Consider the following 57,671-nt stretch of genomic DNA (forward strand, 5'->3'; position numbering starts at 1 on the left):
ACCTTCTTCTGGATCATCAATATTATAGTGGCCGTAGCGATGTCGTTTACCTACACCAAAAAAAGCCGCATAGCGCCGTTGGTATACCTGAGCGAGAAGCAGGACATGGATGCCGTGTTGCTGGAGTTTGGCAATTCCTCCATGAAGCAGCCGCCGCTCTTTTACCTGAACCGGCTGGCAGCTGAGTTTCATGAGTACCACTTCAACCTAAAGCGCGACTGGGACGAGTACAAAGCCGGCAAGCCACTCCCCGAGAACTTTGCAATGACGTATAGCCTGAACGGAGAGAAATCACTGGACAGCCTGCAAACCGAGCTGAGTCTATACCCTTACCAGCCCGACTATGTGGTGGTGGTAGGTCAAAAAGACCTGGAGGAGCGCATGAAACGCATTCACAGCCTATACCCTGCACTGGAACTGGAAACGACCATCACGCCCTCGCTTTACGACCGCGTGCTGCACTTCCTGAACCCACGCGTGCACAAAGACGAGCACGTACGCATCTACCGAATTCAGGGCCAAAACTAGCGGGTAAAGGTATAGAGGTAGTTGAGCAGGAAGTTCCAGACGAATACCACCACAATGGCAATAAACTTGGAAACGTAGAAGTTAAGCTTCGCTTTTTCGGTGAGCAGGTAGACGATCAGGTTGTTGAGTGCCAGTCCGGCCACCGCTACCAGCAGGAATTTGGAGAACTGCCAGCCTATTTCAGGATCGTGGCTATGAAATGTCCAGAGGCGGTTGAGGATGTAGTTGTTGATGCTGGCCAGCACAAAACCCAGGCTATTGGCCACGTACTTGTTCCAGCGCAGCTTTTCCTTTACCAAAAAGGTCACGCCGAAGTCGATGATAAGCCCCGTAAAGCCCACCAGACCAAACTTCAGGAATTTAAGAAAGAAAGCACCTATACCTTCGGACATGCCGGCAAATGATTGAGATAGGGTGTGTGAGGCCGATGGCAACCTGATCCAGTGGGTAAAATTAAGCAAATCTCACGGAATGCCAATTCTGGCTTGGTTGATGCAGCTCAGCAATTGGTCGACGAATTAAGGATATTGGTATAAATTATTTTGAAGCACGGTCTCCAATGCTCTTCTTTGCTGTAAGTATAAAAAATACGTAGGCGGTGCACAAGTATAGCAAACATGAAACTTTACTTTATATTTGCACTGCCTTTCCGCACAAAGGCGTTTAGCAGCCTGCTGTAACACTCACCCAATTTAATTATGGACGCCATTAAACTTTTTGCGGCCTCCCCGGGTTATGGTTCAGCACGCGCAGCCAAGCGCTAAAGTTTTAACAGAGATAATTGATTCACAAAGACATTGCCTGGAGCTCCCCGCTCCGGCAATTATAGGCACACTTGTTTAAGGTGAGATGTAAGTAAGTTGCCGACCCGCAACCAAAAAACACAACAACACAACCAGAGAGAAGCCATACCTGTTAGGTATGGCTTCTTTTGTTTCTGCCACCTGTTGCGCCACCGAATCAGGTAGACCTACTTTGGCGGTCAGGTCGCACAGGTAGTTCCGGATCATGGCTGTTCATGGCCGGGCTGTCCTGCGGGGCTTTCTGGCCTTTCAGCAGGTTCATTATCCCTCCGGCATTTTCCCCTGCGGCCTCTTTCTTCAATCCGTCCCTTACATGGTCTTTGGCCTCTTTACGGACTGGATTGCCTGGTTTGGGTCAAGTCTAAATTTATTTACGATTCGCCCGTCAGCTGTCCTTTTACACTGTTGATGATGTTTCCTAACATAGCATTTACGTTGAGATGACACTTAAAAACAGACAGTTGGAATTATACAGGTCACTCCAGCTGTTTCATTTCCAACGTGCTTTTTGTATAGAAGACAGAAACTCCACCAGCTACAAAGCGGCAGACACGGTTTCGGCTTTGGCAAAATAATTGCTACAGCTCATCACAGTTCTTATTAATTGATACCTTTGCCCCAACAAACCTATGAACATGCGCTACCTAGCCTTTTTAGCTATTATCCTGATTGCCGGCGTAACCCTTGCCGACACTAAACTGAAGAAAACGCAGATCACCAAAGAGGTAAGTATTATGCTGCCCCGCGATTTTGCCCCTTTGCACGACGATGGCATTGCCAGCAAGTACCCCGCCGCCAATAGGCCGGTTGCCGTTTACTCAAGCCCCAATGGCCAGGTCGATTTCAGCATGACGCAGAAGCGATCGCAGTTTGGCGCCCAGGACCTGAAAATGCTGCGCGAAGTGTACAAGGCGAATCTGCTGGAGCGCTTCACGAAAGTGGATTTCATTCGGGATGAGGTGGCCAGCATCAACGGCCGCGACTACATTGTATTTGAGTTTGTTTCGGTGATGGCCGATGAGCGTAACAGCAGCCACCTGGCGCCTGTGCAGAAGTATAGTATTATGCTTTATACCGTTCAGGGCAAGCAGTTGATGGTGTTCTCGCTACACATGCCGTTTATGATGAAAAACAACTGGCAGGACACTGCCCGCGAAGTAATGGGTTCTGTGAAGATCAAGTAACATACCTATACCTTATACCTGAACAATGAAGCCTCTCCTTTCCTGGAGGGGCTTTTTTTGTATCTTGTGCAAAAGCAAACGATACACTTAATACCTGTGGACTTACTTTCTATACATAGCGACGATCATTTCATGCAGGAGGCCTACAGGCAGGCGACCTACGCCTTTGAGGAGGGCGAGATTCCGATCGGGGCCGTAGTGGTGAGCAACAACCGCATCATTGCCAAAGCCTATAACCAGACTGAGAAGCTCAACGACGTAACGGCCCATGCCGAGATGCTGGCACTTACCGCCGCAGCGGAGTATCTGGGCAATAAGTACCTCAATGACTGCACCCTTTATGTGACTGTGGAGCCTTGCGTGATGTGCGCGGGAGCCAGCTACTGGGCACAACTAAAACGGGTGGTGTTCGGAACACCAGAGCCCAAACGCGGTTACAGAAGAGTGGGCAACCTGCTGCACCCCAAAACCGAGATGGTGAGCGGCGTAATGGCCCAGGAGTGCGCCGAACTGATGGCTTCGTTCTTTGCAGCCAAAAGAAAATAACTAACTTTGAAACTCACATTTCAAATGCATACGTACACCTATAGATCTGTACGCATGCTATTTTTTCACATATAAAACCACATAAAACTATGGCTTTCGAATTACCGAAACTACCGTACGCCTACGACGCGCTGGAACCACACATTGATGCGCGCACCATGGAAATCCACCATACAAAACACCACCAGGCCTATACCGACAACCTGAACAAGGCGATCGCGGGCACTGAGATGGAAAACATGAGCATTGAGGAGATCATGCAAAATGTGAAGGAAGATAACAAAGCCGTGCGCAACAATGGCGGTGGTTACTACAACCACAACCTGTTCTGGGAGATCCTGTCACCAAACGGTGGTGGTCAACCATCGGGCGAACTGGCTGAGGCGATCAACTCTGCGTTCGGTTCTTTCGACCAGATGAAAGAGAAGTTCAACGCAGCTGCGGCTACCCGCTTCGGCTCTGGCTGGGCCTGGCTTTGCGTGAAAGACGGCAAGCTGGAGATCTGCTCTACACCAAACCAGGACAACACGCTGATGTCGTTTGCAGAGGGTTGCGGCGGCCAGCCGATCCTGGGACTGGACGTGTGGGAGCACGCGTACTACCTGAACTACCAGAACCGCCGTCCGGATTACATCAACGCATTCTGGAACGTGGTGAACTGGGAAGAAGTAACCCGCCGCTACAACGAGGCGAAGTAAGGTATAGCCTGACACTTCAAAAACAAGAAAGCCCCACCTTTTCAGGTGGGGCTTTCTTGTTTTCAGTCCTCTCGGTGTCCGAAGGGCCCGCGAGTGTCTATGCCAATTGCAGCGCTATACCTGGCTTCGTGGCTAACCAGACATTCGCAGCCGCAAGGTGTTTTATTACTTTGCTGCAGCAACCTGTTTGTTGTTTTTATACGCTTCCACGCCGGCATCCAGGAACTTCACAAAGTTCTCCACACTCAGGTCATAGGCAATCGGTTTCACCAGTACATTTTCGTTTTCGTCCATCAGCACATAGTAAGGCTGGGCGTTCACGTTGAATTTGGTGATCTGGTAGTCGGCGTACTTCTTGCCGAGGGTTTTCTTCTCTTTACCGTCGTACTCGCTCACGTACCATTCGCTTTCCGGCAGGTCGCTTTTGTCATCCACATACAGGGCAGCGATCACATAGTCCTCCTGCAGGCGGCGCAGCACTTCGGGGTGCGACCACACATTGGCCTCCATCTCGCGGCAGTTCACGCAGCCGTGACCAGTAAAGTCGATAAAAATTGGTTTGCCCTGTTCGGCGGCGCAGCGCTTGGCCTGCTCCAGATCGAAGTAGCCCTGCAAGCCGTGCGGCAGGTGCAGGAAATCGGCATACTTAGGCGGCTCACACAATTGGTTATTGGACGTATATTGCGCTGAGCTTCCTCCTCCACTCTGCCGCACGAGCGCGTTGATATCAAAATCGTGGGTGGACTGCGGTGGCAGGTATCCCGACAAAGCCTTGAGCGGCGCACCGAACATGCCCGGAATCAGGTATACCACAAAAGCAAAGGTAGCGATGGCCATAAACACACGCGGCACACTGATGTAAGGCAGATCAGAGTCGTGGGCAAACTTGAGCTTGCCCAGCAGGTAAAAGCCCATCAGGGTAAAGATCACGATCCAGAGTGCCAGGTATACCTCGCGGTCCAGAATGCCCCAATGGTATACCTGGTCGGCAATGCTCAGGAATTTAAGTGCCAGCGCCAGTTCCAGGAAACCCAGCACTACTTTCACAGAGTTAAGCCAGCCGCCCGACTTTGGCAGGCCACTGAGCCACGACGGGAAAATAGCGAATAGTGTAAAGGGTAGTGCAAACGCAAGCGAGAACCCGAACATGCCCACCACCGGGCGCAGCGTTTCGCCGCCGGCAGAGGCAACCAGGATACTGCCCACAATCGGGCCGGTGCACGAAAAAGACACCAGCACCAACGTGAAAGCCATGAAAAACACACCCAGGATACCACCTTTATCAGCTTGCGCATCGGCTTTGTTCAGCCAAGAGCTGGGCAGTGTAATCTCGAACAAGCCCAAAAAGGACATACCAAAAATCACGAACACGGCAAAGAACAATACGTTAGGCAGCCAGTGCGTGCTCAGAAAGTTAGCCCCGTCGGCCCCAAACAGCTTGGCCACAATTGTGCCGGCAATGGTATAGATGGCGATTATGGAGATACCGTACAAAAAAGCCTTTCCGATAGCCTGGGCGCGACTTTGGCTGCTGCCCGTGAAGAAGCTCACTGTCATGGGCACCATCGGGAACACGCAGGGCGTCAGCAAGGCCACCAGTCCGGAGCCAAAGGCGATCAGCATAAAGGCCCAGATGTTTCCCCCGGATGCATCGTCTTCGTCAGAAAAGTCTATGAGGGCCGGTGTTACGGTTTGCTCCGTTGTTGCTTCACTTTCCAAAGCCTCTGCAGCTGCCAGCGCCGAATCCTGTGGCAAAGCAGGCGGCACTGCCGTGTCAAGGCCATCGGGTGCAGTGGCTTGTGTGGTCGCTTCCTCAGGCGCATCTTTTACGGCTTCGAGGGGTGTTTGGGCAGGTATAGCGGCTGGTGTTACGGCACCGTTGGCGGCCGTAACTTTTACCTGCGCATTAGTGAAGGCAAAGTCATCGTCAAACGGAATGCACTTGCCATCAATGTCGGTGCATACCTGGTACTCGTAAGAGCCTTTCACCACCAGCTCGGGTTGCAGCACTTTTACTTTTTGCCTGAACTGAGCAGTACCTACAAAATAGGTATACTCCCCCTCCCACAGCTCGTCGTATTTCTTTTTGGGGTTGATGGGTTTGATCTTGCCCACCAGTTGGTAAGACGGATGCTTGGCAAACGTAAACTCTGTTACCATCGGTCCCAGGTCCGGGTCAAAATCAGAAGAGTAGAGGTACCAGTCCTTGTCGATTTTCACATTGAAGATGAGCTCGATCTCCTCACCTACTTTCACTTCTTTCTTGGAGACGTCGTAGCTCCAGGAAGCTGGCTTGAGCACCTGCGCCTGCACCGTTTGCGCTGCAAAGGTCATCAGCACCAGCAGCAGCCAGGTATAGCGAAGCGTTAGCCGCAAATTATTTCTCATAAGGGTATGTCTAGTTAAATCTGGCAGATCTCTCAGCAATTAAAGCGCTACCACAAAAGTACGGATTTTGGTTGAAAGCCTCACCTTCCTGTCCGCGTCCTAAGTTCCGGAAAGACAGATAACAGGCTGCAGACTGCCAATGTTCATCTAGCGGCTACAAATGACACCACCCCCGTGCGGCAGTTTCGAAAGACGTAGCCTACCCGCCTGGCTCCCAGTTGTTGGGCCTATACCAAAATCAACAGCATCCCATTATAATCTACTGATAGGCAATTACATACCATTCACCCTGAATTATAAGCCATTCACGGATATAAACAGAACTGAGAGAAGAGTAAAGGAATTATCCGCAGCCGCTATATGTCTATTTTATATCCGATTAATTATAAACCCTGCTACTAAAACTATGATGACAGACTTTCAGCCAAAGGAACACAACGCCATCAAAACGGTTTGCGGCAAACAGCTCGATGCTACTTTTAAAGCGATCAAGCTGGTGCGCGACGAGCGGCACAATTTCCATATCGTGTACCGCACCTTCTCCGACGAATTTATTTACTCCTACTGCAATCCCTTCCTCGATACCTCTTCAGAGCATGTTTACAGAGTAATTTCCGAACAGGAAGCCAAGGCCATCTTTCTGCCTTTGCTTTCATTGGAAAATGCCCGCGAGTTGTTCAGCACCGCCCAGGCACCCACCATGCAGCTTCTATACTAGCCAACTGAAGACGTATCTATATGAAAAGGTGCCCCACGGCACCTTTTCCTGTTTTAGGCGCTTTGGCCCAGTTATACCTGACTGCAAAACCAGATTCTTGCCAATAGCATACACATATATAGTAAAAACACGTATTTTAGCTTAATTTTACGCAGCGTGGCAGCAAACCACGCCGTAACGCACTATGGTTCTAAACATTCTACTTACTATATTTCTGGTACTGCTCAACGGCTTCTTTGTGGCGGCTGAATTTGCGATTGTGAAGGTACGCGCCTCACAGATCGAACTGCGCGCACAGGCAGGCAGCTCGATGGCCAAACTGGCCCAGCACATGCTCACCCACCTCGACGCCTATCTTTCGGCCACGCAGCTCGGTATTACCCTGGCCTCACTCGGCCTGGGTTGGATCGGCGAAAGCGTGGTGGCGCAGATTGTGATCAACGTCATGGAGTTCTTCGGCTTCCAGGGAAGCGAGGCGCTGGCCCACAAAATTGCGCTGCCTATCTCGTTTGCCATTATCACGGTGCTGCACATTGTGTTTGGTGAGCTTGCCCCAAAGTCGCTGGCTATACAGCGCTCCGAAGCGACCACGCTGGCTATTACCCTGCCCCTCCGCTTTTTCTATTACCTGTTCGGGCCTTTTATCTGGATCCTCAATGGGTTTGCCAACCTGGTGCTGCGCTCGATGGGTATACGCCCAGTACATGGCTCCGAAGTGCACTCGCCGGAGGAACTGCGCCTGCTTTTTGAGCAAAGCGCGGAGGGCGGCTTGCTTGTGGACTCGCAGCACGAACTGCTCGAGAATGTGTTTGAGTTCAACGAGCGTATGGTGAAGCAGATCATGGTGCCCCGTACCCGCATGATCGCCATTGATGTGCACATACCGGAGCATGAGCTGATGGAGATCATATTTGAGGAGGGTTACTCCAGGCTTCCGGTGTACGACGGCTCGATTGATAATATTGTAGGGGTGCTCTACGTGAAGGACATTCTAAGCCTGATGCGCCTGGGTGAGGCGATCATTATCGAGAAGCTGATGCGTCCGGCCTACTTTGTGCCGGAGACAAAAAAAATTCCACGTCTTTTGCAGCAGTTCCAGCGCCGCCACATGCACATGGCCATCGTGACAGACGAGTTTGGCGGTGTGTCGGGTATCGTGACCATCGAGGACATCATCGAAGAGCTGGTGGGTGAGATTCAGGATGAATACGACGAGGAAGTGCCCATTGTGGAGCGCATAGGCGACTTTGAATACCGCGTAAACGGCGGCGCCCCTGTTTCTGACGCAAACGACTACCTGCCCTTTGCTATACCTGAGGGGGAGGATTACGAAACGGTGGGTGGCTTTGTGACCATGATTTACGGCCACATACCTGACGATCTGAACGAGGCGGCCGACTTTAACGAGTACCAGATACGGGTGCTGGACAAGTCGGATCGCCGTGTGGAATGGGTGCTCTTTACGGTAAAAGAAGACTTTCACTCCCAGATAGAGCCGCAGTCAGAAGAACCTAATCATTAACACAAAGGCTATACCCGAGCGGTATAGCCTTTGTGCTTTTCAGGTATAGCTATACCTCCGGATTTGTAAACCAGCCGCTGTACATCACATAGTTGTTGGCTACCTTGCCCAACCCGTCTATCTGCTCCTGACTGAGCTGCTTTACCTTTTTGGCAGGTATACCGGCATAGATGTAGCCCGACTCACACACCGTGTTTTCCAGCACGATGGCTCCCGCTGCCACAATGCAGTGCTTCTGCACCAGGGCATTGTCCATCACAATCGCGCCCATCCCGATCAGCACGTTGTCCTGCACGGTGCAGCCATGCACAATGGCGTTGTGCCCAATCGACACATTGCTGCCAATGGAGGTAGCCGCCTTCTGGTACGTGCAATGGATGACGGCTCCGTCCTGAATATTGGTCTTGTCACCAATCCGGATCGCGTTCACATCGCCCCTAATTACAGCGTTGAACCACACAGAGCATTCGCGGCCCATCACCACATCGCCCACAATCGTGGCATTCTCGGCCACAAAGCAATCGTCGCCCAGCTGCGGGCTTATTCCTTTCACAGGTAAGATAACTGGCATATTTTAAGTTAGAAAGTTTAGGAATTAGAAAGTTTAGGAGTTGAGGAGTAAAGTAGTCACAAGTGCTGAGTCCTAAGTCACGAGTTTAATTTTGTAGGGACGGGTCGCGATCTGTCCGAATCGTACACCTGCTTTCCAATCATGTACCATCAACAATCAACAATAAGCAATCAACAATTTAGCCATCAACCATTCAAAAGCCTCTTCCACGTCCCTTTGCTTAAGTTGTACTTCAGCGTGCTGGGCAGGGCTTTCCAGAAGTATTTGTTTATTTCTACGGCGAAGCTGGGTTGCATGTAACAGTTGATGGTGCAGCCTTCGCAAGCCGGCAGTCGCCCTTCCAGTTGCTTCAGCTCCTCCACTTCCTGGTTTAGGTATAGCGCACGCAGATTGCCCTGTATCGGGAAGCTTTTGGTGCCCAAATGGTAGCAGGGCAGCACCAGTTCGTTTTCCGGCGAGATGACCAGCGTGGTGCTGGCAGCTTTGCAAACCGGATCGGCTACTTTGTTGCCACCGTCGCGGCGCAGCTGCACAAAACCTTCGTTCAGGTATACGTCTTTGCGCTTTCCGAACGCGGTCAGAAAATCTAACTCCTCTTCCGTGAGTTGCTCCCCCACCGCTACGTCATTGTACTCGAAAGCCGGGTTGATGATCAGCATCAGGTTATTGGGCTGCGTGATGGTATGGTATACTTCTTCTAATTGGCTCAGATTGTGCCTGAAAACCGTGAACAGAATATCCGGTCGCTCGCTCAGTTGTTTTGCCACCTGTATCGACTCCATCACAAAATCGTAGCAGGCCACACCCCTGCCAGCATCGTGCTCTTCCTTATGGGCTGAGTCCAGCGAAAAGTGCAGCATATCCACCTTGCCTTTCAATCGCCCGGCCAGTTTAGGGTATAACATGCCGTTGGTGGTGAGGGTGGTGATGAAGCCCATGTCGTGCGCCATGCCCAGCATCTGGTCGATCTGCCGGTGCAAGAGCGGCTCTCCTCCTGTGAAGTCGATCACCTGCACACCAAGCTGTTTCAGATCACGCAGGTTTTGGGCCACATCCTCCAGCGTGATGTAAGGCGATGGTTTCTCCCAGATGTCACAGAACGAGCACTTTGCGTTACAGCGGTAGGTAACGTAATAGTTGCAAAGCACAGGTTTCGATCGTAGGCGCATCTTTTCAGGAACGGTGAACTCAAAATTAAGGATTCTGGCGGAGTATCAGGTATAGAAGTCAGCAGGAGAGTCAACTCCCTGATAATTACATCAGATAATCAGTATATTTAATTGGTGATTGGTAAATTGTTAAATGGCTAAATTGCTGATTGTTAATTGCTGATTGTTCACTGATAACTGCTTATTGATCACTGTCAAGTTGTTGTTCGGGTAGGATTCGGACAGATCGCGACCCGTCCCTACAAAATTAAACTCGTGACTTAGGACTCAGCACTTGTGATTTCTTTACTCCACAACTCTTAAACTCTCAAACTCCTAAACTCCTCAACTTTCATGAATCGACAAAACATTTCCTCCGGCGCCATATGGGAAGACGCGATCGGGTATAGCCGGGCAGTGCGGGTGGGCAACGTAGTAGAGGTGGCGGGCACCACGGCCATGGACGGCGACCAGGTAATAGGTATAGGCGATGCCTACGAGCAGACCCGTTTCATTCTCCAAAAGATAGAGAAGGTCCTGCATGAAGCCGGCGCCACGCTCCAGCAGGTGGTGCGTACCCGCATTTATGTGACCGATATCAGCCAGTGGGAGGAAGTAGGCCGCGCGCACGGCGAGTTTTTCAGCACGATCAAACCAGCTGCTACTATGGTGCAGGTCAGCGCCCTCATCAGACCGGAGCAACTCGTGGAAATTGAGGCTACGGCAATACTGCAGACTAACTCATAAAAATAGCCGCTACCCTGTGTTATAAATTTACTTTTCTATATATTAGACTATTAGTATTTATGCACATCAAATCAACTACAGGTATAGGGGCAATGGAACAGCACGAAATTGAAAAGGCTGAAAAGCATATCCGCAGCGCATGGATTTTAGGCATCATCTCCACAGGTTTAACCATTGTGGCTTCGCTGATTGGTGCTTACAATGAAGACTTCAGGTATAGCTCAGGCTTTAACACATGGACGCTGTTTGACGCCGCGCTGATCGCCGCGCTCACATTCGGCATTTATAAAAAAAGCAGGTTCAGCGCGTTAGGTCTTCTGGTGTATTTTGTGCTTCCCAAGTTTATTGAATCTGCCTATAACGGACAGTTCCCTTTGGGCTTTGGCACCCTGATCTTTGGGTACTTTTACCTGATGGGCACCATTGCGGCCTTTAAACTACACGCCCATAATAAACAACTCGCCGAACTCGAGCATGGCCCTCAGAAACGGAGTGTGACTTTTTACATGCTGTCTGGATTTGGCGTGCTGGTGCTGGGTGTTTTTATCTGGCTAGTCGTGATCGGCGCCAGTGGTCCGGGCACCGAGGTTGTCCCTGGCAGACAGTTGAAATCCAAATATGTGAGTTTCGCCACCGACGAAGGTCTGCTAGACCCCACCGAGCAAATTCAGTACTGGTACTCCGATGCCTTCAGCGACTTTACAGACGGATTTTATTTCTTCACCGACAAAAAGGTGGTTGTCTACAACAAATCATGGGAAGAACCGGCCATCCTGATGCCCTTCGACTCTATCCAAAACATCACTTTCCATGCAGACCCTTCTTTTTCGGAAGACAGCCAATTGTTTCTGGAGCTGAAGGACGGCACCTTCGTCAACTTTCCTGTTTCGAGTGAAAATGGCGGAGACCAGCGCTTCCACAAACGGTTGCGGGCACTCTGGAAAGAGGCGCAGGCCGCCCAGCTAACCAACACCTATGCAGAGCCCGAGGCAGCCGGGGTTCAAACTGTTTCGCAAGAGTAAGCAGGCACACAGCCCCAGGCACCAAGACAAGCACCACCTAAGTTTAATCCTATTACAAGACTTATTATACCCTATATTTACACGGTTACGTACTAAAAGGCTATTGATTATTCGTTATACCTGTGCCGCTTTGGCCAAGGTATAACCATGTTGAATTTAATCTGATAGCTATGAAAAATTTAGTGCTGACTATATTTTCCCTCTTTGCCCTTAGCACGGCAGCACAGGCGCAGTTCCTGACGGGGGGCGTTAAAGCGGGTGTGGGCTCGTCAAGCGTGAGCGTGCGCGACGTAACCAGCAACCCCGCTGAATATGCCAACAAAGAATCCGTGACCAGTTACCATGCCGGCGCCTTTGCCCGCATCAACATCCTGGGCCTGTTCGTGCAACCCGAGGCCGTGTTCACTCAAACGGGCGGCCGGCTCGAGTCTAACCCAAACGCCACGCTCGCCAACCGCGTGGCCGACATCAAGTTCAACCGCCTCGATGTGCCTATTATGGCAGGTATAAGCCTTGGCAATGTTGTGCGTTTGCAGGCCGGTCCGGTGGCCTCTACGCTGCTGAGCGCTCGCCAGGACGGGCAAAGCATCAAAAGCTTTATGGAGAGCTCCGACTGGGGGTACCAGGCAGGTATAGGCCTCGACATTCAGCGCCTGACAGTGGATGTGCGCTACGAGCGCATCAGTCGCAACTACGAGGACCCGGCCAACCAGAGCAATTACGACCTGGCCAACAAACAAATTTTGCTGAGTGTAGGCCTGAAGCTGTTTTAAGATAAGGCTTTCACCAAGCAAATCGCTAAAACAAAATAGCCGGTGCAGTTCTATACCTGCACCGGCTATTTTCATTCATGGTTTATACCTGTTAGGGCATATACAGCTGGGCTCCCGGTCCGATTGGCAGGTCCAGCAATATCCAGACGATAAACATCACGATCCAGCCGATCAGGAACACGATCGAGTAAGGGAGCATGGTCGAGATAACGGTGCCCAAACCTGCGCTCTTGTCATAGCGCTGAATAAAGGCCACGATCAGGGCGAAATACGACATCATAGGTGAGATGATGTTGGTCACGCTATCGCCGATACGATAAGCCGTTTGGGTGAACTCCGGCGAGTAACCCAGCAGCATGAACATCGGGATGAATACCGGTGCCATGATCGCCCACTTGGCAGAGGCAGAACCCATGATCATGTTGATGGAAGCGGACACCAGGATGAACATGATCATCAACGGAATGCCGCTCAGTCCCAGGGTCTTCAGCACATCGGCCCCGTTAATGGCCAGGATCAAGCCAAGGTTGGTCCAGTTGAAGTAAGCCACGAACTGCGCCGCGAAGAACACCAGTACGATGTAAGAGCCGAGCGTCTCCATTGACTTGGACATGCCGCGCATTACGTCGCTGTCGTTTTTAATGGTCTTGGCACCGATTCCGTATGCTATACCTGCAATAGCCGAAAGCAGGAAGATAAAGGCCACAATACCCGACATGAAAGGCGAGTTGAGGATTTCACCTGTCTCCGGGTTGCGCAGGTAGCCACCCTCCGGTAACAGTCCGCCCAATACGAAAGCGGTGGACAGGATGATGGAGATGGTTGCGTAGAGCAGCCCCTTTTTCTCCTGCTTGTTGAGGCGGTCAATGCTTTCCGGTTTCTCGTCTCCGTTGTACTCTCCCAGCCTTGGCACCACTATCTTTTCCGTTACCCAGGTACCGAGCGCCGCCACTACAAAGGTAGAAGCAAACATAAAGTAGTAGTTGGCAGCCGGATTCACGGTATAGTTCGGATCGATGATGCGGGCCGCTTCCGTAGACAGGCCAGCCAGCAGCGGGTCGATGGTGCCCAGCAGCAGGTTAGCACTGTAGCCACCCGACACACCGGCAAAGGCAGCAGCCAAACCGGCCAGTGGATGACGGCCGGCAGCCAAAAAGATCACTGCGGCCAGCGGCACCAGCAGCACATAGCCCACTTCAGATGCCGTGTTGGACAGCACGCCCGCAAACACGATCACGAAGGTGAGCAGGCGCTTAGGCGACGACAGCACCACCAGGCGCAGCACCGCCCCGATCAGGCCCGTGCCCTCGGCTATACCTATACCCAGCAACGAAACCAGCACCGTGCCCAGCGGGGCGAAGTCGGTAAAATTGGTCACCATGCGGGTCAGGATCATGTGAAGCCCTTCCGTGGAGAGCAGGTTAACCGGTGTTATCACTTTGCCGGTACCGGGGTGCGTTACCGCCAGATCGAACATACTGGCCACCCACGAGAGGATGATCACCAGCAGGGCGAAGCCGGCAAAGAGGGTGGCAGGGTGTGGCAGGGCATTGCCAATGCGCTCGACTACCGACAGGAACTTGTCGATTCCCGACTTTTTTTTCTGGAGTTGCGTCATAAAAAGGTTGGTTTAGGGTTCCCGCCCGCGCAGCGCTTGCTCTGGTGCAGGTGCCGGGCAGCCAAGGCCATAGCAAACGGGGTTCCGAAATTGCCCAAAATTTTGCAGCCTCGCAAATTTTAGAGAAAAGCCATACCTTCGTTTATCATCAAAAACTGCAATACCCATGATCACACCCCTCCAGCCCGGCGACAAGATCGCCATCATCGCCACCGCCCGACTCATCAGCCGCGAAGAAATAGCCACCGCCATCGACATACTGCAAGGCTGGGGTTTGGAGGTAGAGGTCGGCCCGACGGTGGGTGCGCAATACGGCGTGTTCGCCGGCGACGATGCGCTGCGCCTGCAGGATTTGCAGCAGGCCCTCGACCGCCCGGACATCAAAGCGATCATCTGCGCCCGCGGCGGCTACGGCACCACCCGCATTCTCGATCAGGTCGATTTCACGCACTTCCGAAAGCACCCCAAATGGATCGTTGGCTTCAGTGATATTACCTCCCTGCTTTGCCACATTCATAGTTTAGGTATAGAGAGCGTGCACGGCATCATGCCACTGCTTTTCCCGAGCGGCACCGAAGCTGCACTGGACAGCCTGCGTCGGGTTTTGTTTGGCGAGGAACTCAGCTACAGCACAGCACCACATGCCTTTAACCGCACAGGTATAGCCGAAGGCGAGCTGATCGGCGGTAACCTGGCCCTGCTGCACAACGTTTCCGGCACCAGCTCCGACTTTACAACCAAAGGCAAGATCCTGTTTCTGGAAGACGTGGACGAGTACCTTTACAGCATCGACCGCATGATGGTGCACCTCGACCGCGCCGGTAAGTTAAAGGACCTGGCAGGCCTTATCGTGGGCCACTTCAGTGACATAAAAGACAATGCCATCCCATTCGGCAAAGACGCCTACGAGATCATCGCCGAGCACAGCGGCAAGTACAACTACCCGATTTGTTATGGCTTCCCGACCGGTCACGAGCCCGATAACCTGGCGCTGGTTTGCGGAAGAAAGGCAAGGCTTGAAGTTGATGAAAACGGAGTGAGGCTGAGGTATGTACATTCGGTGAGATACGGTATATGAATTCGAGACGAACTGTTGGAGCCTGCACTCTACTAGTGCTGCTCACTCTCTTAAGCCGCCCATTGGTTGCACAGAGTTTTACATTTGCGCAGCCCACGAAGAGCACGGCCGAAAACCTTACCTTTTCCCAACCTGCTGAAAACACGGTTGACTACGGTCTTAATCTTCTTATTGGCGGACAGTTCTCAGATTTAAAGGAGTTAAATGCTATACTGAAAGAGGACGGAATATCTGAGGTTAACCCTAACTCCATTTTAATCGGTGGAGGAATTAACTTTATCTACAGAAACCATTTCATGCACTTCAAGGGTAACGCTGCCTTAAATGAAAGAAGAGAAGATAGTAATGGGATGAGAACAAAGGCACATGGCTTTGGCGCAGGTATAAATTATGGTTACAAATTCGACTTAGGATCTGTATACCTGGTCCCGTACGCCGGACTCTCCAGAGATGCGTTACTTATCGAGATCCAGGATCTACCTGCCAGCCACACCCCTATTCGTAACCAGATCTCAAACAGAAATATCTCCAAGCTTCATAATGAGGTGCTGGCGGCAAGCGTTGGCCTTCGCGCTTTAATACCCAACGATTGGGAAACCATGCTGACAGGCATCGATTTCAGCTACCAGGTACCTTTAAAAAGTTCCTGGTTCAATGGGGATTTCACTACCACGCCTGCACCCAAAATCAACGTTGGTGGGTTTAAAGCAGGAATAGAAATTTTGCTTTTGAAAGGAAACTAAGCTGCGGCAACGACACTTAAATTTTAGCCTCGCCACCGCAAAGCTCAGTTCGTAACTTCCATACCTAATATAGCCAGATGTGTTGTTTCTTTCAAAAGCGGATGAAGGTATAGAATAAGCATGTAACGCCACCACTTTATGGATCACAAAGCCTACCTGGATCGCATCGGCTATACTGGTGCACTGCAGCCGACCCTCGGTGTGCTGCAGCAATTGCAGAAAGCACATTTGCTTGCAGTGCCCTTCGAGAACCTGGACATCCACGACGGTGTTCCGATAGAGCTCGACGTGGAAAGGATCTATGACAAGGTGGTGCAGCGCAGGAGGGGCGGCTTCTGCTACGAACTCAACGGGCTTTTTTTCGAATTGCTCACCTGGATTGGGTTTGATGTCAGGCGTATTTCGGCAATGGTATACACAGCTAGCGATGGTACCTATACACCGGAGTATGACCACATGGCCCTGCTCGTGACCATAGACGGAGAAGAGTACCTGAGCGATGTGGGGTTCGGGGAATTTAGTTTCGCGCCATTAAAACTCGTCCTGGGCCAGGTGCAGCCCGACGCACGCGGCGATTACCGCATCGACAGGTATGATGAAAGCTATTACCGGGTGAGCCGCATTGAGAACGGCGAAGTCCTGCCTGAGTACATTTTCAGTAAAACAGAAAGGGCTTACGATGAATTTGCCGGGATGTGCCGTTTCCATCAGTCCGACTCCCGCTCCCACTTCAGACAGCGAAGAATGATTACGCTTCCCACGGAACAGGGCCGTATTACCCTCACAGAGGAAAAACTCAAGCTGAAGGAAGGCAGCCTCACCCAAGAGATAAAACTGCAAAGCAAAGCAGCGTACGACGCCTACCTGTGGCAGTACTTCGGCCTGAGGCCGGCATGAGCGACAGGTATGGCACCAGTTGGCTAATGCGCTTCGATAAGCTTTTTACGCGGCCCTGTCCACTCCTTTCGCGCGCACGGCGTTATAGTAATTGCAAATACCGCTTAGCACGCACTTCTCACACTTGGGGTATGACCAGGTGCACACCTTCTGTCCATGCCAGAAAAGGTGCTTGTGGAAGTTAAACAGCTCTGTGGCATCTTTGGGCAACATATCAAGCAGCACATCGTGGGCTTTGTTGGCCGTTACTTTGGCACCTATCAGCCCCACCCGCTGGCTCACCCGAAACACGTGTGTATCGACGGGCAGCACGGGTTTCTTGAAATTGAACAGCAGCAGCAAAGTAGCCGTTTTAGGCCCCACACCAGGCAGCCGGGTCAACCAGGCCATAGCCTCGTCTATGGGCAGATCGGCCAGAAAGTCAATGCTGATCTCACCCCGGTCCTCTTTGATCATGCGCAGGGTTTGTTGTATCTGAGGAGCCTTCTGCAAGGGGTAACGGGTAGTGCTCACGGCATCTGCGAGCGCATCCTCCGGTGCATTTAGCACGCCCTCCCAGTCTCCGAAGCGCTCTAGCATAGTGTAGTAGGCCTTCTGCTCGTCGGCGTGATTGGTGCGGTGCGAGAGAATGGTCGAAATCAGCTCGTGCATGGGGCTGCGGCGCGGGTCAAGCTCCAGCCGCTTGTACTCCTGGTTCAGCAGCTCGTGGGTTATCCTTGTTTTCTCGTCAGCGGGTAGTTCGTATCCTTCCATGTTCACTTGGGTTAGCCGTTTCTTCCTTAACGGCTATAGCCAGCTGGCGTTTCCGCCACCATACCCTCTAACAAAGCCTGAAGCAAATGTTTAAACAATTATGCCGCAAAATGGTAATATTGTACAACCATTTATTCCAATTCGCGCTATACCTGTAGCCTCAGCCCAAAACAGCCTTAGCTCTTATTCTATGCAAATTAAATTCTTAGGAACAGGCGGTGCCTTTGACATTGACTACCTGAATTCTGCCGCTTTGGTGACGATACACGAAAAGTGCGTTCTGCTCGACTGCGGCTTTACGGTATACCCCACCCTGGTGCACAAGAACCTGGTGCACCGCGTAGACTACATTCTGCTCACCCACCTGCACAACGACCACTGTGGCAGCTTGGCCAATCTGCTCCTCCACAAACACGTCGTGGACAAAGCCCCAAAACCGACCATTCTGTACCCAACCGACCAGTTCAAATCGCAGGTATACGACTTCCTGAAGATACAGGTAAAGAACCCGGATAAGTACGCTGAATTTGTGCCGCTTGAGCATTTTGAAGGTATAAAAGCCGTGGACACCTACGGGCTGCACTCAGAGGGCTTGCAGTCGTTTGCCTATATTTTTGAGGAGGAGGAAAACCGCATTGTATATTCCGGCGACCTGGGCCGGCCCGATGTGCTGTTCGACAAACTGAGCCGCATGCCTGCGCTACCCACCTGCGTGTACCACGACATCACGTTTAACCCCGATAACGCAGGCCATACCTTCTACAAAAAGCTGCTCCCTTACATGAATGGCGTTGAGATGTTTGGTTACCACTGCGACCCTACCCAGAACCCGGAGGACAACCCCATCAGGCTAGTTTTCTATCAGAAAGATCTGCTGGCTTAGTGCCTTTTAAGCGGCTTGTATCCAAATGCGTAAAACAAGTGTATCCATTTTAGGTTAATGCTGCAGTATCGCACAAAACCAGTTGGCATATGACTTTTACCATGACTTTCCGCTCCGAGAACAAACTGCCTTTCCTGCGCAAGCCGCTGCACATAGCCTATACTGTCATTTTGGTGGGATTTCTAACCTACACGGGCCTTAGCACCCCCGACCTGCTCAACTGGCTCCTCGAGAACTCGCTCACGCTTTCCGTGCTGATCATCCTGGCGGCGTTCTACAACATCTTCCGCTTTACCGACACCAGCTATACCCTGATCTTTTTGTTCATGATGCTGCACGTGTACGGCAGTTACTACCAGTATGCCGACAACCCCTTTGGCGAATGGATGAAGGAGCCTTTTAACTTCCAGCGCAACCACTACGACCGCATTGTGCATTTCGGTTTTGGGCTGCTGCTTACCTACCCCATGTATGAGATCGCAAGGCGAGGTTTTGGCCTGAATGTTTTTCTGAGCAGTGTGCTGACCCTGTCGCTTGTGCTGTCGCTCAGCGCGGTGTATGAGATAGTGGAGTGGGTAGTAGCCGACCTGGTATATGATGGCGATGAACAAGGCATGGCTTACCTGGGTATGCAGGGCGATATCTGGGACGCGCAAAAAGACATGGTACTTGCCTTCCTTGGGTCTGTCATCGCTGTTGGGGTTGCCATTGTGCTCCGTAACCGTAAAGCAACCCAGAACTGATGCCATAAAAAAAGCCAGCTATACCTGTGGCGGCATAGCTGGCTTGGATTAAACCGCTTTGGGCTTACAGTTCACCGCGCTCGGCGGCTTTCTTCATTTTCTCGTTTGCAAAGATCGCGATCTCTACACGGCGGTTCGCCTGGCGGCCGGCTGCTGTCGAGTTGTCGGCCACTGGGTGGTCAAAAGCCCAACCTTGTGTGGTAATGCGGCTACGTGACACCCCCTGCTGCGTTGTGTAATTTGCCACCGATTCGGCACGGCGCTCCGACAGTCGCTGGTTCAGGTCACGGCTACCGGTGTTGTCCGTATGGCCCTCGATGATGATGTTGGTGTCTTCGTATTTCTTCAGCGTAGTGGCCAGTTGCTGTATATCCGTTTGCGCATTCGGGCGCAGCTCAGCCGAGTTCACATCGAACAGGATACCCGAGTCGAATGTGATCTTGATACCCTCGCCTACACGTTCCACCTTGGCGTTTTCCAGGTCACGGCGTAGCTCTTCTGCCTGCTTGTCCATGTGGCGACCAATCAGGGCACCTGCCGTACCACCCACTGCAGCACCTATAATGGCACCTGCCGCTGTATTGCCGGCTGCCTTACCAATCACGCCACCTATCACGGCGCCACCGCCGGCACCAATGGCACCGCCTTTAGCCGTGCGACTGGCGTTGCAGGATGTAAATAACAGGCCGAACACGGCCAATACTGCTAGATAAATTCTGATATGTTTCATTTTCTTCTTTTTTAATTTTTCACATAGTTGTCAGATTAAGCCCTTAATACTCCAAATGCGTTAAAATGTTGTATCTGCATATAGCGCTTGATATTTTAACAAAACACAATTAGCTTATAATCAAATAATTAAACCCTAACACCGATTATATGTATTAGACAAAGTATATACGTAAACCATGAAAAGAATATTCAAAACCAGTAGGATATACCTTAGCCAGCTGCAAGGATTTTCCAGGCGGGCAGCACAAAAAAAGCGCCTGCCAGGTATACCCGGCAGGCGCTTTCGAACAGGTGCTATACCTGGTGCCTTATTTTAGCTCACCGCTCTCGGCAGCTTTCTTCAGCTCTTCGTTCGCCACAATGATCACTTCCACGCGGCGGTTCTGCTGGCGGCCTTCTGCCGTTGTGTTGTCAGCAATTGGCTGGTCGAAAGCATAACCTTTGGCCTGCATACGCGAAGCCTCTACACCCAGTGTGCGGGCGTAGTTGGCTACCGACTGCGCACGGCGCTCAGACAGGCCCTGGTTCAGCTCGCGGCTACCGGTGTTGTCCGTGTGGCCTTCGATAATGATGTTAGTGCCATCGTATTTCTTCAGCGTCTCTGCCAGTTTCGCAATGTCTTTTTTGGCAGTGGCGCTTAGTTCAGCAGAGTTCACTGCAAACAGGATACCGGAGTCGAAGTTTACACGGATGCCTTCACCCACACGCTCCACATTGGCATTTTCCATGCTCTTCTGCAGTTCTTCTGCCTGCTTGTCCATGCGGCGACCGATTACTGCGCCAGTTGCACCACCAACAGCTGCGCCTATAATGGCACCTGCCGCCGTGTTACCCATGCGGTTACCGATAATACCACCTACCACAGCGCCAGAGCCAGCTCCGATAATGCCGCCTTTAGTAGTCTTGTTCATACCAGTTTTTTCCTGGCCAGTAGTGCTTGTGTCGGTTCTGTTACCTGTAGTGGTAGAAGTGTCGCCTGTGCCGGAAGTGGTTGGGCGCGTTGTCTGGCAAGAAGTAAACAGCATGGTTACAGCCAGCATCGATGTCAACGATAGTTTTACTAGTTTCATAGTCTTGTAATAAAATTTAAAAATGGTTTTGGTTGATAGTAGTATTAGTTAATGCATCGCAGTGTTGCTATGCTTTTGAGCGTTCGCAATACTAATGCCAAACTTAGGCACAATATTGTGCTTTACCCAAACTATTACTTCTGTAAGCAAAAAAGGTTAATATATACCTGTTCAGCTTATATTTTGTCCTGTTTGAGTACTAGCAGAAGAGCCCGTCAGCGTCACTAACAGGCTCTTCTGGTCTGGTATTATAATACAATCCGCTTAAGATGATTTGGCAGTCTTTTGGACCTTTGGCGAGTCGTTGCGCTCTTCTGTGGCAGGCATGATCATACCCAGCAGGTCAACCAGGCGCTGCTTCAGTTCTTTGCGGTCCACGATGAAGTCCAGGAAGCCGTGCTCTAACACGAACTCTGCGCTCTGGAAGCCCTTCGGCAGGTCTTTTCCGATCGTTTCTTTGATCACACGCGGTCCGGCAAAACCGATCAGCGCGCCCGGCTCGGCAATGTTGAAATCACCCAGCATAGCGTATGAAGCCGTTACACCACCCGTGGTCGGGTCGGTGAGCAAAGAGATATAAGGCAGTTTCTCTTCTGAAAGCAGAGCAAGTTTGGCAGAAGTTTTAGCCATTTGCATCAGTGAAAAGCCAGCCTCCATCATACGGGCACCGCCAGATTTGGAGATCATCATGAAGGGCGTGCGGTGCTTGCGTGCATGATCGATGGCACGGGCAATTTTTTCGCCTACCACAGAACCCATAGAACCGCCGATATAAGCAAAGTCCATGCAGGCGATGGTAATGTCACGGCCACCCGACTTGCCATAGGCAGTGCGCACGGCATCTTTCAGCCCGGTTTTGCGCTGCGTCTCGGCGGTGCGCTGCGGGTATGGTTTGGAATCCACGAAGTCAAGCGGGTCGCCTGAGCTCATGTCCTCGTCCATCTCGGTGAACTTATTGTCGTCGAACAGGATGGCAAAGTATTCCTTTGAGCCAATACGATCGTGGTAATTGCACTTCACGCAGGTTCTCAGGTTTTTGCGGTGCTCGGTCATGCTGGTTACTGTTTTGCAATCCGGGCACTTAAACCACAAGCCGTCCGGGGTCTCTTTCTTCTCCTCTGTCGGCGTGATAATTCCTTTTTCTACTCGTTTAAACCAAGGCATCATAATCGTATCGGGCGTGCGTGCTGCACATTAAATGGTTATCTGGCCACACTCGTGTCTTCCAAATTGGCAAATTTGGGCACAAATATAGCCTGCTCCGGATTACTCACAAAAAAGCAATTCCAAAGCAGGCTGTAAAATTAGTTAATAATCAGCAGTTCTGCTACTGATTAGGCAAGTGTAATGTCGTTGGCCAGGTATACGTCCTGGATCGCGTTCAGCAGTTCCACACCCACTTTCATGTCTTTCTGGAACGCCTTACGACCTGAGATCAGGCCCATACCACCGGCACGCTTGTTAATTACGGCTGTGCGCACAGCATCCGCCAGATCCGACTCACCCTTCGACTCACCACCTGAGTTGATCAGACCGGCGCGGCCCATATAGCAGTTCGCCACCTGGTAGCGGGCCAGGTCAATTGGGTTGTCAGAAGAAAGCTGCGAGTACATTTTCTCGTGCGTCTTGCCGAAGCCGATCGCCTTGAAGCCGCCGTTGTTCTCAGGAAGCTTTTGCTTGATGATGTCGGCCTGGATGGTTACGCCCAGGTGGTTCGCCTGCGCTGTCAGGTCAGCGGCTACGTGGTAGTCTACGCCGTCTTTCTTAAAGGCATTGTTACGGGTATAGCACCACAGGATGGTAGCCATACCGAGCTGGTGCGCTCTCTCAAACGCCTCGGCTACCTCGATGATCTGGCGTGAAGACTCCTCAGAGCCGAAGTAGATGGTAGCTCCCACGGCTGTCGCACCCAGGTTCCAGGCCTCGTCTACAGAGCCGAACATGATCTGGTCGAACTTGTTCGGGTAAGTCATCAATTCGTTGTGGTTAATCTTCACCACAAACGGAATGCGGTGCGCGTACTTGCGCGACATCATGGCCAGGTTACCGAAGGTTGTCGCCACGGCGTTGCAGCCACCTTCGATCGCCAGTCTGATGATGTTCTCCGGGTCGAAGTAAATTGGGTTTGGAGCAAACGAGGCACCCGCTGTGTGCTCAATGCCCTGGTCTACCGGCAGGATGGACAGGTAACCGGTACCCGCCAGACGGCCTGTGTTGAAAAGCTGCTGCAGGCTGCGCAATACCTGCGGGTTGCGGTTCGACTGTGAGAACACGCGGTCCACGAAGTCGGGGCCCGGAGCGTGAATCAGGTCTTTAGAGATGGTTTTGCTTTCATACTGAAGCAGGCTCTCCGCTTCAGAGCCAAGTAAGGAAACGATGTTATCGTACGACATTTTTTAAAATTTAAATAAAGGGACGTATTGAATTGCAGGACAAATATATAACGCTTTTTGAATACTCAGCAATTATCAAGGCGGCAGTTCCTGTAGAGGTGCGCTGCCACAACATACCGTATACCTTGCCAAAATGTTGCTCTCTTACTGGGTCAAAATTTATAACTGCGAAAAGCCGCTATACCTATACCTGCCATCCCTGCAGTTGCCTTACATCCTATTCAACCCCGACCTCGTTACACAATGTACTAGGTATAAGCACATTAAACGTCACTAACATGTTACACAAACTTCTCAAAAACACTGGTTTACCGCTTTTGCTACTGTTGGCAGGTATAGCAGGATGCACTTCTTCCACACAAATCATGGGTTCCTGGAAGAGTCCCGAGATTGAGGCGCAACACTACCGGCGGGTAGTGGTAGCTGCCCTGACTGACAATGTGCTGGCACGGCAGGAAGTGGAGAACGACCTGCAGGCACAACTGCAGTTGCGCGGCATTCAGGTTACCCGCAGCATCGACCTATTCCCGCCCTCTGCCGCCTCCAAAGCCGGCCCCGATGTTAACATGCTTCTGGAGCGCATCAAAACGGACGGCCACGACGCCATCCTCACCGCTGCCCTGGTAGACGAGCAAACCGAAACACGCTATGTTCCCGGCAATATGGGGTACCGACCGATGACCCGCTTTATGTGGTACGGCAGTTTCAGAGGTTACTATACCTACTGGTACCCTACGCTCTACGACCCCGGCTACTACACCGAAGACAAGGTCTACTACCTCGAAACCAACCTCTACGACGTGAACTCGGATCGCCTGGTCTGGTCGGCCCAGTCGAAATCGTACAGCCCTCGGAACCTGCGCAAGGCGGCGAGCCAGTTTGCAGAGGTCACCGTACAGAAGATGACGGAAGACAATGTGCTGCCCTCGGTGGTAGCCAAATAAAAAAGGCGCTCCTGACAGAGCGCCCTTTTTATACGAACAGGTATAGCCTTACTCGTTGTAGAGCACGTGCAGCACGGTCTGGCCCACTGCTTTCAAGGTGTTTTTGCTAATGATGTCCATCGTGTCGGTGTGGCGGTGATGATAGTGACCAAAGTAGTCGTCCTGGTTCGCCATGTTGTACTCAATGATGTCGATCATACGGATGCCTGCGATGGTATTTACATAATAGTGGTCGTCGGTAATGGCCGGGGCATTCACATACTTAAAGTAGTCAGAGTAGCCAATGCGGTTGCCGGCGCGCCATACCTTATCCACGATATTGCGGGCATACTGCATGGAGGTTCCCTCACGGGCGAACTTGGCATTTTCTGCTCCCACCATGTCGAGCAGAATGCCGTAGGTTGCCTTGTAATTCGGCTTATGCTTGTTTTTGCTCCAATGCTGCGAGCCCAGGCACCAGTCGTCCTGCATGTAAGGGTGGTCGCTGTTATCCGGACGGCCATAGTCTTCCCCATCGAAGAAGATAATGTCAATGCCTATACCTGGTTTCTGCTCAGCGGCCTGTATGGTACGGGCAATCTCGAGCAGCACGCCTACTCCGCTGGCCCCGTCATTCGCCCCGTCAATAGGTTTGTTCTGGTCCTGATCGTCTTTATCGGCGAAAGGGCGCGTGTCCCAGTGCGCCGCCAGCAGCACCCGCTTGGTGGCATTGGGGTTGATAGTGCCGATGATGTTGCGCAGGTTGAGCATGGTACCGTCGAAGGCGCGTGCCTGAAAGGCCTGCACCTCTACCTCGGCCCCATAACCACGCAAAGTCTCGATCAGCCACTCCCCGGTTTTGTAATGCGCTGAAGTGTTTGGCACGCGCGGCCCGAAAGCCACCTGCTGGTCTACAAAATGGTAAGCCGAATCGGCATTGAATTCTGGTGCATGCACCACAGCCTCCTCCTCTACCTCGTTGGTCGCCACACGCTCGCTACTGCTCCCGTTTTCAGAAGAGTCGCAGCTGTTAAGCCCCATTGTGCCGAACAGCAACATCGCCAGCATCATATTATTCTTCATAAGCCCAGTCAATTCCGGTTTTAAGATCTTTGATCACGATGCCCTGCTTTTTCAGCTCCGCACGGATGGCATCCACTTTATCATACGCCTTATGCTCTTTGGCCTCTTTGTAGAACCCAAGCACCAGGTCCAGCATTTCCTCCATATCGGCGGTCGGCTCTTCTTTCAGGCCCAGCACATCGGTTACCAGTTCGGTATAGGTTGTGCGGATGGTATCGAAGGTACCGCGCGTGAGGGCCCCGATCTGTAGTTGCCCTAGGTATAGGCTGTTGATCTTTTTGAGCAGGTTGAAAAGCGACGCGATGGTACGGGCCGTGTTCAGGTCATCGTTCAGGCCGCGGAAGCAATCCTCTGTCAGTTTGAGCAGCTCCTCGTTCAGCTTCTCGTCCGGTGTGGATATACCTTCTTCCGGGTAGCTCATCTTCTCGAGCACGCGCAATCCGTTCATCAGTTTTCTATACCCTTTCTGGGCAGCCTGCAGCGCCTCGTTGCTAAAGTCGAGGGTGCTGCGGTAGTGCGCCTGCAAAATAAAGAAGCGGATGGTCATTGGGCTGTAGGCCTGCTCCAGCATCTTGTGGTTGCCGCTGAAAAGCTCGCTCAGGTTAATGAAGTTGCCCAGCGACTTGCCCATTTTCTGGCCGTTCACTGTGATCATGTTGTTATGCACCCAGTAACGCGCGGCATCGGAGTGGCTGTGGCTGGCCTGGCTCTGCGCGATCTCGCATTCGTGGTGCGGGAACATCAGGTCCAGTCCGCCGCCATGTATGTCGAAGGTCTCGCCGAGGTACTTGCGGCTCATGGCCGAGCACTCCAGGTGCCAGCCCGGGAAGCCATCGCTCCAGGGCGAAGGCCAGCGCATGATGTGCTGCGGCGAAGCTTTTTTCCAAAGGGCAAAGTCCAGCGGAGAGCGCTTCTCGCCTTGCCCCTCGGTGTCGCGGGTGTTGCTCAGCAGATCCTCGATGATGCGACCGGAAAGCTTGCCGTAGTTGTTGTTTTTATGATAGGCTGGCACGTCGAAGTATACCGACCCGTTCACTTCGTAGGCCATGCCGTTTTCCAGTATCTCCTGGATCATCTGGATCTGCTCGATGATGTGCCCCGAAGCCCGCGGCTCGATGTCCGGCGACATTACGTTGAGCGTAGCCATGTCTTTCTGATACACATTGGTGTAGTGCTGCACCACTTCCATCGGCTCGAGGTGCTCCAGTTTGGCTCTTTTCTGGATCTTGTCCTCTCCTTCGTCGGCATCGTTTTCGAGATGGCCCACATCGGTGATGTTGCGCACGTAGCGCACTTTGTAGCCCAGGTATTTGAGGTAGCGGTATAGCACGTCGAAGGTAACGGCACTGCGGGCATGGCCCAGGTGCGGCTCGCCGTATACTGTCGGCCCGCAGACATACATGCCCACAAAGGGCGCGTGCATTGGTTCGAACAGTTCTCTTTTGCGCGTGAGCGTATTGTACAGATTCAGTTTGTGTTGCATGGTATAGAAAGGCATGCGATGAGGCATGCGTTCTGTTTATACTTGATGATGCTGGCTAACCAGCGTTCAAAATTAAAAAATTATACCGTCAGTGCCCTACTCCTCTTTCGGTTTGATGACATAGGTAGCCGAGATGGGGAAGTGATCTGAAAGCGGCATTTCGTAATGTGTCTTAAAATCATAGGCCTCCAACCCCTCGCTGTAGAACTGGTTATCAATACGCAGAAAAGGCAAGGGTCCGTTGTAAGTGGCCCCTACTCCGTTGCCAGCCTTCTCAAACGAGTTGTTCAGCTCGCTCACCAGCTGGCTGTAGGTATAGCTAAACGGAATATCGTTGAAGTCGCCCGTCACGATCACCGGGTAGGGCGAAGTTTCTACATGGTCGAGCAGCTGCTGCACCTGCATGGCCCGGGCCCGGAAACCCATGCGCAGGCGGCGGGCGAGGTTGCGGCTTTCTTTCTTGAAGCTCACTTCATCGCCTATTGCTGAATAGGTGTTCTCGATGTCCTCTGCCCGGATGCTCATCGACTGCAAATGCACTGCGTATACCCGAACCGTATCACCTTTCACGTCGATGTCTACCCAGGCTGCCCGGTTGGCGCTGCGCTTCGTTGTGTTTGAGAAGTACAGCGTGTTGCCTCTTATAATTGGGTACTTGGAGAAAATCACGACGCCCACATCCGAAACAATGCGGTCGCTCCGGTAAGTGGAGGCAAACACGTGCCGGTTATACCTTTTCCCGATCCGGTTGAAGTTGTTGAACTCGGTAGAGTTAACACGGCTGTAAAATTCCTGCAGGCAAAACACATCGGCCGGGTGCGTGGCCACCCAGTCCACCATCTCTTCCGAAACACGCGGCACACCGTCCACTATCTTCTCGTAGGCATTGAAAATATGCACGTTGAAGCTGAGCACCTCAAGCGTTTTGGCGCCCGTTGGTATTTCTTTGTCCCAGGTGATCGATACCAGTCGGCCATAGTGATTCCAGCCCAGCCCGATAACGGCGAGTGGCAGAAACACATACCACGAACGCTTGAATAGCCAGTAGATAAAGAAAAAGAAGTTGAGCACCAGGGCGCCGGGTAGCGAGAAAGCCATAAATCCGGCAGGCCAGAACTCATAAGGCGGCACGCGCATGCTCAACACCCCCAGCAGTAGCCAAAACACCACCAGAATGTTCAGTATGAGCCAGATTCTCCGGCGTATTTGTTTGAATGTACCTGCCACGATGGCAAACTTACAAATTATGCGTGTAGGAATGTCAAGCCTCGCTTCAGAATATATTTCCGTTGCCAGGCTTGTGCCGTTCAAATAGCAGAACTTTTTGCGCGTCGGTGCATGTTACATACCCGAAGCCCTTCCGGCGGCTGCCGCTGGCAGCCGAAATGCCGTCCTAAATCTCCAGAAACCATATAATTACAGCGTACTTAAACACATATTGTTGTTTATATAATGTTTTTATAGTAAATTTGTGACATTATTTCCAAGGAGATGAGGGGACGCGAGGTCCCCTTCTTTATTTTCTTTAAATAAATATGGCAATAACGGCACAAAGTATTCGCGCTATGGCGGAAGCAAGCCTTCCGGAAAACGACCTGTTCATTGTGGACGTGGCCGTGTCTGACTCGGCGGTGCGCCCCAAGATAACAGTGCTGGCCGATGGCGAGCAGGGCATCACGATAGACCAGTGCGCCTCCATTAGCCGCCGCGTGAATGCGAAGATTGCAGAGGAGTACGGTGAGGAGATGTCGTATGTGCTGGAGGTGAGCTCGCCGGGCGTGGATTTCCCGCTCACGCAGCCGCAGCAGTACAAGCGAAACATTGGCCGTAACCTGAAGCTGAAAATGCAGGACGGCACCGAAAAAACCGGCAAGCTGGAAGAGGTGACCGAAACAGGTATAAACCTGACACAAGAAATCAAACAAAAAGGCAAAAAGGCAACGTATGAGCCTGTGCAAATACCTTTCGGGGAGATTGTAAAAGCAAATGTTGTAATATCTTTTAAATGATAAAATAATGAACAGTTCAGTCCTGATCGAGTCGTTCGCTGAATTTGCGAAATTCAAGAACATAGACCGCCCGACGATGATGCGCATCCTGGAGGATGTATTCCGTACCATGATCCGCAAGAAGTGGGGTACTGACGAGAACTTTGACATCATCCTGAACGTGGAGAAAGGTGACCTGGAGATCTGGCGCAACCGCGAGATCGTGGACGACAACTCGGAGGACATCTGGGACCACGACAAGATCGCCTTGTCGGATGCCCGCAAGATCGAGCCTGACTTTGAGGTAGGTGAAGAGGTATCGGAGGAGATACAGCTGGAGGACTTTGGTCGCCGTGCCGTGTTGACTGCCCGTCAGACGCTGATCCAGCGCATCAAGGACATGGAGAAAGAGCTCCTGTTCCAGAAGTACAAGGACCTGGTGGGTGAGATCATTTCGGGTGAGGTATACCAGGTATGGAACCGCGAGGTGCTGCTGCTCGATCAGGAAGAGAACGAATTGCTGATCCCGAAAGGGGAACAGATCCCGAAAGACCGCTACCGCAAAGGCGACGTGGTGCGTGCCGTGGTACAGCGTGTGGAGATCGTAAACGGTAACCCGAAGATCATCCTTTCCCGTACTTCTCCTGCATTCCTGGAGCGTTTGTTCGAGAACGAGGTGCCGGAGATATACGACGGCCTGATCGCCATCAAAAAAATTGTGCGTGAGCCCGGCGAGCGTGCCAAAGTAGCCGTAGAATCGTTTGACGACCGCATTGACCCGGTAGGTGCCTGCGTGGGCATGAAGGGTTCCCGTATCCACAGCATCGTGCGCGAGCTGGAGAACGAGAACATCGACGTGATCAATTACACCGACAACCTGGAACTTTACATCCAGCGTGCGCTTAGCCCGGCCAAGATCACCAGCATGAAAATAGACCAGGAGAACGGCCGTGTGTCGGTGTTCCTGAAGCCAGACCAGGTATCGCTTGCGATCGGTAAGGGCGGTCAGAACATTAAACTGGCCAGCAAACTGGTTGATATGGAAATCGACGTGTTCAGAGAGTCTGAGGTATACGAAGAGGACATCAGCCTGGAAGAATTTACGGACGAGATCGAGGACTGGGTGATCGCGGAACTGCGCCGCATTGGTCTGGACACAGCCAAGAGCGTGCTCGCGGTTTCGAAAGAAGACCTGCTTCGCAGAACAGAGCTGGAAGAAGAGACGATCGAAAGCGTGCTCTCCATCCTGCGCGAAGAGTTGGAAGAAGAAGACAATCAATAGTTGTGAGTTGCGCTCCGTTACTGTAATTTTGAAAAATTTCAGTACGGGGCGCAGTTCTATACCTTGCAAGGCAACTATACCCTATTAACAGAATAAATAAAGACAGCATATTCAGAACATGGCAGAAGACAAAATCAGGAGGCTCAAACAGGTTGCAACTACTTTAAACATTGGTACAGCTACCATTGTGGATTACCTCTCTGCTAAAGGCTTTGACGTGGAAAACAAACCCACTACCAAAATCACGGCAGAGCAGTTCGGTATGCTGGCTAAGGAATTCGCCTCCTCTATGCAGGACAAAATAGAGGCGGAGGAACTCAACATCGGCAAGAAACCACAGAGCAACCAGGTTGTGGAATCGGAGCCGCATCATGAGCCAAAGAAAACAACAGAACCTGAGCAGGAGATCCTGATCAAGAACGCGCAACAGCCGAAAGGCGACGCTGCAGAGGCCAAACCAAAAGCAGAGCCAGCGCCTGTTGAATCGAAACTCCCAGGTATAAAAGTGCTCGGCAAGATAGAGCTCGACGCGAAAGGTCGCCCTATACCGAAGCCAGCCGCCCCTAAGGCGGAAGAGCCACAAGCACCTGCTGTGGAACAGCCAAAGGCACCGGAAGCAAAAGCGCCGGAGCAGCCTGCCCCTGCCCCACAGGTAGAGAAGCCGGTAGCCCCTGCCGCTGAGAAAGCAGCAGCACCAGTGCAGGAAGCACCAAAAGCTGAAGCACCCCAGGCAGCGGCTCCAAAAGTAGAAACCCCACAGCAGCCGGCAACGCCTCCTGCCCCTGCTGCGGAAACAAAGCCTGTTGAGAAACTGGCTGAAAAAACAGAAGCTCCTGCGCAAGCAGCGGCACCACAGGCCCCGGAAAAGCCGGCACCTACCACTCCTGAAGAAAAAGGACCAGAACAAATAGAAACGATTACAGCAAAAGCCGACCAGCTGAAAGGCCTTACAGTGCTTGGCAAGATTGAACTGCCAGACAGCAACCGTAGAAAAGGCACCAAGCCGGTAGCGTCTTCTGATGACAAGAAGGCCGGTAAGAAGAAAAAGCGCAAGCGCATTATTGTGGCCGGCCCAGAACAGGGTGGCGGCCAGGGACAAAGCGCCTCTAGCCCACAGGCTCGCCCGATACAACACACGGGTGGCGGTGGCGGAGGCTATCAGGGCAATCGCCCGGGACAGCGTCCTGGTGGCGGACCCGGAGGCCCGGGTGGCCGTGGCCCTCGCAATGCCCCAGGACCTCGTGTTGAAAAAGCCGAGGTAACGGATAAGGAAATCCAGGAGCAGATCAAAGCGACACTGGCTAAGCTAAGCGGAGGCAAAGGCGGCGGTGGCAACCGTGCCAAATACCGTCGTGAAAAACGCTCTGCCATTGCCGATGCAACAGAAGAGCGCCGCTTGATGGAGCAGGCAGAGTCGAAGACGCTGCGTGTTACAGAATTCGTTTCGGCCAATGACCTGGCATCGCTGATGAACGTGAGCGTAAATGACGTGATCAAGGTGTGTATGCAGTTGGGTATGTTCGTATCCATCAACCAGCGCCTCGACGCCGAAGCCATCACCATCATTGCAGACGAGTTCGGCTATTCAGTGGACTTCATCACATCAGAGGATGAGCAGGCGCTTGAAGACGCAATAGAAGATAACGAAGAGGATCTGTTGGACCGCGCGCCAATTGTGACCATCATGGGTCACGTTGACCACGGTAAAACCTCCCTCCTCGACTATATCCGTAATGCCAACGTAACAGCTGGGGAGGCAGGCGGTATCACGCAGCACATTGGTGCCTACAGCGTGAAAACCGAAGGCGGCCGCACAGTTACTTTCCTCGATACTCCTGGTCACGAAGCCTTTACGGCCATGCGTGCTCGTGGTGCGAAGGTAACGGACGTTGTTATTATTGTGGTAGCAGCCGACGATTCGGTGATGCCACAGACAAAAGAAGCGATCAATCACGCGCAAGCGGCAGGCTCACCAATCATCATCGCCCTCAACAAAATAGACAAGCCAAGCGCTAACCCGGATAAGGTACGCGAAGAACTTGCCCAGATGAACATTCTGGTGGAAGAGTGGGGTGGTAAATACCAGTCGCAGGAAGTATCGGCTAAAACGGGCCAGGGTGTAAACGACCTGTTGGAGAAAGTACTCCTGGAGGCGGAACTGCTTGAACTAAAGGCGAACCCGAACCGAAATGCAGTAGGTACCGTGATCGAAGCCTCGCTTGACAAAGGCCGTGGCTACGTAGCTACCGTGCTGGTACAAACCGGTACACTGAACATTGGCGATGTGGTGCTGGCTGGCTCTCACTACGGTAGAGTAAAGGCTATGACCGACCACCGTGGTCGCAAGATGAAAGTGGCCGGACCATCTACACCAGTACAGTTGCTTGGTCTTGACGGTGCACCACAGGCCGGCGACAAATTCCAGGTAATGGAATCGGAGCGTGAGGCTCGTGAGATCGCAAGCAACCGTGCGCAACTGCAGCGCGAGCAAAGCCTGCGCACACGTAAGCACATCACCCTGGATGAGATTGGCCGTCGATTGGCGATCGGTACATTCAAGGAGCTTAACGTGATCGTGAAAGGTGACGTGGACGGTTCGGTAGAGGCCCTTTCTGACTCCCTGTTGAAGCTATCAACTGCCGAAGTGCAGGTGAATATCATCAGCAAAGGTGTAGGTGCCATCTCAGAATCAGACGTACTGCTTGCTTCGGCGTCGGATGCGATCATCATCGGCTTCCAGGTACGTCCTTCTCAAAACGCCCGCAAACTGGCAGAGCAGGAGCAAATCGACGTGCGCCTGTACTCGATCATCTACGATGCGATCAACGAAGTGAAGGACGCGATGGAAGGTATGCTTGCTCCTACTATGAAAGAGGAAATTACCGGTAACGCCGAAGTTCGTGAAGTGTTCCGCATCACGAAAGTGGGTACGATTGCAGGCTGTATGATCACAGACGGCACGATCCAGCGTAACTCAAGAGTTCGACTGGTACGCGACGGTATCGTGGTGCACGATGGCGAGATTCTGGCACTGAAGCGCTTCAAAGACGATGTGGCCGAAGTACGTCAGGGTTACGAGTGCGGTATCAGCCTGAAAGGATACAACGAGATCGAGATCGGCGATATCATCGAGGCATATGTAGAGAAAGAAGTGAAGCGCACGCTGTAAATAGCTGAACTTCATGCATCATAAGAAAGGCCCCTGCGAAAGCGGGGGCCTTTTGTTTTTGAAAACTTTTAAAAAAAGGACGCAAAACAGCGCCTATACCTTGAGAAAGCTATACCTGCAGAGCAAAGAAACTGTTCGAGGTGATGCAACTACTAGCTCTATCAATTCCATCAAATAAGCTAAAGATTCTTCGAGACTTCCGTCACTCGAGGTTTTATTAAGGGCTTTCCCCCAATGTCGTCCACTTAAGCAAAGACTAACCTACCTGTCAGCTCGACAGAATGGAGAGATCTGGATTATTTCAAAGAGTAGGCAATCATTCAGATTTCTCCCAAGGGTCGAAATGACATTAAATCCTTAAGCTGACGGGATTGACCCTAGCCCCACCCTTCAACTTTAAAAACGCTGTTCGGGACATCCATATCCCGAAGTACAAGTTGGGGATGTCCACATCCCCGTGTGCAGTTAGATGCGAGACTGGTCATCTGCAGCGATTGGGATGCAGACTGCTTAATTAGAATGGGCTACAATTAGCTGGGAGGTCTCTCTTAAATTCTACGCTCACGCAATTGGATAGCTCTATACCTTGAGCTTAAACTGCATGAGGCACCTGGACGGGCTATACCTGAGCAAAAAAAAGACCCCGCCTGAAATAACACAGACGGGGACTTTTGCTGATTTACAGCAAGTTTGTTACAATGAATACCGGGCCAAACGGCGCTTGTCACGCTTGTGCTTGCGGTGCATTTCCTTCTCTTTCTTCAGGATGGCCTCCATGCGCTTGCTTCCTTTGATGCGATCTTTGGTGAAGCGGGTGCGGCTCGAGTTCTCATACGCGTTCCAGCGTGTATCCATACCGGCAGCGCGTGCGCCCACGGCATCAACAGTAGTACCTTTTTCCTGCACACGAGCAGTGCCCCAGTATTCGTCTTTCCCGGAGCTCATCGTGTTGCTCGAAGAACTCGAAGTCTGCGCCATTGCATCAGACACAAACAAGAAGAAAGCAAGAGAAAATAGCAACGATATGATTCTTTCCATAAATCCACTTTTGACAATGTACCTATACAACGTACTTCGCACACTAAAGTATATATTTTTAGCGAATAACAAGAAGTGTGCGACAAAAGTTTACTATTCGAATTTATAAGAAAATCCTATTCCCAGGGTTTCCTTCAATTGCAGTCGAGGTCCCTTTCCGTCTATAGTACCATCTCCGCTACGGTCCACATCAATCAGGATATCATCGTCGTAGATCATGTGCACAAAGAGACTGGCCGACAAGAACTTATTCACTTTGAAGTTCACCAGGTTTTCCCAGCTCACATCAATATTTTTGGCATTGTGCAGGTAGTTAGAAAACAAATCTGCCTTGGACTGTAGGATCACATTCTTAAAAATTTCATCGCGAAAGCGCACGTTCACAAAGCCCCCAAACTCTTCCCGAAAACGCTCCCCGGTGCCAGGTATCAGCAGCCCCTCCAGATCGCGTTGGGCGGGCTCCACGCCAAATGCACCATAGTCGGCCATACGCTGGTTGAGCACCGCGGTAAATTTGCCTGTGAAAGGAGAAATGAAGACCGAGAGCTTGGTGTTCGGCTTGTAGTCCATACCAATAGAAGCCAACACAAAGGCGGGCGCCATGAAGTCGGAAATCACAGAGTCGCGCTCCGGCGTATAGGTTGGGCTGATCTGCGTGCGGGTGTTGAGCTGCGCCGTGTAAAACCATTTGCTCGAAGCCTGTCGCCCATACTTCAGGTTCAGCTCCAACCGATCATCGCTTTTGCGGAGGCGCTGCTCCTGCAGTTTCACCGTGCCGTAGGTCAGGTCCAGGGTGTTGTTCCAGGTGTTTTTTCCTTTTTTGTAATTGCCATAGAGATTCAGAATCCCCAGCGCCGACAGCGAACTCTGACCGCCAGCCGCCCAGTTGCTCAGACTCACCTGACTGAAATTGACTGTGCCCGTTCCGCCAAAGTCCCAGTTGTTGGGCTCCGCTGTGGTATCGGCCGGAGGGTTTTGGACAGGAACCGGAATGGCCTGAGCAGAGGCAGTGTTTAAGCTAAAATGCGGAATGAGTATAAAGAGGGCAAGAATGCGTAATAAAGACCTCAGCATGAAATACAAGGTATAAAGTGGGCGTAATTTGTTTCGAATTCCGCAAATATAACAAAACAAGGCAGGGGTGCCGAAGCCAGCGCGAAACTTTAGGGAAGTGGTGATTTGAACTGGGCCATTGCCGGATTGCATTTTAGGGATTTAGCTAAATCACCACTATATTTGCTGCTGTTATATAAACATCCATACAGCATTAAATTATGTCTTTATACGAAAACCTGCTGCTCAATCTCGAGAATGGCATTCTGATCATCACCATTAACCGTGCAGATAAACTCAATGCCCTCAACATTGACACCATCAAAGAGATAAAGGCGGCCATCCAGCAAGTGTATGACGACCCTGCCGTGAAGGGCGCTATCTTTATCGGTGCCGGTGAGAAAGCCTTTGTGGCGGGTGCCGACATCTCGGAAATCGCGGAACTGAGCGACGTGAACGCACGCGGCTTTGCAGAGCGCGGCCAGGAGGTTTTCAGCATGATCGAGCGCTGTACCAAACCCGTGATTGCGGCCGTAAACGGCTTTGCACTAGGCGGCGGCTGCGAACTGGCCATGGCCTGCCACATGCGTGTTGCCAGCGAGAGCGCCCGTTTTGGTCAGCCGGAAGTAAACTTAGGCCTTATACCTGGCTACGGTGGCACACAGCGCCTGACGCAGCTTATCGGCAAAGGCAAAGCCATGGAGCTGATGATGACGGCCGACATGATCGGTGCGGCAGAGGCCAAAGCGCTCGGACTGGTGAACCATGTGGTGCCAGCTGTGGAGCTGATGCCGAAGTGTATGGAAATCTTGAGCAAAATCCTGACCAAGGCACCGCTTGCCATTGGTTTGGTGATCGACTGCGTGAACGCGGTATACGACAAAGACGAGGACGGCTACCAAACAGAGGCGAACTCGTTTGCCCGCTGCTGCTCTTCGGAAGATTTCGTGGAAGGAACCAATGCATTCCTGGAGAAGCGCAAGGCTGTTTTTAAAGGCGCATAATCCTATACCTGCAGCAACGCGCTATACCTGACATAAAAGGCAGGTATAGCGCGTTCTGTCTTTTTGAACTCATACCTATACCTATCTGCCCCAAAACAAACGCATGAGCATCGCCAAAAAACTGGTCGGGCAAACCGCTGCCTACGGACTGAGCAGCATCGTGGGCCGCGCGCTCAACTATCTGCTTGTACCGGTCTATACCCGGGTGTTTTTGCCGGAGGAATATGGGGTGGTTTCTTACCTGTATGCTTTTGTCGCCTTCTTCAACGTGGTGTATACCTACGGCATGGAGACGGCTTTTTTCCGTTTTGCCAATAAACCGGAGCAAGACCCCAAAACGGTTTATAACAGGGTGCTGAGTGCCATTCTGGTCAGCAGTACCGTCTTCACAGGCATACTGTTGCTCTTTTCGCAGCAGATAGCGGATTACATTGGCTACCCCGAACACCGGGAGTACATCGTCTGGCTGGCGGTAGTGCTGGCAATTGATGCACTGGTGGCTATACCTTTTGCCTGGCTACGCCATCAGAACAAAGCCATCAAGTTTGCCTCCATTAAGCTGGCGAACATCCTACTCACAGTAGGAGCCAATCTCTTTTTCCTGGTTTTACTGCGGCATATCTACGAAGGGCAATACCTGCAGAGTCTGCAACCACTGGCAGCCTACCTGTATAATCCGGACTTTGGTGTCGGTTATATCTTCTTGATAAACCTGGTGGCCAACGCCCTGCTTATACCGATGCTATGGAAGGAGCTGCGTATTTTCCGATTCAGGCTGGATGTGGAACAGCTCAAGCCGATGCTGCAATATGCCTGGCCACTCCTGTTCATGGGCCTGGCAGGTATGGTCAACGAGGTGATCGACCGTATTCTATTGGAACGGTACCTTCCCGAGGGCTTTTACCCGGGCACGAGCAACATGGCGGCTGTAGGTATATACAGCGCCTGCTACAAGCTCGCCATTTTCATGACGCTCACCATACAGGCTTTCCGCTATGCGGCTGAGCCATTCTTCTTCTCACAAGCCAAAGAGAAGGAATCGCCACAGGCCTTTGCCCTGGTCATGAAATGGTTTGTGATCGCCTGTGCTTTCATCTATTTGTTCATATCGACTAACCTGGAGGATTTCGCATTGCTGATCGGACCTGAGTATCACGAGGGCCTGATGGTAGTGCCGGTGCTGCTACTGGCTAACCTGTTTCTCGGCATTTATTACAACCTCACCGTCTGGTTCAAGCTCACGGACAAAACGCATTTCGGGACTTACATCAGCTTTGGCGGTGCAGCCATTACCATCGTCTTCAACCTACTGCTTATACCTGTGCTGGGCTACATGGGCTCTGCCATTGCCACACTTCTTTGCTATACAGGTATGGCGCTGGCCACCTACCTGCTGGGCAACGTGCACTACCCAATCCCTTACCCTGTCAAAACCATTCTGGGCTACATCGCACTGGCCACGGTGCTGGTGCTGGCGGCCTATCTTATACCTGTCGAGAACTTCTGGCTGCGCCATGCATACCATTTGGCCTTATGTGGCGTTTTCCTGACGGTGGTCTGGCTGCGGGAGCGGTCCTACTTTCTAACTAAAAAATAATCTTTATCTTTAATAGATGAACAAGACGAACGTACCGGTTAAAGTCATTAACCAATCCAAACATGCGCTGCCGGCTTACCAGACTGAGCACTCGGCAGGTATGGACCTGCGCGCAAACTTAGAAGCACCCATTACGCTCAAGCCTTTGCAGCGTGCCCTTATACCTACCGGCCTTTTCATTGAGCTGCCCGAAGGACACGAGGCGCAGATCAGACCCCGCTCCGGCCTGGCTTACAAGCATGGCATTTCCATCGTGAACAGCCCGGGCACTATTGATGCCGACTACCGCGGTGAGATCAAGGTGCTGCTGGTGAATTTATCGGATCAGGATTTTGTGGTAGAAGACGGTGAGCGAGTGGCGCAGATGGTGGTGGCCCGCTACGAGCGTGTGGCCTGGGCCGAAGCCGAAGCATTGACAGATACCGAACGTGGCGCTGGCGGTTACGGCAGCACCGGCAACAAGTAAATCACCCACTCAGCCTGACAACATCAGGTATAACTTGTCCTTATTCTTCTTTTTAGTGGGGGCTTAAACCAAACATTCAAAATACAGTATTAATCAAAACCAATGGTGGCCGGGCTTCTCGCCCGGTTACATTTTTCAATCCATAAACAAATAGCTATGAGGATTATTGTACCTATGGCAGGTATGGGCAAGCGCATGCGCCCACACACACTTACTATTCCTAAACCGCTTATACCTATCGCAGGCAAGCCCATCGTGCAGCGCCTGGTAGAAGACATTGCCAAAGTATGCCACGAGCCAATCGAGGAAGTGGCTTTCATCATCGGTCATTTCGGTGAGGCTGTGGAGCGCGACCTGAAAGGCATTGCCGAGTCGGTAGGCGCCAAGGGCAGCATTTATTACCAGGAAGAAGCGTTGGGCACGGCACACGCCATTATGTGCGCGCAGGATTCACTGGAGGGCAAGGTGGTAGTGGCTTTTGCCGACACTTTGTTCAAAGCCGACTTCCAGCTCGACACTAACGCGGACGGTACCATCTGGGTACAGCGCGTAGAGGATCCGCGCCCGTTTGGCGTGGTAAAGCTGGGTGACAGCGGCGAAATCACCGACTTTGTAGAGAAGCCGCAAGAGTTCGTGTCGGACATGGCCATCATCGGCATCTACTACTTCAAAGACGGCGCTTACCTGCGCAGCGAGCTGCAATATCTCCTCGACAACGACATCAAAGACAAGGGCGAGTACCAGCTGACGAATGCGCTGGAGAACATGAAAAACAAAGGCACGAAATTTATTCCGGCAGTTATTTCAGAATGGCTCGATTGTGGCAATAAAAACGCAACCGTTTACACAAATCAACGCTATTTAGAGTATATCAAAGACGAGAAGGACTTAGTGGCTTCGTCGGCCCAGATCCAGAACTCCGTGATTATACCGCCCGTGTATATCGGAGAGAATGCCGTGATTCACAATTCAGTGGTAGGCCCGCACGTTTCCATAGGAGACAACACCAGCGTACTCGAGTCTATTGTGAGCAACTCGATTGTTCAGAAGGACTCCACCATCAAAAACGGAAACATAGCAAACTCAATGGTAGGTAATTTTGTTTCCTATGAAGGTCGCCAGTCGGACCTGAGCCTTGGCGACTACAATACGCTCAAAGATTAGCATACCCATTTTATGACCCGATTCAGAAACATTGTGCTCGCTACTTGCTGCCTTGCACTGGTCGCGACCGGCGAAAGCCAGGCCCAGTCTAAGAAGAAAAAGAAAAAGGGCAAGGAGAAGGCTGAGACCGAGCAGGTAGCTATACCTGCGCCGCAGCCCGAACCGAGCGAGCAGGAGAAGCTGCTGAGCGAGGCATTGTTTCTGGAGGGCATGAAATTTTTTATGCTGGAGGACTACAAGCAGGCGCTTAGTCAGTTCCAGAAGGCATACGCCGTTACCCCCAACAACGCGGCACTCAACTACAAGCTGGCCGAAACATACCTGCTGATGGAAAACCCGAAAGCGGGCCTTTCCTTTGCGCAGGCCGCCATAGCCAACGATACCCAAAACCCATACTATTACCTGCTGCTGGCACAGCTGCACGCTGAACAGAAACAGTATACCGAGGCAGCCCAGGCCTACAACGACCTGATGCGCAACGTGCCCGACCAGGAGCAGTACCTCTTCAACCTGGCAGAGCTATACCTGGCGCAGTCCAAGTACGACGACGCGCTGAAGACATACGACCGCATCGAGAAAAAATACGGGGCGCTGGAGCAACTCTCCATGAACCGCCAGCAGATCTACCTGCGCCAGAAGAACATAGGCAAGGCCATTGCCGAAGGCGAAAAGCTGATTGCCACCAATCCCACCGAGATTCGCTACCTGCTGGCCCAGGCTGAGCTCTACAATGCCGGTCAAAAACCGGACATCGCCATCGAAACGCTTCACCGCGCCCTGCGCATCGAGCCGAACAACCCCTTTGCTCACTTGATGCTCTCAGACCTGCACCGCCAGAAAGGCAACCTGGAGGAATCTGAGAAACAGGTGAAGATCGCCTTCGCCAGCACCGACCTCGATATCGATACTAAAGTGCGCATCCTGGTGGATTTTATCCGGCAGCTACCCAACCCGGCCATAGAAGGTATAGCCTTGGAGTTGGCGGACTTGACCATCTCCTCTCACCCCGAGGAAGCAAAAGCCTATGCAGTCGCCGGCGACCTGCAGACCATTATCGGCAAAAAAGAAACCGCCCGTGGCAACTACATCAAGGCGGTGAAACTGGATGACTCGCACTTTAAGATCTGGCAGCAGATCGTATTGCTAGATGCCGAGCTGGGCGAGTCAGCAGATTTGGTAAAGCACTCGGAGCAGGCGCTGGAGCTATTCCCGAACCAGGCCGTTTTTTGGTTTTATAACGGCACCGGCCACCTGATTGAGAAGAATTTTGACCGTGCTGCTAAGTCCCTGGAGCATGGCAAGCGCCTGTCGGTAAGCGAGCCGGAGTTGGTGGCGCAGTTTAATGCGCAGCTAGGCGATACTTATAATTCCATAAAGGAGTATAAAAAGTCGGACGAGGCATATGAGGCTGTGCTGTCGCATGACCCAAACAATGAGCACGTGCTCAACAATTACAGCTACTTTTTGTCGCTGCGTGGCGAGCAACTGCCCAAAGCCAAAGCCATGGCCGGCCGACTGGTAGAGCAACACCCTGCCAACCCAACTTATCTTGACACCTATGCCTGGGTGCTGTACAAAATGGAAGACTACGAGGGAGCATTGAAATATCTGGAACAGGCCATTGCGGTTTCGGAAGATGCCACCATTGTAGAACACTACGGTGATGTACTGTTCAAGCTGGGCAAGCGCGACGAGGCGGTGCGACAGTGGGAAAAGGCCAAGCTAAAGGGCGAGGCCTCCGCTTTCCTTGACAGGAAGATAAAAGAAAAGAAACTCTATGAATAAACAGCTCATGCTATACCTGCTGGGTATAGTCCTGCTTTCTGCCTGCAAAAAAGAAACGATCCCTTCTGCCGCTACCGCTGCTACCGAAACCGTTGGCAGCGTCTCTGTCCAAAATCTGGAATTCACCTACCTGAATGCCCGGGGCCAGCTCAAGTTTGATGACAAGGGCCAGAGCACATCGTCGGGCTACGCCCTGCGCATGCAAAAAGACAGTGTGATCTGGATCTCAGTACTGCCCGGCTTGGGTATAGAGGCCGCCCGCATAAAGCTCACACCTGACTCGGTGTACATGATGAACCGCATCCAACGCGAGTACGCGGCCACCGACTACGCTTTCCTAAGCAAGCGCTTCAACGTGGCGCTCGACTTTCAGGTGGTGCAAGCCATCCTGCTGGGCAACTACCAGGCCAATGGCGCCGAAAAAGCCACCAATCAGGGGCAGATGCAACATGTGCAGCAACTTCGTGAGAACCTGCTCTTCGATTACTTTATCAGTTCCGAAAACCTGAAACTGCAGCAGCTGAACGTGAAAGACCAGCTTTCCGGCAACAGCATTGTGGTGCAGTACGAGAGCTTCCAGCCCTTGGGCGAGGTGCCGTTCGCGCACAATATGCTGGCGCAGATTTTGCAATCGGGCCAGGTCTCTGATTTCAGTTTGAACCACAGCAAAGTCACCGTTTCGGAGCAGAGCCTCGAGTTTCCTTTCAGCGTTCCTTCTGGTTACAAGCGCCTTTAGCCGAATAAAATCCGCAGGGTTCTGGTTCGGGCCATTTAGTTTTACCATATTTGTAGGCTAAGTGTAGTATACCCCTATTTCTGATGAAGGCCCTTTACAAATCAGCCTTTTTCCTGATCTTTTTGCTGTTGCCTTTGGTTACCCAAGCCCAGAAACAAAAATCGAAGGCGCAGCTCGAGAAAGAGAAAAAGGAAAACCTTAACCGTATTAAAGAAGCAAACCGCATTCTGCAGCAAACCAAGGTGCAGAAGGAGGCTTCTATTGGCCAGCTCAATGCCATTCAGGAAAAGATTGCCGTACAGAAAGGCGTGATCAACACCATCTCCCGTGAAATTCAGCTGCTGGAATCGGGCATGAAAGAAACAGAAGGTATAGTAGGCGAACTGCAGGCCGACCTTGAGAGCCTGAAAGCCGAGTATGCGACTATGGTATACGCTGCCTCCAAGACTGCCAACAGCTACAACAAGCTCATGTTCGTGTTCGCCGCCGAATCATTTAACCAGATGGTGCGCCGTCTGCGCTACCTCCAGCAGTACTCCGAAGCCCGTAAGAAACAGGTAGAGCAGATTAACAAAGTACAGCTGGCCCTGACAGGCCAGTTGCGCACACTGGAGTCGCAACGCGAGGAGAAGCGCGGCCTGCTTAACAAGCAAATGGCCGAAAACAGAAACCTTGTCTCCCTTCGGGCCCAGCAGGACGGCATGATCCAGAAGCTCAGCCAGCAGGAAACCCAACTGAAACAAGAAGTTGCCCAACGTCAGCAGGCCATCCGAAAGCTGGATAACCTGATTGCCGATATCGTGAAAGAGGAGATGGCCCGTGCCGCTCGCGCTGCCCGTGAAGAAGGACGCGCCACCAGCGGAAGTGCCAACAAAATCACGCTCACTCCGGAAGCTGCCCTGATTTCATCCTCCTTTGCAGGCAACCGCGGCCGACTGGCCTGGCCTGTAGACCGGGGCTTTATCTCGCAGAAGTTCGGGCGCCACAATCACCCTGTGTTGAAGGGAGTGGTGGTAGAAAACAGAGGAATTGACATTCAGACCGGCCAGGGAGAGCCAGCACGTGCTATTTTTGAAGGCAAGGTGTTAACGGTGGCCAGCGTGCCGGGCATGAACAACATTGTGATGGTGCAGCACGGCGAGTACTTTGTGGTTTACGCCAAGTTGCGCACCGTTAGCGTGAAAGAAGGGCAGGACGTGAAGCAGAAAGATGTGATCGGCACGGTTTACACCGACTCAAACGGCACCACCGAACTGCAGTTCCAGATCTGGAAAAACAACACCAACTTAAACCCTGAAAGCTGGATCAGGCCAAAGTAGAGCTCTTGTTATATCGATCGGCACATAAAAAAGCGCAGCGACCATTCAGGGAATTGGTTCGCTGCGCTTTTTGGCTTTCATAGTAAGACAGGCTGAAGGTTACCCCCCTAAAAGAAAAAACACCCTACAAAGCAGGGTGCCTTTCCAAGCTATGAAAACAAACTTAAAATTATAATTATACACTTTCTCCTGTTAGGAGGGCTGTGTTAAATTTCTAAGGATTAATTTACAACCTTTTCACTACACTTGCAAACAGAAGATTAAAAAAACTTAATATTTATTTTCTGCTTAACTTGCTGTTCCAACTCCCGCCTCGGTTAGGCGGCTTCGTGCATTTCAGTTGTACAAGGCATATTACAAGTAGCTTGCCAAAAATGCCAGAAACACCAATCAGCTGATTATCAGGCATAATTCATCTCGGCACAGCATGCATTTTTCCCTATATTGGAAATATTTTTTCCATTTTGGGAAAAACGCGTAAGTAATAATAGCGTGAAAGGCAGTGTCTGCTCTAAAAAATTAAAAATATATTTGATCCTCTATACGCCCCTGTAGGCATGAAGTTGCAACTGAATTGCGTCCGACCCAGGTATAGCATTCGGGCGGCGCGTCCTGCCCCCTGCTCAGGCTGAATTTGAAGATAATGAACTACCGGTAAACTAATGTCGACAAATGTGGGTTTAATTAAAATATAAGCTTTATTTTTGCAGCAATTCATCTTAAAATTTTAAGAACATGGTACTTACCAACACACTAGCATTTATCCAGAACATTGGGGGCGGTTCTTTAATACTGATCCTTGTGGTGATTCTGCTTCTTTTTGGAGCAAAGCGCATTCCAGAGCTTGCAAGAGGCCTGGGACGTGGTATCCGCGAGTTCAAGGACGCCACCAATGAGATCAAAGATGATCTGGAAAAGTCAACAAAAGACACGCCAGTTAAGTAATTTTTTCGGCATAACGCTTTATGATACTTAGTGCAATTCTCCTCTTCCTGGCAGACCTGGGAGGAGGAGAAATTCTTGTTGTACTAACCGCAGTACTCCTGCTTTTTGGCGCCGATAAACTTCCAGGCATGGCACGTTCTGCCGGCCGCGGTCTCCGTAGCTTTAACGATGCCAAAAACGAAATCCGGAACGAACTAGAGCGTTCCATCAAGGACATAAAAAAGCCTGAATAGCTTGAAACCATACCATTCTCTTCGTGACATTCGCAGCGATATTGCCAACGGGCAAGTTTCGTGCAGACAACTGGTAGAGCACTACCTTCATAACATCAAGCAGCAGCCCGAGCTAAACGCCTTCCTCGAAATCTTTGAGGAGGAGGCATACGCCCAGGCTGACGCCGTAGACAAGAAACTCGCTTCAGGCCATGCCGGTAAACTGGCAGGTATGGTGATCGGCCTGAAAGACGTGCTGGCCTATGAAGGCCATAGCCTGCAGGCTTCCAGCCAGATCCTGAACGGTTTCAAATCACTCTATACCGCCACCGCGGTACAGCGCCTGCTTGCTGAAGATGCTATTATCATTGGTCGCCAGAACTGTGACGAATTTGCAATGGGCGCCTCTAACGAGAATTCTTCCTTCGGCCCTGTGCTAAACGCCGACGACAAAACCCGCGTACCGGGCGGCTCGTCCGGTGGATCGGCCGTGGCTGTGCAGGCAGACCTTTGCCTGGCTTCCATCGGTTCTGACACAGGTGGCTCTGTGCGCCAACCAGCCTCTTTCTGTGGTGTGGTAGGTCTCAAGCCTACCTATTCACGCATTTCCCGCTATGGCCTTATTGCCTATGCCTCTTCTTTCGACCAGATCGGTGTTATTTCGAAAAGCGTAGAGGATGCAGCGCTGCTATTGGAAGTAATGGCAGGCAGCGACGAATATGACAGCACTGTAAGCCACCGCCCGGTGCCGGCGTACAGCCAGATGCTGCAAACCGACAAGAAATACAAAATTGGTTATATCCGCGACTGCTTCGAAAGCGAAGGTCTGGACGCCGAGGTGAAAGAAAGCATCCTGGGCGTGAAAGACATGCTGCAAGAGGCAGGCCATGAGGTAGAGGCTGTGGAGTTTCCATACCTGGACTACATGGTGCCAACTTACTACATCCTTACCACAGCAGAAGCCAGCTCCAACCTAGGCCGCTTTGACGGGGTGAAGTATGGCTACCGCAGCGAGAATGCCACCGACCTTACCTCCCTTTACAAGAAAACACGTGCCGAGGGCTTCGGTCCGGAGGTGCAGCGCCGTATTATGCTGGGCACCTTCGTGCTGAGTGCCGACTACTACGACGCTTACTATACCAAAGCGCAGCGTGTGCGTCGTCTCATCAAAGAGAAGACCGATGAGTTGCTGCAAAATTATGATTTTCTTATATTGCCTACCGCTCCTACTACGGCCTTCAGGCTAGAGGAGAATACGGCGAATCCGTTGGCCATGTATTTGGCCGACATCTTTACGGTTCAGGCCTCGCTTGCTGGTGTTCCTGCCATCTCTATACCGGTAGGTCGCGATGCCAATGGCCTTTCCATCGGGTTGCAACTTATGACCCGCTCATTTGAGGAGCCGCAATTGCTCGCTTTCTCAAATTACATACTGGACAAGCTAACCGTTGAAGCATAAATTATAATGACGCAGTTTAGACTCTTTACAGTACTTGCAGCACTGGTTGGAAGTATGTGGGCTTCCCATGCCCAGGCTTCTGACTATACGATCAGGTTCGAAAGGTTCACAGACGAGGATTCCCTGAAGAAACCTCTGGCAAACAACACGTTCCTGTCAGACGAGGAACTGGCGCTGCTCGTGGAATACATCCCCTACGAACCTGATGATGTGATTCAGGACAGGCTGAGCTGTATTGAGGCTGACATCCCGTTGGTTTTCAACAAATTCGTGCGCAACCACATCGACTACTTCACTGTTCGTAACAGAAAGTATACGCGCACCATGATTTCCCGCGAAAATGTGTATTTCCCGATTTATGAGAAGTATCTCAAGAAATACAACATGCCGCAGGACATCAAGTACCTTTCTATTGTTGAGTCTGGCCTGAACCCGAAAGCCGCTTCCTGGGCGGGTGCGGTCGGCCCCTGGCAGTTCATTAAGTCCACAGGCAAAGAGTACGGGCTGCACCAGGACCAGCACATCGATGAGCGCATGGATGTGGAGAAATCCACGGATGCGGCGATGCGCTTTTTGAGCAGGCTATACCGCACGTATGGCGATTGGGAACTGGCGATGGCTGCCTACAACTGCGGCCAGGGCAACGTGAACAAAGCAATCAGAAGAGCGGGCGGTGGCAAAAAGACCTTCTGGGAGATCTTCCCATACCTACCGAAAGAGACGCGCAGCTATGTACCTTCCATGACGGCGGTGATCTACGCTATGAAGTATGCGCCGGAACACAACATCTTCTCGGACTCAATTCTATACGCGGCTGACTATACTCACCTCACCGTAAACCAGGCGCTTGATCTGGAGAAACTGGCAGCCGAACTGCATGTAGACACAATGGCGCTACTGGCCCTGAACCCGGAAATTAAACAAACCAAGCTGCCTGCCACTGTTCGAAATTATAAGCTGCGTGTGCCAGCCCAAGCGGCCAAGCTACTGGCAGCCGAAGAAAGCTGTATTTTGCTTGCAGCTGCTCCAACACCTCCACCTGTTAAACAGCAGCCTATCCCAACCGAAGCTCCCGTAATGCTCGCGTCTGCTTCCACGCCGGAAACATCCAAAGACAGTCTGGTACAAACGAGCTACATTGTGCAGCGCGGCGACAACCTGTATGCGATTGCCCGCAAGTACGGCGTAACAGTGGAGGATCTCAAAGAATGGAACAAGCTGGAGGGCACGGCCATAAGGGTGCAGGACAAACTGCAGGTGTGGAAGCCCGCCCCAGCTCCGAGCACAAACCAACTGGCAATGGCCACAGAGAAGCCGAAGACAAGCGCTCAAAGCAGTGCTGCTCCCAAAGCCTCATCAGCCAAGAGCCAGGCACAGGACCGCTTCATTTACCACGTACAGCCAGGCGACACGCTATGGACAATTTCGCAGCGCCACGAAGGGGTGACAGTTGAAAAAATAAAGAAGCTGAACAAGCTAAAAAACAGCGCCATCAAACCAGGGCAGCAACTCATCCTGAGCTAAGCTGACAGGTATAGGCCCAACGAAACACCCTTCCCACCGAAGGGTGTTTCGTCGTTTATGACGCTACCCGCATTATTAATTTATTGCAATACGGCACGGTGGCCAGAATCATAATCCTGGCCAGCTGGTAAAAAACACAACATTCTGCTAGAGTAAGATTTTTCAGGGCGTATCTTTGTCGATTACAGCTTTGATAAACCATAAAATCTTATCAAATTGGCTTTTGGCTTCTGCCAGGCCGGCAATGGCTAGAAGTGTGAGGGAACACTAAACACGAGACAACACAACAACGCATACCATGATTAAAGTAAACAAAGAGGACGCACTTAACTACCATATGCAGGGGCAACCTGGCAAAATTGAAGTGGTGCCGACTAAAATGCTGAGTACACAGCATGACCTGGCCCTGGCCTACTCTCCTGGGGTAGCAGAGCCCTGCAAAGAAATAGCCGCTGACAAAGAGAATGTTTATAAATATACTGCCAAGGGAAACTTGGTAGGCGTTATCTCGAACGGTACCGCCGTACTGGGTCTGGGAAATATCGGTCCTGATGCCTCCAAGCCTGTAATGGAAGGAAAAGGTGTACTGTTCAAAAAATTCGCAGGTATAGACGTGTTCGACATAGAGATCGACAGCACCGACCCCGAAGAGTTCATTCGCATTGTGAAGTCGCTGGAGCCAACCTTTGGCGGCATTAACCTAGAGGACATCAAGGCGCCGGAGAGTTTCAAGATCGAGAATGCGCTGAAGGAGCAGATGAATATTCCGCTCATGCACGACGACCAGCACGGCACGGCCATTATTTCGTCGGCAGCGCTGCTCAACGCGCTGGAGCTGGCAGGCAAAAGAATAGAGGACATCCAGATCGTGATCAATGGGGCCGGTGCCGCCGCCATTGCCTGTACCAAACTTTACGTAGCCCTGGGCGCTAAGCTGGACAACATCGTGATGTTCGACAAGGACGGCATCATCCGACCGGAGCGCAACGACCTGGACATCTACAGAGCGCAGTTTGTGACCCTGCGTAAGATCAGTACTCTGGCAGAGGCGATGGAAGGTGCTGATGTGTTCATCGGTCTTTCGGCTGGTAACGTACTGGCGCCTGAGTTCGTTAAACTGATGGCGAAAGATCCGATCATCTTTGCATTAGCTAACCCGGATCCGGAGATTCCTTACGCTGTGGCGATGGAAACCCGCGAGGACCTCATCATGGCAACGGGCCGCTCTGACCATCCGAACCAGGTCAACAACGTGTTGGGCTTCCCTTACATTTTCAGAGGGGCCCTGGACGTGCGCGCCACCGAAATCAACGAAGAAATGAAACTGGCTGCTGTGCGTGCCTTGGCTAAACTTGCGAAAGAGCCCGTTCCGGAACTGGTGCACAAAGCCTATGGAGACAATACCATATCGTTTGGCCGCACTTACCTTATACCTAAGCCGCTTGATCCACGCCTGATTACCACGGTGTCACCGGCGGTAGCCAAGGCAGCCATGGAGAGTGGCGTGGCCAGGTACCCGATCACCAATTGGGAGGCCTACGAGCAGGAACTGCAGGAGCGCATCGGTATCGACCAGAAGCTGATGACCCGTATCACCAACCAGGCGAAGAAAGATCCGAAGACAGTGGTGTTTGCAGAAGCGGACCATTACAAGATTCTGAAAGCAGCTCAGATTGTAAAAGAGCAGCGCATTGCCAACCCGATCCTGCTGGGCAACAAAGCCAGAATTGCCGCCATCATCGAGGAAACCAACCTCGACCTGCACGACTGCGTGATCATCGACCCGTACGAAGAGGACGAGAAGCGCGAGGAGTTTGCCCAGTTGCTGTACAAAAAGCGCCAGCGCAAGGGGCTTACCCTATTCGACAGCCGCCGCCAGATGCGCGACCGCAACTACTTCGGCAGCATGATGCTCGAAACAGGCGAGGCGGATGCCCTTATTTCAGGCCTTACACGCGATTACTCCAAAACGATCCTGCCTTCGCTGCAGATCATCGGGGTGGAAGACGGCATCAACAAAGTGGCAGGTATGTACATCATCCTCAACAAAAAGGAGCCGTACTTCTTTGCCGACACAACCGTAAACGTGAACCCGACCGCCGACGAGCTGGTGGACATCATCGGCCTGACTGCCCGCACCGTTCGATTCTTTGATACCGAGCCACGTATGGCGGTGCTTTCTTACTCAAACTTCGGCTCCGTGCGCGGCGATATTCCGGACAAAGGAGCTGAGGCTGTCCGCAAAGCAAAGCAGCGCTACCCTGATCTCATAATAGATGGGGAGATGCAGGCGAATACCGCCATGAATAAAAACCTGTTGCGTGAGCACTATCCGTTCAGTGAACTGGCTGAAAAAGGAGCAAATACACTTGTTTTCCCAACGCTTACATCGGGTAATATTGCCTACAAATTACTACAGGAAATAGGTGGCGCTGAGGCCATTGGCCCTGTACTGATGGGTATGCGCAAGCCGGTGCACATCCTGCAGTTGGGTAGCTCCATCCGCGAAATCGTTAACATGGTGTCCATTGCTGTCGTAGATGCTCAAAACTACAACAATAAACATATATAGATGATCGCATACATTGACGGTAAGTTAGCACTGAAAGATCCGACCTATGTCATTGTCGATGTCAATGGCATAGGTTATCAGATCAAAATATCCTTGAACACCTACTCGTCACTGCCTGAAGGGGAGCGCTGCAAGCTGCATACCTATTTGCATATCAAAGAGGATGCCCATACCTTGTATGGTTTTACAACAGCCGCTGAAAAAGACACTTTCCTGCACCTGATCTCTATTTCAGGTGTGGGCCCCAACACTGGTCTGATGATTTTGTCGTCGCTTACGGTGGATGAGGTGCAGCAGGCTATTGTGCGGGAGGATGTGCGCACGATACAGCATGTGAAGGGGATCGGGGCGAAAACCGCGCAGCGCATCATCTTGGAATTAAAAGATAAAATAAAGAAAGAATCCATGCTGGCTGGTACTACAGCAGTTCCCGTTTCTGCGCACAATACGTCACGTGCAGAAGCGTTATCAGCATTAGTTACACTAGGCTTTGCTAAGAACGTGGCAGAGAAAACGCTTGATGCCATCATCAAGCGGGAAGACAGAAGCCTGAGCGTAGAGGAACTAATAAAATTTGCCTTGAAGTCTTCTTAATCGGTAGAGCCCAACTTGATCTGGAAAAGTAAAAAAAACAGCCTGCTGTTTGCAACGGTTGCTGCTATCACTATGCTGGCATGGTGGTCGCAGGCCGCAGCATTACGCTCGCACAACAGGTATAGCACGCTTATTTTTTCAGATTTTTTCGCTCAGGATACCATTCCGCGCGATTCTTCCCGCCTGCAACCCTATATTCCGAGCCGCCGCCCGACCTTTACGCCCACCGACCGGTTGGGCAGTCCGTTTGGAACCCGCTCCGGATCCTCTCCCCTGCTGCTGGGCCAGCCTTCCAATATCGAACTGGAGATACAGCTCGACGATAGCCTGCGCCAGTACAACATAAACGAGCGCATGGGCGAGTTGAATTACCGCCTGCCCTCCACCATGTCGTGGGAGGAGTACTCGCGCTACCAGCGCCAGCAGTCCATTCGTGACTATTGGCGCACCAAATCAGCCGGTTTGGATGGCGAAAGTGTGGTAAGCGGACGCCGGCTTATTCCTAAGATCTACATTAGTCCGGTGTTCGACCGTGTGTTCGGCGGCAATTTTGTCGATATCCAGCCGAACGGAAACGTCAACCTGAAGTTCGGTGCCCGCTTCAACCGCAACGAAAACCCTTCTATACCGCTCCGCCAGCAGCGCACCGGCGACTTTGACTTCGATCAGAACATCTCGCTCAACCTGGTGGGTAAGATCGGGGAGAAAATGCGCCTCAACTTTAACTGGGACAACAACGCCAACTTCGAGTTCGAAAACAACATGAAGCTGGACTATACCGGCTTTGAAGAAGAGATCATCCGCAAGGTAGAGGCCGGTAATGTGAGTCTGCCACTGAATAATTCCCTGATAACGGGCGCTCAGAATCTGTTCGGGGTAAAGACCCAACTCCAGTTTGGCAGACTGGGCGTGACAACGATTGCCGCTAACGTGCGGGGACGCAACGACGAAGTGGTGATTCAGAATGGGGCGCAGAACAAGCCGTTTGAGATACGGGCCGACAATTACGACCGGGACCGTCATTTCTTCCTGTCGCAGTTCTTCCGGGGCCGTTATGACAGAACGCTGCAGAACCTCCCGCTGGTGAACTCCGGCATCGTGATCCGCCGCCTGGAACTGTATGTGACCAACAACAACCGCAGCACCGAGAACTTACGCAACATGGTGGCTTACATGGATTTGGGTGAAGCAGACCCATTCCGGAACCAGTTTGAGCGCAACCCGATTGCCCCGGCCAGCAACAATGCCAACACACTCTACGGTCTGATTGCCAACAACCCAAGCGCCCGCAATAACGACCAGGTGGACTCATACCTGAACAGCCTAGGCCTGCAGAAAGCCATTGACTTTGAGCATGTGCGTGCCCGCCGCCTGGACCCGCGCGAGTATAAGTTCAACCCACAGCTCGGCTACATCTCCCTCACCACGGCCCTGCTGCCCGACCAGGTGCTGGGCGTGGCTTTTGAGTATACCTACAACGGCCAGACCTATAAGGTAGGTGAGTTGATGGAGGATTACCAGAACCTGCGCGACGACCAGGTGATCCACATGAAGTTGCTGAAGGCGACCAACCCGGCACTGGACTACCCGACCTGGGACCTGATGATGAAGAACGTCTACAGCTTAGACGCAACCCAGGTAAACCGCCAGAATTTCCAGCTGCAGATCGTTTACAAAGACGATGAAACGGGCGTCGACATCACCAGTCTGAAAGAGCCGAGCCCGATTCAGAACATTCCGCTGATTGAGGTGCTCAACCTGGATAATGTCAACACAAACAACGACAAGCCCCGCGACGGCAACTTCGACTTTCTGGAAGGTATAACCATCGACCCGGAGACAGGACGCATCATCTTCCCGGTAGTAGAACCGTTTGGCTCATACCTGGCCAGCCAGTTTGAGGGGCGGCAGGATTTGATAGAGCGCTACGTGTTCCAGGAACTTTACGAACAGACACAGACGGATGCGCAGCAAAACACCCTGAAGGCGAAATTCTTCCTGAAGGGCCGCTTCCAGGCCAGTTCAACGGACGAGATCATGCTGCCAGGCTTCCGCATTGCTGAGGGCTCTGTGGCGGTATACTCCGGTGGCACACGACTGGAGGAAGGCACCGACTACCAGGTATTCTATGACCTGGGCCGTATCAAGATCCTGAACCCGAGTTACATTGCCTCAGCCAGCGACCTGCGCGTGACCTACGAAAAGGCCGAGTTGCTCAACATCCAGCCCCGTACCCTATTGGGCGCCCGCTTCGACTACCGCGTCAACAACGATTTGAACCTGGGTGGTACAGTGCTGCATTTGAACGAAAGGCCCTACATCAACCGCGTGAGCATCGGCGACGAGCCAACCAATAACACCATCTATGGTCTGGATGTGAACTTCAACCGTGAGTCGCGTTTCCTGACCAAGATGACGGACATGATCCCGTTCATCCAGACCAAAGTACCATCGAGCGTGACCTTTAGTGGGGAGTTCGCGCACCTGGTGCCATCTGCCTCCAAGTCGCCGGTAAACGAAGACGGTACCTCATACCTGGATGACTTCGAGGGAGCCGAAACCCCCTTCAGCCTTGGCGGCTTTAACAACACCACCTGGCGTCTGGCGGCCACTCCTGCCCCACTAGCGCAGGGTACCGGTCTCGAGTATGCCTACAACCGTGCTCGTGTGGCCTGGTATACCATCGACCAGATCTTTTACCGCGACAGTGAAGGCCTGCGCCCAAGCAACATCAACGACGAGGAGCTCGCGAATCACTATGTACGCCCTGTGCCTCGTTACGAGGTGTTCCCGGGCCGCGACCGGGAGATCGCCAACGCCTACGAATATACCTTCGACATGGCCTACTACCCACGGGAGCGCGGACAGTACAACTACAACCCGAACCTGGATGGGCAGGGCAGGCTGCAAAATGACCCGCGCAAGAACTGGGGCGGTATCAGCCGCGAGATTACCTTCGACACCGACTTCGACAACGCCAACGTGGAGTATGTAGAGTTCTGGTTAATGGACCCTTTCCTGACCGGACCGAGAGGACGCAAGGATGAAAACGGGAACCCGATTACGAGCAACGAAGGCGGCGAGCTGGTGATCAACCTGGGTAACGTGTCTGAGGATATTCTAAAAGACAACCGCTACGCTTTCGAAAACGGCCTGCCGACCTCTGCTACCGACAACCAGAACATGCAAACCACTGAGTGGGGCCGCGTAACCACCCAGCAATTCCTGACAGATGCCTTCTCGGCAGTGCCCGGGGCAAGAGGTTTCCAGGACATTGGTTTGGACGGCCTGGGCGACAACGCGGAGCGCGAGTTCTTCCAGAACACCTTCCTGGGCCGTATACCTGGCGGCGCACCGCAGTCTGTGCTGTCTGACCCTTCGGCCGACAACTTCCTGCACCACCTCGACGCGGCCTACGACCAACAAAATGCCGGTATATTGGAGCGTTACAAGCGTTTCAATGGTATGGAGGGTAACTCGCCGGAGCAGAGCCGCTTCTCTAACTATGCCTTCCCGGACAAAGAAGACCTGAACCGCGATAACGTGATCAGCGACCTGGAGCAGTATTACGAGTATAAAATCCGACTGCAGCCGGGCGGTATGAGCGTAGGCGAGAACTACATCGTAGACAAGATCGTGGATACCAAGACCGGTGAGGACGTAACCTGGTACCAGTTCCGTGTGCCGGTGCGCCAGCCGACGGGTAACGTAGGCAACATCAGTGGCTTCAAGTCGATCCGCTTCATGCGCATGTACATGACCGAGTTTGCCGACCCGGTGGTGCTCCGCTTTGTGCAGTTCCAGTTTGTGGCCAACCAGTGGCGTACTTTCCTGCAACCTATCACCGACGGCAACCCTTGCCTGAACTGTACCGACGACGCCCGCTCCTTTACTGTGTCGACGGTGAACGTGGAAGAAAACGGCGAAAACGCCAAAGATGAAACGATCATCCCTTATGTGATGCCGCCAGGTATAGAGCGCCTCCGCGACTATGCCGCTACCAACAACCGACGCCAGAACGAACAGGCCATGCAGCTGTGCGTGGAAGATCTGAAAGACTCCTTCTCCAAGGCCGTGTACAAGAACCTAAGCATTGACATGCTGATCTATAAGCGTCTCAAGCTGTTCCTGCACGCCCAATCACGCGACCCGAACACCCGCGACGACGATGTGCAGGCCTTTGTGCGCATCGGTACGGACTATACCCAGAACTACTACGAGTACGTGGTGCCGCTCAAGCTAACGCCACCGGGCACAAAATCACGCGAAGGTATCTGGTTGGCCGAGAACGAGATTGACGTTGCCCTGGAGGATTTTGTGAACGCCAAAGTGGAGCGAAACCGAATTGCAGGAGGCTGGGATAACCGGCGCCCTTACGAGGTGATGCTGCCAGGCGGTAAGATGATTCGCGTAGTGGGTAACCCGGATTTCAGTGAGGTGCAAAGCGTGATGATCGGTTTGCGCAACCCGACTGTGCCCGGCGAGGATGCCCGTCCGCAATCGGTTTGCGTGTGGGTGAACGAGCTGCGCGTAACCGACTTTAGAAACAACTCCGGCTGGGCCGCCAACGCCCGCCTCAACACCAAACTGGCCGACTTCGCCAACATTACGGCAACAGGCAGCTATACCACCATTGGTTTCGGCGCCCTGCAGCAGAAGATCGCGCAGCGTGCCCGCGAGAACACCGCCGTGTTTGATGTGAGCGCCAACATTGTGGCTGATAAGTTCCTGCCCGAAAAATTGGGCATCAAAGTGCCGGTGTCGGTGCAATATGGCACCATGAACAGCGCTCCGCAGTTTGACCCGCTCGACAAGGATGTGCCGCTGGAGCAGTCGCTGACCAGGTATGAGACAAACGAAACGCAGCGGGAGTACCGGCGCGAGGTGAGTACCCGCGAAACCCGGAAAAGCGTGAGCTTGCTGAACGTACGGAAAGAACGGACCAACCCGGAGGCCAAGGTGCGCCCGTACGACGTGGAGAACCTGTCGTTCTCGTACTCTTACGCCGAGCGCCTGTTCACCAACATCGAGACGGACCGCGACTTTACCCGCACCTATACCGGAGCGGTGGCCTATACCTATACCAACACACCGCGCAACTACGAGTTCTTCTCTAAGAGTGAGTCGCTGAAGTCGCCATACCTGCGCCTGATCAAAGACCTGAACTTCACGCCGCTTCCGAGCCGTTTCGCCTTCCGCGCCGACCTCGACCGCAGGTATAACGAGACCTTCCTGCAGCGTCGCGACCCAGGTTCAGGCCTGATCACCTCCAGAGGTATAGAGCCGACGTTCCAGAAGTACTTCTTCTTTAACCGCATCTACGACCTGAAGTGGGATATCAGCAAGAGCCTGTCGCTGGACTATACGGCTACCAACCGCGCCGTGGTGGACGAGCCGGACTACCGCATCAACCGCGATGTGGATTCGCTCAGGTATAAGAATAAAGTGATCTGGGATAACCTGCGCAACTTCGGCCGCAACACGAACTACAACCAACTGATCGCCGCCAACTACAAGGTGCCGTTCGAGAAATTTCCGCTTACCGACTGGCTGGGCGCCGAAACCCGCTACGCCGTTACCTACATCTGGACGGCCGGTTCTACCGCCCTGAACCAGGATGCGCCTTTCCGCTTGGGTAACACAGCTGAGAACAGCACCGAGTTTAGCGTGAACGGCCGGTTTGACATGGTGAAGCTTTACAACAAGGTGAAGTTCCTGAAGGAGGTGAACAGCCCATCGCAGCCGCAAGGCGCTCCACCGGTACCGGCACCGGGCGATACCGTTACCCGAAAGCAATCGGACATGAAACTCGCCAAGGGACTGGCGCGCTTCCTGATGATGACCCGCTCGGTGAACTTCACTTACCTGCAAAACCGCGGCACCATGATGCCAGGCTATTTGCCGCGCACCAAGATGTTCGGCTTCGACGATGGTTTCGATGCACCGGGGCTTCCGTTTATACTAGGCCGTCAGTACGACCTCGATGAGCTCTATAACCGCGCTTACAACAACGGGTGGTATACCGATAGCAGCCAGTATTTGAACACGCCGTTCAGCGGCATCAACACTGAGACCTTTACGGCAAGAGCGAACATGGAGCCGTTCCGCAACTTTAACCTGCAGCTCGATGCCCGCCGCAACATGTCTGAAATACAGGAGGTGTTTTACCGCAAGCAGTTCGACGACCTTGGCAACATCGGCACCGTAAACGAGCGCCAAAACCCGATCAACACCGGCTCTTTCAGCACCTCGTTCTTTGCACTGGGCACCATGTTTGAGTCTACTTCAGGAGGTACTTCGGAGGCGTTCGACAACTTTATCCGCAACCGTTACGAGATACGTGAGCGCCTCACCAATGCCAATGCGGCCGCTGGCGACTCAGGCTACACCCTGAACTCACAGGATGTGTTACTGCAGTCGTTCCTGTACGCTTACCAGGGGCGCGATGCCAGTGGCTTTAAGGCCAGCGGCGGTAACCCGTTCAAGCGACTGCCTATACCTAACTGGCGCATCGACTACAACGGCCTGTCGCAGCTGGCATTCTTCAAGCGCTGGTTCAACCAGGTAAACCTCACGCACTCCTACAACTCCACCTACAACGTGACAAGCTTCACGACCTCGCTGGCATACGACAACAACCCAGGCGACTACCCTACCCGTACCAACGAGTTTGGGCAGCTGATTCCGTTCTACATCGTCAACCAGCTCACAGTGCAG

48 protein-coding genes (2 of these 48 cut by a window edge) are annotated in these 57,671 nt (G+C 52.2%); 32 read left to right on the top strand and 16 right to left on the bottom strand.

Going from position 1 to position 57,671, the window contains the following annotated elements:
• Positions 1-528, top strand: partial view of a glycosyltransferase family 39 protein gene (locus BD749_RS16835; RefSeq protein WP_101446484.1) — the 3' end only. Its footprint begins 1,095 nt before the window's first position; only the last 528 of its 1,623 coding nucleotides appear in the window; its start codon lies off the left edge, out of view; the stop codon is at positions 526-528.
• On the opposite strand, the gene BD749_RS16840 is transcribed toward BD749_RS16835, so the two are convergent.
• Positions 525-920: a GtrA family protein gene (locus BD749_RS16840; RefSeq protein ID WP_101446486.1), complete on the bottom strand. Its 396-nt coding sequence runs from the start codon at positions 918-920 to the stop codon at positions 525-527. The genes BD749_RS16835 and BD749_RS16840 overlap by 4 nt on opposite strands.
• A 447-nt stretch (positions 921-1,367) precedes the next feature.
• A complete protein-coding gene (locus BD749_RS19495) occupies positions 1,368-1,538 on the bottom strand; it encodes a hypothetical protein (protein WP_180336438.1) in 171 nt (56 codons plus the stop codon).
• Positions 1,539-1,966: 428 nt separating this feature from the next.
• Here BD749_RS19495 and BD749_RS16850 point away from each other — a divergent pair, with 428 nt between their 5' ends.
• The 3 genes from BD749_RS16850 (at position 1,967) to BD749_RS16860 (ending at position 3,759) form a co-directional block, all read left to right on the top strand.
• A complete protein-coding gene (locus BD749_RS16850; protein WP_101446739.1) occupies positions 1,967-2,515 on the top strand; it encodes a hypothetical protein in 549 nt (182 codons plus the stop codon).
• Between the two features lie 96 nt (positions 2,516-2,611).
• Positions 2,612-3,061, top strand: coding sequence for a nucleoside deaminase (locus BD749_RS16855; RefSeq protein ID WP_262503003.1), 450 nt, complete (start codon positions 2,612-2,614; stop codon positions 3,059-3,061).
• 89 nt (positions 3,062-3,150) lie between these two features.
• Positions 3,151-3,759 carry a superoxide dismutase gene (locus BD749_RS16860; protein ID WP_101446490.1) on the top strand — a complete coding sequence of 203 codons (609 nt, stop codon included), beginning with the start codon at positions 3,151-3,153 and terminating at the stop codon, positions 3,757-3,759.
• A 165-nt stretch (positions 3,760-3,924) separates the two neighbouring features.
• On the opposite strand, the gene BD749_RS16865 is transcribed toward BD749_RS16860, so the two are convergent.
• Entirely contained in the window at positions 3,925-6,147 is a 2,223-nt protein-coding gene (locus tag BD749_RS16865) for a protein-disulfide reductase DsbD family protein (RefSeq protein ID WP_101446492.1), read from the bottom strand.
• 406 nt (positions 6,148-6,553) lie between these two features.
• Here BD749_RS16865 and BD749_RS16870 point away from each other — a divergent pair, with 406 nt between their 5' ends.
• The gene (locus BD749_RS16870) at positions 6,554-6,865 is read left to right on the top strand and encodes a hypothetical protein (RefSeq protein WP_101446494.1); all 312 of its coding nucleotides are present in this window, start codon (positions 6,554-6,556) and stop codon (positions 6,863-6,865) included.
• 184 nt (positions 6,866-7,049) lie between these two features.
• Positions 7,050-8,387 (top strand): hemolysin family protein, encoded by a 1,338-nt coding sequence (locus BD749_RS16875; RefSeq protein WP_101446496.1) that lies wholly within the window; start codon positions 7,050-7,052, stop codon positions 8,385-8,387.
• Positions 8,388-8,436: 49 nt separating this feature from the next.
• On the opposite strand, the gene BD749_RS16880 is transcribed toward BD749_RS16875, so the two are convergent.
• Positions 8,437-8,958 (bottom strand): gamma carbonic anhydrase family protein, encoded by a 522-nt coding sequence (locus BD749_RS16880; protein WP_101446498.1) that lies wholly within the window; start codon positions 8,956-8,958, stop codon positions 8,437-8,439.
• Positions 8,959-9,143: 185 nt separating this feature from the next.
• Complete coding sequence (locus tag BD749_RS16885; RefSeq protein ID WP_101446500.1) at positions 9,144-10,127, bottom strand: radical SAM protein; 984 nt, start codon at positions 10,125-10,127, stop codon at positions 9,144-9,146.
• Between the two features lie 333 nt (positions 10,128-10,460).
• On the opposite strand from BD749_RS16885, the gene BD749_RS16890 reads away from it, so the two are divergent.
• From BD749_RS16890 to BD749_RS16900, 3 genes are all read left to right on the top strand, one after another.
• Complete coding sequence (locus BD749_RS16890) at positions 10,461-10,853, top strand: RidA family protein (RefSeq protein WP_101446502.1); 393 nt, start codon at positions 10,461-10,463, stop codon at positions 10,851-10,853.
• Positions 10,854-10,912: 59 nt separating this feature from the next.
• A complete protein-coding gene (locus BD749_RS16895) occupies positions 10,913-11,875 on the top strand; it encodes a hypothetical protein (RefSeq protein ID WP_101446505.1) in 963 nt (320 codons plus the stop codon).
• A 170-nt stretch (positions 11,876-12,045) separates the two neighbouring features.
• Entirely contained in the window at positions 12,046-12,648 is a 603-nt protein-coding gene (locus BD749_RS16900) for a porin family protein (RefSeq protein ID WP_101446507.1), read from the top strand.
• Between the two features lie 91 nt (positions 12,649-12,739).
• On the opposite strand, the gene BD749_RS16905 is transcribed toward BD749_RS16900, so the two are convergent.
• Positions 12,740-14,266 (bottom strand): AbgT family transporter, encoded by a 1,527-nt coding sequence (locus BD749_RS16905; RefSeq protein WP_101446509.1) that lies wholly within the window; start codon positions 14,264-14,266, stop codon positions 12,740-12,742.
• A gap of 166 nt (positions 14,267-14,432) precedes the next feature.
• Here BD749_RS16905 and BD749_RS16910 point away from each other — a divergent pair, with 166 nt between their 5' ends.
• From BD749_RS16910 to BD749_RS16920, 3 genes are all read left to right on the top strand, one after another.
• Positions 14,433-15,344, top strand: coding sequence for a S66 peptidase family protein (locus BD749_RS16910; RefSeq protein ID WP_101446511.1), 912 nt, complete (start codon positions 14,433-14,435; stop codon positions 15,342-15,344).
• Positions 15,345-15,379: 35 nt separating this feature from the next.
• The gene (locus BD749_RS16915; protein WP_180336439.1) at positions 15,380-16,087 is read left to right on the top strand and encodes an autotransporter domain-containing protein; all 708 of its coding nucleotides are present in this window, start codon (positions 15,380-15,382) and stop codon (positions 16,085-16,087) included.
• 138 nt (positions 16,088-16,225) lie between these two features.
• Positions 16,226-16,984: an arylamine N-acetyltransferase family protein gene (locus tag BD749_RS16920; RefSeq protein WP_101446515.1), complete on the top strand. Its 759-nt coding sequence runs from the start codon at positions 16,226-16,228 to the stop codon at positions 16,982-16,984.
• A gap of 45 nt (positions 16,985-17,029) precedes the next feature.
• On the opposite strand, the gene BD749_RS16925 is transcribed toward BD749_RS16920, so the two are convergent.
• The gene (locus tag BD749_RS16925; protein WP_101446517.1) at positions 17,030-17,737 is read right to left on the bottom strand and encodes an endonuclease III domain-containing protein; all 708 of its coding nucleotides are present in this window, start codon (positions 17,735-17,737) and stop codon (positions 17,030-17,032) included.
• A gap of 190 nt (positions 17,738-17,927) precedes the next feature.
• On the opposite strand from BD749_RS16925, the gene BD749_RS16930 reads away from it, so the two are divergent.
• Entirely contained in the window at positions 17,928-18,620 is a 693-nt protein-coding gene (locus BD749_RS16930; RefSeq protein WP_101446519.1) for an MBL fold metallo-hydrolase, read from the top strand.
• 89 nt (positions 18,621-18,709) lie between these two features.
• Complete coding sequence (locus tag BD749_RS16935) at positions 18,710-19,363, top strand: DUF2238 domain-containing protein (RefSeq protein WP_245869364.1); 654 nt, start codon at positions 18,710-18,712, stop codon at positions 19,361-19,363.
• 64 nt (positions 19,364-19,427) lie between these two features.
• Here BD749_RS16935 and BD749_RS16940 read toward each other — a convergent pair whose 3' ends face one another.
• The 4 genes from BD749_RS16940 to BD749_RS16955 all read right to left on the bottom strand — a co-directional run bounded on the left by BD749_RS16940 (position 19,428) and on the right by BD749_RS16955 (position 23,558).
• Positions 19,428-20,093, bottom strand: a complete 666-nt coding sequence (locus BD749_RS16940; protein WP_101446521.1) for an OmpA family protein — start codon at positions 20,091-20,093, stop codon at positions 19,428-19,430.
• Between the two features lie 310 nt (positions 20,094-20,403).
• Positions 20,404-21,165, bottom strand: a complete 762-nt coding sequence (locus BD749_RS16945) for an OmpA family protein (RefSeq protein WP_245869367.1) — start codon at positions 21,163-21,165, stop codon at positions 20,404-20,406.
• Positions 21,166-21,429: 264 nt separating this feature from the next.
• Complete coding sequence (gene accD / locus BD749_RS16950; protein WP_180336446.1) at positions 21,430-22,329, bottom strand: acetyl-CoA carboxylase, carboxyltransferase subunit beta; 900 nt, start codon at positions 22,327-22,329, stop codon at positions 21,430-21,432.
• Between the two features lie 170 nt (positions 22,330-22,499).
• Positions 22,500-23,558 (bottom strand): class I fructose-bisphosphate aldolase, encoded by a 1,059-nt coding sequence (locus BD749_RS16955; RefSeq protein WP_101446525.1) that lies wholly within the window; start codon positions 23,556-23,558, stop codon positions 22,500-22,502.
• A gap of 278 nt (positions 23,559-23,836) precedes the next feature.
• Between BD749_RS16955 and BD749_RS16960 the strand changes: the two genes are divergently transcribed.
• Positions 23,837-24,502: a DUF4136 domain-containing protein gene (locus BD749_RS16960; protein ID WP_101446527.1), complete on the top strand. Its 666-nt coding sequence runs from the start codon at positions 23,837-23,839 to the stop codon at positions 24,500-24,502.
• Between the two features lie 48 nt (positions 24,503-24,550).
• On the opposite strand, the gene BD749_RS16965 is transcribed toward BD749_RS16960, so the two are convergent.
• The 3 genes from BD749_RS16965 to BD749_RS16975 form a co-directional block, all read right to left on the bottom strand.
• Entirely contained in the window at positions 24,551-25,564 is a 1,014-nt protein-coding gene (locus BD749_RS16965) for a M28 family peptidase (protein WP_101446529.1), read from the bottom strand.
• Positions 25,554-27,047, bottom strand: coding sequence for a cysteine--tRNA ligase (gene cysS / locus BD749_RS16970; protein WP_101446745.1), 1,494 nt, complete (start codon positions 27,045-27,047; stop codon positions 25,554-25,556). The genes BD749_RS16965 and cysS overlap by 11 nt, the downstream gene beginning before the upstream one ends.
• A gap of 96 nt (positions 27,048-27,143) precedes the next feature.
• A complete protein-coding gene (locus BD749_RS16975; RefSeq protein WP_101446747.1) occupies positions 27,144-28,274 on the bottom strand; it encodes an endonuclease/exonuclease/phosphatase family protein in 1,131 nt (376 codons plus the stop codon).
• A 338-nt stretch (positions 28,275-28,612) separates the two neighbouring features.
• Between BD749_RS16975 and BD749_RS16980 the strand changes: the two genes are divergently transcribed.
• The 3 genes from BD749_RS16980 (at position 28,613) to infB (ending at position 33,486) form a co-directional block, all read left to right on the top strand.
• Complete coding sequence (locus tag BD749_RS16980) at positions 28,613-29,056, top strand: ribosome maturation factor RimP (RefSeq protein ID WP_101446531.1); 444 nt, start codon at positions 28,613-28,615, stop codon at positions 29,054-29,056.
• 7 nt (positions 29,057-29,063) lie between these two features.
• Complete coding sequence (gene nusA, locus BD749_RS16985; RefSeq protein ID WP_101446533.1) at positions 29,064-30,317, top strand: transcription termination factor NusA; 1,254 nt, start codon at positions 29,064-29,066, stop codon at positions 30,315-30,317.
• 118 nt (positions 30,318-30,435) lie between these two features.
• Positions 30,436-33,486, top strand: coding sequence for a translation initiation factor IF-2 (infB, locus tag BD749_RS16990; protein WP_101446535.1), 3,051 nt, complete (start codon positions 30,436-30,438; stop codon positions 33,484-33,486).
• Positions 33,487-34,179: 693 nt separating this feature from the next.
• Here the strand turns inward: infB and BD749_RS16995 are convergent.
• Positions 34,180-34,524 (bottom strand): hypothetical protein, encoded by a 345-nt coding sequence (locus BD749_RS16995; protein WP_101446537.1) that lies wholly within the window; start codon positions 34,522-34,524, stop codon positions 34,180-34,182.
• 93 nt (positions 34,525-34,617) lie between these two features.
• Positions 34,618-35,598 (bottom strand): DUF3078 domain-containing protein, encoded by a 981-nt coding sequence (locus tag BD749_RS17000; RefSeq protein ID WP_245869370.1) that lies wholly within the window; start codon positions 35,596-35,598, stop codon positions 34,618-34,620.
• Positions 35,599-35,798: 200 nt separating this feature from the next.
• On the opposite strand from BD749_RS17000, the gene BD749_RS17005 reads away from it, so the two are divergent.
• From BD749_RS17005 to sov, 14 genes are all read left to right on the top strand, one after another.
• Positions 35,799-36,581 (top strand): enoyl-CoA hydratase/isomerase family protein, encoded by a 783-nt coding sequence (locus tag BD749_RS17005; RefSeq protein WP_101446539.1) that lies wholly within the window; start codon positions 35,799-35,801, stop codon positions 36,579-36,581.
• A gap of 103 nt (positions 36,582-36,684) precedes the next feature.
• Complete coding sequence (locus BD749_RS17010) at positions 36,685-38,178, top strand: lipopolysaccharide biosynthesis protein (RefSeq protein ID WP_101446541.1); 1,494 nt, start codon at positions 36,685-36,687, stop codon at positions 38,176-38,178.
• A gap of 16 nt (positions 38,179-38,194) precedes the next feature.
• Complete coding sequence (gene dut / locus BD749_RS17015) at positions 38,195-38,644, top strand: dUTP diphosphatase (protein ID WP_101446543.1); 450 nt, start codon at positions 38,195-38,197, stop codon at positions 38,642-38,644.
• Positions 38,645-38,800: 156 nt separating this feature from the next.
• A complete protein-coding gene (locus BD749_RS17020) occupies positions 38,801-39,808 on the top strand; it encodes a sugar phosphate nucleotidyltransferase (protein WP_101446545.1) in 1,008 nt (335 codons plus the stop codon).
• A 12-nt stretch (positions 39,809-39,820) separates the two neighbouring features.
• Positions 39,821-41,593, top strand: a complete 1,773-nt coding sequence (locus BD749_RS17025) for a tetratricopeptide repeat protein (RefSeq protein ID WP_245869373.1) — start codon at positions 39,821-39,823, stop codon at positions 41,591-41,593.
• Positions 41,586-42,329, top strand: a complete 744-nt coding sequence (locus BD749_RS17030) for a DUF4292 domain-containing protein (RefSeq protein WP_101446548.1) — start codon at positions 41,586-41,588, stop codon at positions 42,327-42,329. The genes BD749_RS17025 and BD749_RS17030 overlap by 8 nt, the downstream gene beginning before the upstream one ends.
• Before the next feature lie 83 nt (positions 42,330-42,412).
• Positions 42,413-43,648 (top strand): murein hydrolase activator EnvC family protein, encoded by a 1,236-nt coding sequence (locus tag BD749_RS17035; protein WP_101446550.1) that lies wholly within the window; start codon positions 42,413-42,415, stop codon positions 43,646-43,648.
• Between the two features lie 735 nt (positions 43,649-44,383).
• Positions 44,384-44,593 carry a Sec-independent protein translocase subunit TatA/TatB gene (locus BD749_RS17040; protein ID WP_101446552.1) on the top strand — a complete coding sequence of 70 codons (210 nt, stop codon included), beginning with the start codon at positions 44,384-44,386 and terminating at the stop codon, positions 44,591-44,593.
• A gap of 20 nt (positions 44,594-44,613) precedes the next feature.
• The gene (locus tag BD749_RS17045; protein ID WP_101446554.1) at positions 44,614-44,826 is read left to right on the top strand and encodes a twin-arginine translocase TatA/TatE family subunit; all 213 of its coding nucleotides are present in this window, start codon (positions 44,614-44,616) and stop codon (positions 44,824-44,826) included.
• A gap of 1 nt (position 44,827) precedes the next feature.
• Positions 44,828-46,264: an Asp-tRNA(Asn)/Glu-tRNA(Gln) amidotransferase subunit GatA gene (gatA, locus tag BD749_RS17050; protein ID WP_101446556.1), complete on the top strand. Its 1,437-nt coding sequence runs from the start codon at positions 44,828-44,830 to the stop codon at positions 46,262-46,264.
• Between the two features lie 6 nt (positions 46,265-46,270).
• Positions 46,271-47,788, top strand: coding sequence for a lytic transglycosylase domain-containing protein (locus BD749_RS17055; RefSeq protein WP_101446558.1), 1,518 nt, complete (start codon positions 46,271-46,273; stop codon positions 47,786-47,788).
• Between the two features lie 298 nt (positions 47,789-48,086).
• Positions 48,087-50,360 carry an NADP-dependent malic enzyme gene (locus tag BD749_RS17060; protein ID WP_180336440.1) on the top strand — a complete coding sequence of 758 codons (2,274 nt, stop codon included), beginning with the start codon at positions 48,087-48,089 and terminating at the stop codon, positions 50,358-50,360.
• Positions 50,361-50,954: a Holliday junction branch migration protein RuvA gene (ruvA, locus tag BD749_RS17065; RefSeq protein WP_101446560.1), complete on the top strand. Its 594-nt coding sequence runs from the start codon at positions 50,361-50,363 to the stop codon at positions 50,952-50,954.
• A gap of 72 nt (positions 50,955-51,026) precedes the next feature.
• Positions 51,027-57,671: the 5' portion of a T9SS outer membrane translocon Sov/SprA gene (gene sov / locus BD749_RS17070; RefSeq protein WP_101446755.1), read on the top strand. Its footprint extends 486 nt past the window's final position; only the first 6,645 of its 7,131 coding nucleotides appear in the window; its start codon is at positions 51,027-51,029; the stop codon falls past the right edge of the window.

The organism is Pontibacter ramchanderi (genome assembly GCF_002846395.1).
GTDB lineage: Bacteria > Bacteroidota > Bacteroidia > Cytophagales > Hymenobacteraceae > Pontibacter > Pontibacter ramchanderi.

Bases quoted from the DNA above. Each gene is read 5' to 3' on its own strand.
- BD749_RS16840 (WP_101446486.1), bottom strand. From the start codon at position 920: ATGTCCGAAGGTATAGGTGCTTTCTTTCTTAAATTCCTGAAGTTTGGT.
- BD749_RS19495 (WP_180336438.1), bottom strand. From the start codon at position 1,538: ATGATCCGGAACTACCTGTGCGACCTGACCGCCAAAGTAGGTCTACCT.
- BD749_RS16850 (WP_101446739.1), top strand. From the start codon at position 1,967: ATGCGCTACCTAGCCTTTTTAGCTATTATCCTGATTGCCGGCGTAACC.
- BD749_RS16860 (WP_101446490.1), top strand. From the start codon at position 3,151: ATGGCTTTCGAATTACCGAAACTACCGTACGCCTACGACGCGCTGGAA.
- BD749_RS16865 (WP_101446492.1), bottom strand. From the start codon at position 6,147: ATGAGAAATAATTTGCGGCTAACGCTTCGCTATACCTGGCTGCTGCTG.
- BD749_RS16870 (WP_101446494.1), top strand. From the start codon at position 6,554: ATGATGACAGACTTTCAGCCAAAGGAACACAACGCCATCAAAACGGTT.
- BD749_RS16875 (WP_101446496.1), top strand. From the start codon at position 7,050: ATGGTTCTAAACATTCTACTTACTATATTTCTGGTACTGCTCAACGGC.
- BD749_RS16880 (WP_101446498.1), bottom strand. From the start codon at position 8,958: ATGCCAGTTATCTTACCTGTGAAAGGAATAAGCCCGCAGCTGGGCGAC.
- BD749_RS16885 (WP_101446500.1), bottom strand. From the start codon at position 10,127: ATGCGCCTACGATCGAAACCTGTGCTTTGCAACTATTACGTTACCTAC.
- BD749_RS16890 (WP_101446502.1), top strand. From the start codon at position 10,461: ATGAATCGACAAAACATTTCCTCCGGCGCCATATGGGAAGACGCGATC.
- BD749_RS16895 (WP_101446505.1), top strand. From the start codon at position 10,913: ATGCACATCAAATCAACTACAGGTATAGGGGCAATGGAACAGCACGAA.
- BD749_RS16900 (WP_101446507.1), top strand. From the start codon at position 12,046: ATGAAAAATTTAGTGCTGACTATATTTTCCCTCTTTGCCCTTAGCACG.
- BD749_RS16905 (WP_101446509.1), bottom strand. From the start codon at position 14,266: ATGACGCAACTCCAGAAAAAAAAGTCGGGAATCGACAAGTTCCTGTCG.
- BD749_RS16910 (WP_101446511.1), top strand. From the start codon at position 14,433: ATGATCACACCCCTCCAGCCCGGCGACAAGATCGCCATCATCGCCACC.
- BD749_RS16920 (WP_101446515.1), top strand. From the start codon at position 16,226: ATGGATCACAAAGCCTACCTGGATCGCATCGGCTATACTGGTGCACTG.
- BD749_RS16925 (WP_101446517.1), bottom strand. From the start codon at position 17,737: ATGGAAGGATACGAACTACCCGCTGACGAGAAAACAAGGATAACCCAC.
- BD749_RS16930 (WP_101446519.1), top strand. From the start codon at position 17,928: ATGCAAATTAAATTCTTAGGAACAGGCGGTGCCTTTGACATTGACTAC.
- BD749_RS16935 (WP_245869364.1), top strand. From the start codon at position 18,710: ATGACTTTTACCATGACTTTCCGCTCCGAGAACAAACTGCCTTTCCTG.
- BD749_RS16940 (WP_101446521.1), bottom strand. From the start codon at position 20,093: ATGAAACATATCAGAATTTATCTAGCAGTATTGGCCGTGTTCGGCCTG.
- BD749_RS16945 (WP_245869367.1), bottom strand. From the start codon at position 21,165: ATGAAACTAGTAAAACTATCGTTGACATCGATGCTGGCTGTAACCATG.
- accD (WP_180336446.1), bottom strand. From the start codon at position 22,329: ATGCCTTGGTTTAAACGAGTAGAAAAAGGAATTATCACGCCGACAGAG.
- BD749_RS16955 (WP_101446525.1), bottom strand. From the start codon at position 23,558: ATGTCGTACGATAACATCGTTTCCTTACTTGGCTCTGAAGCGGAGAGC.
- BD749_RS16960 (WP_101446527.1), top strand. From the start codon at position 23,837: ATGTTACACAAACTTCTCAAAAACACTGGTTTACCGCTTTTGCTACTG.
- BD749_RS16965 (WP_101446529.1), bottom strand. From the start codon at position 25,564: ATGAAGAATAATATGATGCTGGCGATGTTGCTGTTCGGCACAATGGGG.
- cysS (WP_101446745.1), bottom strand. From the start codon at position 27,047: ATGCAACACAAACTGAATCTGTACAATACGCTCACGCGCAAAAGAGAA.
- BD749_RS16980 (WP_101446531.1), top strand. From the start codon at position 28,613: ATGGCGGAAGCAAGCCTTCCGGAAAACGACCTGTTCATTGTGGACGTG.
- nusA (WP_101446533.1), top strand. From the start codon at position 29,064: ATGAACAGTTCAGTCCTGATCGAGTCGTTCGCTGAATTTGCGAAATTC.
- infB (WP_101446535.1), top strand. From the start codon at position 30,436: ATGGCAGAAGACAAAATCAGGAGGCTCAAACAGGTTGCAACTACTTTA.
- BD749_RS16995 (WP_101446537.1), bottom strand. From the start codon at position 34,524: ATGGAAAGAATCATATCGTTGCTATTTTCTCTTGCTTTCTTCTTGTTT.
- BD749_RS17000 (WP_245869370.1), bottom strand. From the start codon at position 35,598: ATGCTGAGGTCTTTATTACGCATTCTTGCCCTCTTTATACTCATTCCG.
- BD749_RS17005 (WP_101446539.1), top strand. From the start codon at position 35,799: ATGTCTTTATACGAAAACCTGCTGCTCAATCTCGAGAATGGCATTCTG.
- BD749_RS17010 (WP_101446541.1), top strand. From the start codon at position 36,685: ATGAGCATCGCCAAAAAACTGGTCGGGCAAACCGCTGCCTACGGACTG.
- dut (WP_101446543.1), top strand. From the start codon at position 38,195: ATGAACAAGACGAACGTACCGGTTAAAGTCATTAACCAATCCAAACAT.
- BD749_RS17020 (WP_101446545.1), top strand. From the start codon at position 38,801: ATGAGGATTATTGTACCTATGGCAGGTATGGGCAAGCGCATGCGCCCA.
- BD749_RS17025 (WP_245869373.1), top strand. From the start codon at position 39,821: ATGACCCGATTCAGAAACATTGTGCTCGCTACTTGCTGCCTTGCACTG.
- BD749_RS17030 (WP_101446548.1), top strand. From the start codon at position 41,586: ATGAATAAACAGCTCATGCTATACCTGCTGGGTATAGTCCTGCTTTCT.
- BD749_RS17035 (WP_101446550.1), top strand. From the start codon at position 42,413: ATGAAGGCCCTTTACAAATCAGCCTTTTTCCTGATCTTTTTGCTGTTG.
- BD749_RS17040 (WP_101446552.1), top strand. From the start codon at position 44,384: ATGGTACTTACCAACACACTAGCATTTATCCAGAACATTGGGGGCGGT.
- BD749_RS17045 (WP_101446554.1), top strand. From the start codon at position 44,614: ATGATACTTAGTGCAATTCTCCTCTTCCTGGCAGACCTGGGAGGAGGA.
- BD749_RS17055 (WP_101446558.1), top strand. From the start codon at position 46,271: ATGACGCAGTTTAGACTCTTTACAGTACTTGCAGCACTGGTTGGAAGT.
- BD749_RS17060 (WP_180336440.1), top strand. From the start codon at position 48,087: ATGATTAAAGTAAACAAAGAGGACGCACTTAACTACCATATGCAGGGG.
- ruvA (WP_101446560.1), top strand. From the start codon at position 50,361: ATGATCGCATACATTGACGGTAAGTTAGCACTGAAAGATCCGACCTAT.